Annotated in this window: 50 protein-coding genes and 1 other annotated feature (2 of these 51 cut by a window edge); of the genes, 48 read left to right on the forward strand and 2 right to left on the reverse strand. The window is 47.2% G+C overall.

Features of this window, described 5'->3' with window-relative positions:
• From MHH93_RS11375 to MHH93_RS11525, 31 genes are all read left to right on the forward strand, one after another.
• Positions 1 to 436 carry the 3' portion of an ABC transporter ATP-binding protein gene (locus tag MHH93_RS11375; RefSeq protein ID WP_500054145.1) on the forward strand. It extends 1334 nt beyond the left edge of the window, so 436 of the gene's 1770 nt are visible here — the last part of the coding sequence; the start codon falls outside the window, past its left edge; its stop codon occupies positions 434 to 436.
• A 157-nt stretch (positions 437 to 593) separates the two neighbouring features.
• The gene (bshC, locus tag MHH93_RS11380; RefSeq protein WP_500054146.1) at positions 594 to 2225 is read left to right on the forward strand and encodes a bacillithiol biosynthesis cysteine-adding enzyme BshC; all 1632 of its coding nucleotides are present in this window, start codon (positions 594 to 596) and stop codon (positions 2223 to 2225) included.
• A gap of 44 nt (positions 2226 to 2269) precedes the next feature.
• Positions 2270 to 3535 (forward strand): adenosylhomocysteinase, encoded by a 1266-nt coding sequence (locus MHH93_RS11385; RefSeq protein WP_278298908.1) that lies wholly within the window; start codon positions 2270 to 2272, stop codon positions 3533 to 3535.
• 273 nt (positions 3536 to 3808) lie between these two features.
• Entirely contained in the window at positions 3809 to 4246 is a 438-nt protein-coding gene (mraZ, locus tag MHH93_RS11390; RefSeq protein WP_017687291.1) for a division/cell wall cluster transcriptional repressor MraZ, read from the forward strand.
• Positions 4247 to 4264: 18 nt separating this feature from the next.
• A complete protein-coding gene (gene rsmH, locus MHH93_RS11395) occupies positions 4265 to 5215 on the forward strand; it encodes a 16S rRNA (cytosine(1402)-N(4))-methyltransferase RsmH (protein ID WP_500054147.1) in 951 nt (316 codons plus the stop codon).
• Between the two features lie 27 nt (positions 5216 to 5242).
• Positions 5243 to 5671, forward strand: a complete 429-nt coding sequence (locus tag MHH93_RS11400) for a hypothetical protein (protein ID WP_500054148.1) — start codon at positions 5243 to 5245, stop codon at positions 5669 to 5671.
• Between the two features lie 12 nt (positions 5672 to 5683).
• On the forward strand, positions 5684 to 8017 hold the full coding sequence (locus MHH93_RS11405; RefSeq protein WP_500054149.1) for a penicillin-binding transpeptidase domain-containing protein: 2334 nt from the start codon (positions 5684 to 5686) through the stop codon (positions 8015 to 8017).
• A 93-nt stretch (positions 8018 to 8110) separates the two neighbouring features.
• Positions 8111 to 10063: a stage V sporulation protein D gene (locus MHH93_RS11410; RefSeq protein WP_253439329.1), complete on the forward strand. Its 1953-nt coding sequence runs from the start codon at positions 8111 to 8113 to the stop codon at positions 10061 to 10063.
• Between the two features lie 140 nt (positions 10064 to 10203).
• A complete protein-coding gene (locus tag MHH93_RS11415; RefSeq protein ID WP_500054150.1) occupies positions 10204 to 11691 on the forward strand; it encodes a UDP-N-acetylmuramoyl-L-alanyl-D-glutamate--2,6-diaminopimelate ligase in 1488 nt (495 codons plus the stop codon).
• Positions 11691 to 13103: a UDP-N-acetylmuramoyl-tripeptide--D-alanyl-D-alanine ligase gene (locus MHH93_RS11420; RefSeq protein WP_500054385.1), complete on the forward strand. Its 1413-nt coding sequence runs from the start codon at positions 11691 to 11693 to the stop codon at positions 13101 to 13103. The genes MHH93_RS11415 and MHH93_RS11420 overlap by 1 nt, the downstream gene beginning before the upstream one ends.
• A gap of 12 nt (positions 13104 to 13115) precedes the next feature.
• Positions 13116 to 14084: a phospho-N-acetylmuramoyl-pentapeptide-transferase gene (gene mraY / locus MHH93_RS11425; protein ID WP_278298911.1), complete on the forward strand. Its 969-nt coding sequence runs from the start codon at positions 13116 to 13118 to the stop codon at positions 14082 to 14084.
• Between the two features lie 3 nt (positions 14085 to 14087).
• Entirely contained in the window at positions 14088 to 15509 is a 1422-nt protein-coding gene (murD, locus tag MHH93_RS11430; RefSeq protein WP_500054151.1) for a UDP-N-acetylmuramoyl-L-alanine--D-glutamate ligase, read from the forward strand.
• Positions 15510 to 15557: 48 nt separating this feature from the next.
• Positions 15558 to 16655: a stage V sporulation protein E gene (spoVE, locus tag MHH93_RS11435; protein WP_278298912.1), complete on the forward strand. Its 1098-nt coding sequence runs from the start codon at positions 15558 to 15560 to the stop codon at positions 16653 to 16655.
• 7 nt (positions 16656 to 16662) lie between these two features.
• Entirely contained in the window at positions 16663 to 17772 is a 1110-nt protein-coding gene (murG, locus tag MHH93_RS11440; RefSeq protein WP_500054152.1) for an undecaprenyldiphospho-muramoylpentapeptide beta-N-acetylglucosaminyltransferase, read from the forward strand.
• Between the two features lie 150 nt (positions 17773 to 17922).
• A complete protein-coding gene (murB, locus tag MHH93_RS11445; protein ID WP_500054153.1) occupies positions 17923 to 18828 on the forward strand; it encodes a UDP-N-acetylmuramate dehydrogenase in 906 nt (301 codons plus the stop codon).
• A 17-nt stretch (positions 18829 to 18845) separates the two neighbouring features.
• Complete coding sequence (gene murA, locus MHH93_RS11450) at positions 18846 to 20129, forward strand: UDP-N-acetylglucosamine 1-carboxyvinyltransferase (RefSeq protein WP_500054154.1); 1284 nt, start codon at positions 18846 to 18848, stop codon at positions 20127 to 20129.
• A gap of 58 nt (positions 20130 to 20187) precedes the next feature.
• On the forward strand, positions 20188 to 20955 hold the full coding sequence (locus MHH93_RS11455; RefSeq protein ID WP_500054155.1) for a cell division protein FtsQ/DivIB: 768 nt from the start codon (positions 20188 to 20190) through the stop codon (positions 20953 to 20955).
• Positions 20956 to 21248: 293 nt separating this feature from the next.
• Positions 21249 to 22526 carry a cell division protein FtsA gene (ftsA, locus tag MHH93_RS11460; RefSeq protein ID WP_500054156.1) on the forward strand — a complete coding sequence of 426 codons (1278 nt, stop codon included), beginning with the start codon at positions 21249 to 21251 and terminating at the stop codon, positions 22524 to 22526.
• Between the two features lie 151 nt (positions 22527 to 22677).
• Complete coding sequence (gene ftsZ, locus MHH93_RS11465) at positions 22678 to 23790, forward strand: cell division protein FtsZ (RefSeq protein WP_500054157.1); 1113 nt, start codon at positions 22678 to 22680, stop codon at positions 23788 to 23790.
• Between the two features lie 261 nt (positions 23791 to 24051).
• The gene (gene spoIIGA, locus MHH93_RS11470) at positions 24052 to 25032 is read left to right on the forward strand and encodes a sigma-E processing peptidase SpoIIGA (RefSeq protein ID WP_500054158.1); all 981 of its coding nucleotides are present in this window, start codon (positions 24052 to 24054) and stop codon (positions 25030 to 25032) included.
• Positions 25033 to 25043: 11 nt separating this feature from the next.
• On the forward strand, positions 25044 to 25766 hold the full coding sequence (gene sigE, locus MHH93_RS11475; RefSeq protein WP_017687308.1) for an RNA polymerase sporulation sigma factor SigE: 723 nt from the start codon (positions 25044 to 25046) through the stop codon (positions 25764 to 25766).
• Positions 25767 to 25877: 111 nt separating this feature from the next.
• Positions 25878 to 26660 (forward strand): RNA polymerase sporulation sigma factor SigG, encoded by a 783-nt coding sequence (gene sigG / locus MHH93_RS11480; RefSeq protein ID WP_017687309.1) that lies wholly within the window; start codon positions 25878 to 25880, stop codon positions 26658 to 26660.
• Between the two features lie 174 nt (positions 26661 to 26834).
• Entirely contained in the window at positions 26835 to 27227 is a 393-nt protein-coding gene (locus MHH93_RS11485) for a YlmC/YmxH family sporulation protein (RefSeq protein ID WP_500054159.1), read from the forward strand.
• A gap of 51 nt (positions 27228 to 27278) precedes the next feature.
• Positions 27279 to 28178, forward strand: a complete 900-nt coding sequence (gene pgeF, locus MHH93_RS11490; protein WP_500054160.1) for a peptidoglycan editing factor PgeF — start codon at positions 27279 to 27281, stop codon at positions 28176 to 28178.
• 5 nt (positions 28179 to 28183) lie between these two features.
• Positions 28184 to 28885, forward strand: coding sequence for a YggS family pyridoxal phosphate-dependent enzyme (locus tag MHH93_RS11495; RefSeq protein ID WP_500054161.1), 702 nt, complete (start codon positions 28184 to 28186; stop codon positions 28883 to 28885).
• A complete protein-coding gene (locus tag MHH93_RS11500; protein ID WP_215077507.1) occupies positions 28876 to 29343 on the forward strand; it encodes a cell division protein SepF in 468 nt (155 codons plus the stop codon). Before MHH93_RS11495 ends, MHH93_RS11500 begins: the two co-directional genes overlap by 10 nt.
• Positions 29344 to 29350: 7 nt before the next feature.
• The gene (locus tag MHH93_RS11505) at positions 29351 to 29620 is read left to right on the forward strand and encodes a YggT family protein (protein ID WP_301290087.1); all 270 of its coding nucleotides are present in this window, start codon (positions 29351 to 29353) and stop codon (positions 29618 to 29620) included.
• A 15-nt stretch (positions 29621 to 29635) separates the two neighbouring features.
• Positions 29636 to 30418, forward strand: a complete 783-nt coding sequence (locus tag MHH93_RS11510) for a YlmH family RNA-binding protein (protein WP_500054162.1) — start codon at positions 29636 to 29638, stop codon at positions 30416 to 30418.
• A 147-nt stretch (positions 30419 to 30565) separates the two neighbouring features.
• Positions 30566 to 31075: a DivIVA domain-containing protein gene (locus MHH93_RS11515; protein ID WP_062835445.1), complete on the forward strand. Its 510-nt coding sequence runs from the start codon at positions 30566 to 30568 to the stop codon at positions 31073 to 31075.
• A 57-nt stretch (positions 31076 to 31132) separates the two neighbouring features.
• Positions 31133 to 31424: a binding site (T-box leader), on the forward strand.
• A gap of 342 nt (positions 31425 to 31766) precedes the next feature.
• The gene (gene ileS, locus MHH93_RS11520) at positions 31767 to 34865 is read left to right on the forward strand and encodes an isoleucine--tRNA ligase (RefSeq protein WP_500054163.1); all 3099 of its coding nucleotides are present in this window, start codon (positions 31767 to 31769) and stop codon (positions 34863 to 34865) included.
• A gap of 164 nt (positions 34866 to 35029) precedes the next feature.
• Complete coding sequence (locus MHH93_RS11525) at positions 35030 to 35386, forward strand: DUF5665 domain-containing protein (protein ID WP_149846747.1); 357 nt, start codon at positions 35030 to 35032, stop codon at positions 35384 to 35386.
• Between the two features lie 38 nt (positions 35387 to 35424).
• On the opposite strand, the gene MHH93_RS11530 is transcribed toward MHH93_RS11525, so the two are convergent.
• Entirely contained in the window at positions 35425 to 36162 is a 738-nt protein-coding gene (locus MHH93_RS11530) for a TraR/DksA C4-type zinc finger protein (RefSeq protein ID WP_500054164.1), read from the reverse strand.
• A gap of 221 nt (positions 36163 to 36383) precedes the next feature.
• Between MHH93_RS11530 and lspA the strand changes: the two genes are divergently transcribed.
• From lspA to MHH93_RS11570, 8 genes are all read left to right on the forward strand, one after another.
• Complete coding sequence (lspA, locus tag MHH93_RS11535) at positions 36384 to 36878, forward strand: signal peptidase II (RefSeq protein ID WP_091028497.1); 495 nt, start codon at positions 36384 to 36386, stop codon at positions 36876 to 36878.
• A complete protein-coding gene (locus MHH93_RS11540) occupies positions 36871 to 37833 on the forward strand; it encodes an RluA family pseudouridine synthase (protein WP_500054165.1) in 963 nt (320 codons plus the stop codon). The genes lspA and MHH93_RS11540 overlap by 8 nt, the downstream gene beginning before the upstream one ends.
• A 111-nt stretch (positions 37834 to 37944) precedes the next feature.
• Positions 37945 to 39198, forward strand: coding sequence for an LL-diaminopimelate aminotransferase (locus MHH93_RS11545; protein ID WP_036674844.1), 1254 nt, complete (start codon positions 37945 to 37947; stop codon positions 39196 to 39198).
• A 202-nt stretch (positions 39199 to 39400) separates the two neighbouring features.
• Positions 39401 to 40291 (forward strand): decaprenyl-phosphate phosphoribosyltransferase, encoded by an 891-nt coding sequence (locus MHH93_RS11550; RefSeq protein ID WP_500054386.1) that lies wholly within the window; start codon positions 39401 to 39403, stop codon positions 40289 to 40291.
• Positions 40292 to 40309: 18 nt separating this feature from the next.
• Positions 40310 to 40942, forward strand: coding sequence for an HAD family hydrolase (locus MHH93_RS11555; protein WP_500054166.1), 633 nt, complete (start codon positions 40310 to 40312; stop codon positions 40940 to 40942).
• Between the two features lie 26 nt (positions 40943 to 40968).
• Positions 40969 to 41259, forward strand: coding sequence for an EamA family transporter (locus MHH93_RS11560; protein WP_197997836.1), 291 nt, complete (start codon positions 40969 to 40971; stop codon positions 41257 to 41259).
• Positions 41246 to 41566 carry an EamA family transporter gene (locus MHH93_RS11565; RefSeq protein ID WP_500054167.1) on the forward strand — a complete coding sequence of 107 codons (321 nt, stop codon included), beginning with the start codon at positions 41246 to 41248 and terminating at the stop codon, positions 41564 to 41566. Before MHH93_RS11560 ends, MHH93_RS11565 begins: the two co-directional genes overlap by 14 nt.
• A 31-nt stretch (positions 41567 to 41597) precedes the next feature.
• Positions 41598 to 42902 (forward strand): DUF6080 domain-containing protein, encoded by a 1305-nt coding sequence (locus MHH93_RS11570; RefSeq protein ID WP_500054168.1) that lies wholly within the window; start codon positions 41598 to 41600, stop codon positions 42900 to 42902.
• An 85-nt stretch (positions 42903 to 42987) separates the two neighbouring features.
• Here the strand turns inward: MHH93_RS11570 and MHH93_RS11575 are convergent, their stop codons facing one another.
• Entirely contained in the window at positions 42988 to 45663 is a 2676-nt protein-coding gene (locus tag MHH93_RS11575) for a YhgE/Pip domain-containing protein (RefSeq protein WP_500054169.1), read from the reverse strand.
• A 709-nt stretch (positions 45664 to 46372) separates the two neighbouring features.
• Between MHH93_RS11575 and pyrR the strand changes: the two genes are divergently transcribed.
• From pyrR to MHH93_RS11620, 9 genes are all read left to right on the forward strand, one after another.
• Positions 46373 to 46936 carry a bifunctional pyr operon transcriptional regulator/uracil phosphoribosyltransferase PyrR gene (pyrR, locus tag MHH93_RS11580; RefSeq protein ID WP_017687330.1) on the forward strand — a complete coding sequence of 188 codons (564 nt, stop codon included), beginning with the start codon at positions 46373 to 46375 and terminating at the stop codon, positions 46934 to 46936.
• Complete coding sequence (locus MHH93_RS11585; RefSeq protein WP_445252978.1) at positions 46936 to 47847, forward strand: aspartate carbamoyltransferase catalytic subunit; 912 nt, start codon at positions 46936 to 46938, stop codon at positions 47845 to 47847. The genes pyrR and MHH93_RS11585 overlap by 1 nt, the downstream gene beginning before the upstream one ends.
• A gap of 127 nt (positions 47848 to 47974) precedes the next feature.
• Positions 47975 to 49279, forward strand: a complete 1305-nt coding sequence (gene pyrC / locus MHH93_RS11590) for a dihydroorotase (RefSeq protein ID WP_500054170.1) — start codon at positions 47975 to 47977, stop codon at positions 49277 to 49279.
• Positions 49280 to 49683: 404 nt separating this feature from the next.
• Entirely contained in the window at positions 49684 to 50826 is a 1143-nt protein-coding gene (gene carA, locus MHH93_RS11595; RefSeq protein WP_062835434.1) for a glutamine-hydrolyzing carbamoyl-phosphate synthase small subunit, read from the forward strand.
• A gap of 1 nt (position 50827) precedes the next feature.
• Positions 50828 to 54046, forward strand: a complete 3219-nt coding sequence (gene carB / locus MHH93_RS11600) for a carbamoyl-phosphate synthase large subunit (RefSeq protein ID WP_500054171.1) — start codon at positions 50828 to 50830, stop codon at positions 54044 to 54046.
• A 102-nt stretch (positions 54047 to 54148) separates the two neighbouring features.
• On the forward strand, positions 54149 to 54889 hold the full coding sequence (gene pyrF, locus MHH93_RS11605) for an orotidine-5'-phosphate decarboxylase (protein ID WP_500054172.1): 741 nt from the start codon (positions 54149 to 54151) through the stop codon (positions 54887 to 54889).
• The gene (gene pyrE / locus MHH93_RS11610) at positions 54886 to 55527 is read left to right on the forward strand and encodes an orotate phosphoribosyltransferase (RefSeq protein ID WP_278298935.1); all 642 of its coding nucleotides are present in this window, start codon (positions 54886 to 54888) and stop codon (positions 55525 to 55527) included. Before pyrF ends, pyrE begins: the two co-directional genes overlap by 4 nt.
• Positions 55528 to 55799: 272 nt before the next feature.
• Positions 55800 to 56747, forward strand: coding sequence for an ABC transporter ATP-binding protein (locus tag MHH93_RS11615; RefSeq protein WP_500054173.1), 948 nt, complete (start codon positions 55800 to 55802; stop codon positions 56745 to 56747).
• Positions 56710 to 57671: the 5' portion of an efflux RND transporter periplasmic adaptor subunit gene (locus tag MHH93_RS11620; protein WP_500054174.1), read on the forward strand. The gene runs 148 nt beyond the window's last position; only the first 962 of its 1110 coding nucleotides appear in the window; it begins with the start codon at positions 56710 to 56712; its stop codon lies off the right edge, out of view. Before MHH93_RS11615 ends, MHH93_RS11620 begins: the two co-directional genes overlap by 38 nt.

A 57671-nucleotide genomic window follows, 5' to 3' on the forward strand; every position in this document is an offset into this window, starting at 1 on the left:
GGACCCTAAATTCATCATCTGTGATGAGCCATTGTCTGCACTGGATGTATCCATTCAGGCGCAGGTCGTTAAATTGCTTGAAGAACTTCAGCAACGTCTCGGCTTGACATACCTATTTATTGCGCATGACTTGTCGATGGTTAAACATATCAGTGACCGTGTAGCTGTAATGTACATGGGTAAAGTGGTAGAGCTCGCAGAAAGTGAAGAACTGTATGCAAACCCTGTCCATCCTTACACCAAAACATTGCTTTCAGCGATCCCTGTACCTGATCCGGAAGTCGAAGCGAACAAACGTCGCATTTTGCTGCCGGAAGAGCACATGAGCCCGATTCAGAATGGATCTGGTGGACCTGCAAATGACCCATATAATCTGGAAAATGCTCAATTGATTGAGGTTTCCAAAGGTCACTGGGTTGCAGAACCTTACGTATAATAGGAATCTTAAAGCGATATGCTATTATTGAAGTATTAAGTGCCGCCGACTCGTTCGGCGGTTTTTTTCGTTTTTTAATCACTTTCTTTTGACGAAGCGGCCTTGAATTCGGTACAATCAAGAAAGGCTCTTTGAAGCAGAATAGGAGGCAGACCTCATGAACGGTATTACCGAGGCACTCCGCAGCGGATCAAGACTTGCAGAAGATTATATCTGTTCAAGAGATGCTGCGCGTGGCCTTTACGAGTATGACATTCGCTGGGAATCAGGACTTCAGGCGCGTGCCGAGTGGCTGGACCAATCGGAAAACACACGCATTGATCGTCGTGATCTGGCAGAGTATTTACGTATATATAATAAGCGGGTGAACGACCATGGAGAGGTTCATGCGTCTATCACACGTCTTGCAGAACAAGATGCACTTGTGGTTACAGGAGGACAGCAGAGCGGTCTGCTCACCGGACCACTGTTCGTCATATACAAAGCTGCCAGCGTTGTGGCAGCTGCGCGTGAAGCGGAAGAAAGACTTCAACGCCCGGTAGTCCCCGTATTTTGGATTGCCGGTGAAGACCATGACTGGAATGAGGTTAACCACACGTATCTGCCTGATCATCAGGGAGACATGAAGAAGATCAAGTTACAAGGACGATTCGCAGGAAGGGATTCTGTGAGCAATGTTCATGTGGATACGCAGCAGTGGATGAATGTACTCGAGCAGGTGGAGCGTCTGTTACCTGATACGATACATAAACCAGGATTGATGAAATGTATTACAGAGATTCATCAATCCAGTTCGAATCTGAGTGATGCATTTGCCCGCATGATATCTGCCTTGTTTGCCAGCAGTGGACTTGTTCTAATGGATGCATCAGATCCAGAATTGCGCAGGTTGGAACAGCCTGTGTTTGAACGTTTGATCCGTAGTAATGAAATGTTGCGTAACGCTTATTTGCAAGGATCTTCGTTGGTGCAACAAGCTGGTTATGCTATGCCTGCCGAAGTGGCGGAGGATGGAGCCAATTTGTTCTATATCCATGGAGGCGCACGTTTGCTGTTAACGCTGAAGGATGGCTTGTATACCGATCGTAAGGGTCTGGTTTCTTTCACAGAGGAGCGTTTGCTACAGGAACTTGGAGAACATCCGGAGCGCTTCAGTAACAACGTATTGACCCGGCCATTGATGCAGGATTCCGTTTTACCTGTGGTTGCTGTTATTTTGGGGCAAGGTGAAATTGCATATTGGGGTTTGACCCGGGAAGCATTCCATCAGTTCGGCCTGCAAATGCCCATTTTGTTGCCGCGGCTGTCCTTCACCATTATGGAAGATATTCATCACAAACATATGAAACAATATGGGCTTTCTTTCCAGGATGTTCAATATCATATGGAACAAAAGAAGGAGCAGTGGCTCGCACAGCAGGAGACGTTCCAGGTAGATGAACAGTTTGACAAGGTTCAGGAAGCGTTTCTTGCTCTGTATGGACCGTTGCTAGATGAGATCGCGGAGATTCATCCGGGGCTGGAACGAATTGGCGATACCAATCTGAGTAAAATCAACGAGCAAATGCATTATCTGAAACAGCAGACTCACAAAGCGATCGAAGATAAACACAATGTGAGTCTAAGGCACTGGAACGGCATTCAGAACTCCTTATTTCCAACGGGCAAACCACAGGAACGAGTACATAATGCACTCTTTTACCTGAATCGCTATGGCACCGAGTGGATTGATGAACTGATTAAGGCCTCAAGCGAATTCCTTGGAGAACACAAGGTTATTGCACTATAGAGACCTTTATAATAGAAGAAACACATAAATGAGGAGGACATGGAATGACTACACCTGCATTGCAAAACAGCATTGTTAAAGATATGGGACTCGCTTCAGAGGGCCATCTGAAAATTGATTGGGTAGAAGCACACATGCCGGTATTAAACCGCATTCGTCGCCAGTTCGAACAGGATCTGCCTTTCAAAGGTTTGAAAGTCGCCATTTGCCTTCATCTCGAGGCGAAAACAGCTTACTTGGCAAAAGTGATCCAAGCAGGTGGGGCGGAAGTAACGATTACGCACAGCAACCCATTGTCTACACAAGATGATGTATGCGCAGCATTGGTGGAAGACGGTGTTACAGTGTATGCGAAGTACAATCCGGAACCTGCGGAATTCAAATCATTGCAACTGCGTGCCCTTGAAGTGAAGCCTGATCTCATTATTGATGATGGGGGAGACTTTGCAACTATTATTGCATCCGAGCGTCCTGATCTCGCGGCAACAATTCGCGGCGGAGCAGAAGAAACGACAACCGGTATTATTCGTTTGAAAGCATTGGCGAAAGAAGGCCAATTGAAGTTTCCGATGGTTGCGGTTAATGACGCATACTGCAAGTATCTGTTTGACAATCGCTATGGTACAGGACAATCTGCATTCGACGGGATTATTCGTACAACCAACCTGGTTGTCGCTGGTAAAAACGTAGTGGTAGCAGGTTATGGCTGGTGTGGTAAAGGTGTAGCGATGCGTGCCAAAGGTCTTGGAGCGAATGTCATCGTAACCGAGATCGATCCAATCAAAGCGGTAGAAGCACATATGGACGGGTTCCGGGTCATGACGATGGTGGAAGCCGCCAAATTGGGTGATTTCTTTATCGCTGTTACAGGCAATAAGGATGTTATCACCGGTGAGCATTACGATGTAATGAAGGACGGAGCAATCCTGAGTAATGCAGGTCACTTTGATGTTGAAGTGAATAAACCTGAACTGGCAAAACGTTCGGAATCGATTCGCACAGTTCGCCGTAACATTGAGGAGTATCGTTTCAAAGACGGTCGTAAAATGTACCTTCTTGCAGAAGGTCGTCTTGTGAACCTGGGTGCAGCAGATGGTCACCCTGCCGAAATCATGGATACGACCTTTGCTCTACAGGCTCTTGGTCTCCGCTATGTGAGCGAGAACTATGCTGAGCTAGGTAAAAACGTTGTTAATGTACCTTATGATATTGACCAGCAGGTTGCCAGCTATAAACTTGAAAGCCTGAATATTGGTATCGACTCTTTGTCGGCCGAGCAAGAAAAATACCTGGATAGCTGGAAATTTTAAGATTTATCCAATAATTACAAGCTGATGAAATGATTCAAAAGGTATAGAATGGTTTATTGATGATATGGCTCATGTGCGTGTAGACATACGATTGCCCGTTTACGGGAAACGTCTTTGATCCTGAGTGACAGGATCAAAGACGTTTTTTTATGCTGAAAAATTAAAAAATCAAGTATTGCAAGAAGGGTTTTGATTTTTTTGTGCGAATCTATTATGCTTAGGTGGTGGAAAGTGGGGCAAAGTGGGAGAAACGGGTGAGGAGTGAGTGGGCCAATGTTTATGGGGGAGTTCCAACATAGCATTGATGATAAGGGTCGGGTTATCATTCCGGCTAAATTCCGCGAATCTCTGGGACCGTCTTTCGTTGTCACACGGGGTTTGGACCAGTGTCTTTTCGTGTACCCCATGGAGGAGTGGGGGGTCATGGAACAGAAGCTCAAAGCACTGCCATTGATGAAATCTGATGCACGTGCGTTTACCCGGTTTTTTTTCTCGGGTGCAACCGAATGTGAACTGGACAAACAGGGCAGGGTAAATCTGCCGGGCAACTTAAGAGAGTATGCCAAGCTGGACAAGGATTGTGTTGTTCTTGGCGTGTCGAACCGGGTGGAGATTTGGAGCAAAGGCATATGGGAGAGTTATTTCAATCAATCCGAAGAAGCATTCAACGACATTGCCGAAAAGCTGGTCGATTTTAATTTTGATTTATAAAGTCAGGAGGGGTGCAGGTTGTTTCACCACATAACCGTACTCAAAGAAGAGGCAACAGAGGGATTAAACATCAAGCAGGACGGTATATACGTGGACTGCACTTTAGGCGGTGGCGGACACAGCTCCGTGATTGCGTCCAAGCTCGGTCCAGGGGGACGTCTGATCGCACTTGATCAGGATGATTGGGCTTTGGATAATGCTCGCGAGAAGCTCGCTGCCTATGGAGATCGTGTAACATTGGTGAAAACCAATTTTCGAGATCTGGAACAGGTACTGAAGGATCTGGATGTACTAATGAAGGATGGTATACCACAGGTCGACGGTATTTTGTACGACTTGGGTGTGTCATCTCCGCAATTTGATGAAGGAGAACGTGGTTTCAGTTACAATCACGATGCTCCGCTCGATATGCGAATGGACCAGGATGCTATGCTGACGGCCAAAGAGATTGTGAATGAGTGGCCAGAAGAAGAGATTGCTCGAATTTTGTATCGCTATGGTGAAGAGAAGTTTTCGAGAAGGATTGCCCGTGTTATCGTCGAAAAACGAGCGAAGTCCATCATTGAGACGACAGGTGAACTCGTGGAATTGATCAAGGAAGGCATTCCGGCGGCAGCTCGCCGTACGGGTGGACATCCTGCCAAGCGCAGCTTCCAGGCATTACGCATTGCTGTTAACGATGAGTTGGGTGCGTTTGAAGAAGGTTTGCATCAGGCTGTTCGTTGTCTGGCACCAGGAGGACGTGTATCTGTTATTACCTTCCACTCCCTTGAGGATCGGATATGTAAACAGATTTTCAGCAGTTATCTGGAAAAATGTACATGTCCACCCGACTTTCCGTTGTGTGTATGCGGCGGCAAGGGTACCCTGCGTTTAGTTAACAGAAAACCGTTGAGTCCAACGGAAACGGAATTGGCCGAAAATTCACGTGCTCGCTCAGCCAAGCTGCGCGTAGCCGAGAAATTGTAGATCAAGAGTGGAGGAGAGAATCGGAGTATGGCATATACACGTGGTAATCTCGCTGTAAAAGAAAAAGCGTCCCAGGAACGTGTGACCCAGCAACGATACAAAGAAACCACCAAAGTGGTGACCCGTCGTACGGGTCTTCCGGCACGCGAGAAGATTTTGTATCTGATTACCCTGGTTGTAGTGATCCTTGTTGGAGGCGCCCTGATGTCTCGTTATGCTCATATCTATGATCTGAACAAGCAGGCGCAGACCACTATTTCGGATATCAAGGGGTATGAGAAGACGATTGCAGACCTGCAGGTGGAAAAAGAAACATTGAACAACCAGGTCATCGAAAATGCCAAACAACTTGGTTACGTTGAGGCTTCCGGTAAGGATGTCATTTTTGTACCTCGCTCAACAAGTACGAAATCAACAGGTACTGAATCGTCCTCGAATACATCAAGCAGTAAGTAAAGAGGTGTTCCGATGATAAAAAGAATAAAGATGCGCACGTTGCTTATAGGGGGATGTATTACCCTCTTTTTTCTTGTACTCGTAACCCGAATCTTTTTCATTCAAGTTGTGAATGGCAGTGTATGGCAGGAACGGGCGGCCGGTTTGGTAGAGCGTGAACAGACGATTAAGGCTACGCGTGGCACGATGACGGACCGCAATGGTAACATTCTGGCTACCGATGCACCTGCATATACGGTTTCCGTTAATCCCTTATTAATTAATGAACTCGGGATCCAGGATGTAGTCACGGAGAAACTCTCAGCCCTTCTTGGGAAAAATGAGAGTGAGGTGCGTGCACTGGTCACAGCGAAAAATGCAGAGGGCAAGTTTTTTCAGCAGCGTGAAGTACGTAGTGAAGGATATAAAATAAGTCCTGAGCTTGCGGAAAAAGTCAACGAACTGCGTGAGGAACTACAAGAAGAATACAAGGCTCGTAATGCGATTGTCATGGCTCAAGAGTCGAAGCGTTTTTACCCTGAAGAAAGCCTTGCTTCTCACGTCTTGGGATATATGAGCCGTGACGGAAAAGCTGTCAATGGACTTGAAGTCTCATATGATGAAGCATTGACTGGGACAGATGGATATCTGAATTATCAGAAGGATGCCAAAGGCATTAAACTTCCGGATTCACAGGATAACTATCTGCCACCTCAGAACGGGAAAAATCTTACGCTGACCATCGATGATACGATCCAATTTTACATCGAGGATGCAATGAAAGAAGCCGTTGCAAAGTATAACCCGTTGAGCATGACAGTTATTGCTGCGGACCCGAATACGATGGAGATTCTAGGGATGGCGAACTGGCCAACTTTTAACCCCAATACGTATGGGAGTACACCTGATCAAAAGAACTTTATTAATCATGCGACGCAATCCATCTATGAGCCAGGTTCTACATTCAAAATCGTTACACTGGCAGGGGCTGTCGAAGAAAAACTCTTTGATCCCAATGCAAGTTTTGAATCCAAACGCATGTATATCGGTGGTTTCCCGATTAGTGATAATGGTCATGCCTATGGTTGGATCTCTTATCTGGAAGGTGTCAAACGGTCAAGTAACATTGCCTTTGTTAACTTGGGGTACAACATGCTTGGTGGTGAACGTCTGCGTCATTACATAGACGAATTCGGTTTTGGTAAAAAGACGGGTATTGATCTGCCGAATGAGTCAGCGTCACCGATCAAGCCACTGGTTTACAAATCCGAGATTGCTACCGCTGCCTATGGTCATGGTCTTGTACAGGTAACACCAATTCAACAGGTCGCAGCAATCTCTGCAATTGCCAACGGAGGCAAATTGCTGGAGCCACATCTGGTGAAGGAGATCAAGAACCCGAATGATGGGACAACGGAAGTGATCAAACCCAAAGTTGTTCGTCAGGTGATTTCCAAGGAATCTTCCAAACTCGTGAGCGGTTATCTGGAACAAGTGGTTGCAGACCAAACGATTGGTACCGGTCGTAACGCCTATATTGAAGGTTACCGTGTAGCTGGTAAGACGGGGACGGCAAGAAAAGTCGTTAACGGAGAATACAGCAAATCGAAAGACGTTGTATCGTTTATCGGATTCGCACCGGTCAATAATCCGAAGATTGCTATACTCGTTGTCATTGACCAACCGGACGGAACCAACATTGGGGGAGGAACCGCAGCTGCCCCGGTATTCAAAAAGATTGTCAGCCAGACTCTTCAATACATGGGAGTCCCCAAAGACACTGCCAAAACTTCTGACAAAAAGTCAAAAGAAGTCTCTGTCGTGCAAGCCAAGGCGCCCGACCTGAGTGGCAAGACAGCCAAACAGGCCAGAAGCCAGCTCCTAAGCGCAGGTATTGCTTATGTGACTCTTGGTCAAGGTGATAATGTAATTCGGCAGTATCCGGTTGCTGGCGCCTCTATGAATCCAGGCCAACGAATCTATCTGCTAACGGAAGAAAGCAGCAAGATGAAGATTCCCGATCTAACAGGTGAATCTCTCCGTGATGCCCTTGAAGTACTTTCTCTTATGAAAGTGGGAGTTACGGTCAAGGGTGAGGGCTATGTCGTGAAGCAAACGGAGCAGGTCGCAGGTGAGCAGAGAACCGTGCAGTTGAACTTGCAGACTGCCAAAGCTGCAGTGACAGGTATAGCTGATGAGGCTCCAATCTCTTCTGATCCATCGTCAGAAGCTGAAGGGAAGGAACAAGAGGCCTCGGGCGACGAAGGTAAAACCGATGGAACAGACGAAACAGACAACAACAAGGCTCCCGCCAATGAATCCGAATCCTCTGATGATCCAGCAACAAATGGGACTTCGCTACCCTAGGGAGCTCTGACAGCTTGTTCTAACCCCCGGTTGTCCTGAATATTCATGAATGGAACGAGATCATGATTTTGGGACGAGTGGGGGGATCTTTTCGTGAAGGGATCAAGCGTAAATCTGCGGCGCAGGTTGCTATGGAGTTTAATGATTTTAGTTTTGTTATTTTCGGCCTTGATGATCAGGCTTGCTTATGTACAACTTGGGAAAGGCCCCGAATTGTCAGCAAAAGCAGAAGAATCCTGGCGGCGTAATATTCCTTACTCAGCCAAGCGAGGGGAGATCCTGGATCGAAATGGAACCTCTCTGGCCTATAATGTGACGACACCGACCATTATGGCTATTCCGGCTCAGGTCAAAGAAGCTGAAACGACAGCTAAAGCACTGGCCCCATTGCTTGGGATGACGGAAGAAAAAGTGCTGGCAACCATCAAGAAACGAGAACTGATTGTACGACTACAACCCGGCGGCCGCAAAATTACGATGGATAAAGCTCAGCGCATCCGTGATTTGAAGCTTCCGGGTATCGTTGTTGCTGAGGACAATAAACGTTTTTATCCTTATGATGATTTGGCTGCCCATATTCTTGGTTTTACGGGCATTGATAATCAGGGTTTAACGGGTGTCGAGAAGAAATATGATGATAAGCTGAATGGTCTGAATGGCAGTGTGTCCTACTTGTCCGATGCGGCCGGAAGGCTCATGCCGGGCTCATCCGAGAAGTATGTGGAACCGAAGGACGGCCTTAACCTCAAGCTGACCATTGATAAATCCATTCAGTCCATCATGGAGAGAGAACTGGATCAGGCCATGGTGAAGTTCCAGGCGAACTCAGCATTGGCTATAGCGATGAATCCCAAAACGGGTGAAATTTTGGGGATGTCCAGCAGGCCGGGATACGAACCGGCCGATTATCAACAATATCCCGCGGAGATATACAATCGGAATTTACCGATCTGGATGACGTACGAACCGGGTTCTACGTTCAAGATCATTACCTTGGCAGCAGCGCTTGAAGAGAAAAAGGTCAATCTGCAACAGGATCAATTCTTTGATCCCGGATATGTTGAGGTGGGTGGAGCCCGTCTTCGTTGCTGGAAAAAGGGCGGTCACGGAAGTCAGACCTTTTTGCAAGTTGTGGAGAACTCATGCAACCCGGGATTTGTAGCTCTGGGGCAGAGGCTGGGAAAAGAATCACTGTTCTCCTATATTAAAGATTTTGGCTTCGGCACCAAAACAGGGATCGACCTTAGCGGAGAAGCCAGTGGAATTCTGTTCAAATTGTCCAGAGTGGGACCTGTTGAGCTTGCAACGACGGCTTTTGGCCAAGGTGTATCGGTAACACCCATTCAACAAGTAGCAGCTGTGTCAGCGGCCATCAATGGGGGTAAACTTTACAAGCCGTATGTTACGAAAGCGTGGGTTCATCCGGTCACGGGAGAAGTCATGGAAGAAGCCAAGCCGGAACTGGTTCGTCAGGTGATCTCCGAGAATACATCCAAGCAAGTACGTGAAGCACTCGAGAGTGTTGTTGCAAAAGGTACCGGGCGTCCGGCATTCATTGATGGATACCGGGTTGGTGGCAAAACAGGTACAGCCCAGAAGGTTATTAACGGACGTTATTCCTCAACCGAGCATATCGTATCCTTTATCGGATTTGCACCGGCAGATGACCCTCAGATTGTGGTCTATACGGCAGTGGATAATCCCAAAGGAATTCAGTTCGGAGGTGTGGTTGCCGCCCCGATTGTGCAGAACATCCTTGAAGATGCGTTGCATTATATGAATGTCCCTGTTCGGAAGGATCAGGTCGCCAAAGAATACAAATATGGTGAGACCAAAATCGTGACAGTTCCAGACCTGACAGGAGCTACGGTCGAAGATCTGTACGAAGACCTGAACATGAATTTCATGCTGGCCAAGTCTGGCAGTGGTAAATACGTAATTAATCAGGCACCCAAGCCTGGGGCAAGGGTAGATCAGGGATCCACCATACGCATTTATATGGGGAATGTACTGAATGATGCACATGATCACACGAAGGATGAATAACTGGAGCGCTGAAGCCGTTTCGGCTTCAACCGCAACAAAATTCATCCAAGTGCGTTTCATTATTTGGTTGTATTGACGATATTAATAAATACAGACATATGCTAAAACAGAAGTATAATTGGAAAAGTGAGGTTATTCATGTGCTTTTAAAACAATTTGCATCGATGCTGACCACCGCCCGCCTTGTGGGCGAACCAAATACAGAATGCCAAAACCTTCAGACAGATTCCCGGCAGGTAAAACCGGGTGATCTGTTTATCTGTCTTCCGGGACATACGGTGGATGGTCATGATTATGCAGAAAAAGCGGTAAATGCAGGTGCAGTTGCATTGGTGGTTGAACGACTGCTGGATCTGCCTGTACCCCAATTGCTGGTGAAGGATAGCCGGTTTGCGATGGCTGTTCTGGCAGATTTCTTTTTTGACTCGCCAAGCCAGAAGATGAAGATGATTGGTGTAACCGGAACGAATGGAAAAACGACGACCACCTATTTGATTGAAAAGATCATGAGCGATTATGGACGCAAGACGGGATTGATCGGTACCATTCAAATGCGGTATGACGGTCGAACCTACCCGATGTCAGGAACGACACCAGAAGCGCTTGATCTGCAGCGTAGTCTGCATGATATGGTTCAGAAGGGTACGGACTGCTGTGTCATGGAAGTTTCTTCTCACGCATTGGAACAAGGACGCGTGAAGGGAACGAACTTTCGTACTGCGGTATTCACTAACTTGACGCAGGATCATCTGGACTACCACCATTCCATGGAGGAATACCGCGGGGCCAAAGGATTGTTCTTTGCACGGCTGGGTAACGGCTATACGCAAGATGCTTCACAGCGTAAATTCGCGGTTATCAATGCAGATGATCCAGCTGCGGATTATTTCATCTCTGTGACGGCTGCTGAAGTGATTACATATGGCATGGGTGAAGAGGCGGATGTACGTGCATCCCAGATCTCAATCACTTCTCAAGGAACTTCTTTCCACGTGGATACATTTGCAGGCAGCACGGATATTCGCTTGCGCATGGTAGGCAAATTCAATGTGTACAATGCAATGGCAGCAATCTCAGCAGCGCTGGTGGAAGGTATTCCGCTGGAAGAGATCAAGCGAAGCCTGGAGACGGTTCCGGGCGTGGATGGACGTGTTGAAGGTGTGGATGAGGGACAGCCATTTGCTGTTATTGTCGATTATGCCCATACACCGGATGGACTGGAGAATGTGCTTCGGACGGTGAAAGAATTTGCCGAAGGACGTGTAATCTGCGTGTTTGGCTGTGGTGGGGACAGGGACCGTACCAAACGCCCTCTCATGGGGAAAATTGCTGCGAAGTATAGTGATTTTGTACTGGTTACTTCCGATAATCCTCGGACAGAAGATCCGGATCTGATTCTCAAAGACATTGAACAAGGCCTGATTGAAGAATCTGTTCCTGCTGAACGTTATACGATGATTGTGGATCGGCGCCAGGCGATTCATGAAGCTATTGAAATGGCAAGCCCAGCCGATGTAGTATTGATTGCGGGCAAGGGTCACGAGACCTATCAGATTATCGGCACAACCAAAACCGATTTTGATGACCGAATCATAGCCAAAGAAGCGATAAGGGGCAAATCCAATTGATAAAAAGAACATTGGCACAATTGGCCGAGATGTGTGGAGGAACATTAAGTGACGTTGCTGCTCATGGCCATGTAATGGTTGAAGGGGTGTTTACCGATTCGCGTAAACCTCTGGAAGGCAGCTTGTTTATCCCGCTAGTGGGTGAAAGGTTTGACGGACACGAGTTTGTGCAAGCCTGTCTAGAGAAGGGTGCCGCAGGGGCGATTTGGCAAAAGGATCATGGTATTCCACCACAAGGAGCTGTCATTGTTGTTGAAGACACACTTGTCGCACTGCAAGCACTCGCATCCGCTTATCTAACGGAGAATAAAGCGGCTGTAGTCGGCATTACAGGCAGCAACGGCAAGACAACAACAAAGGACATCGTGGATGCCATTCTCTCGACGACGTTTAAAGTGCATAAGACGCAAGGTAACTTTAATAATCACATTGGTTTACCACTGACTGTATTAAGCATGGACCCGGATACGGAGATTATCATTTTGGAGATGGGTATGAGTGGTCGCGGGGAAATTAACGATCTCTCGCTTATTGCTCAGCCTGATGTAGCGATCATTACCAATATTGGTGAATCACATCTGCTTCAGTTGGGGTCAAGACTGGAGATTGCCAGAGCCAAAGCCGAGATTGCCGCGGGATTGAAGCCTGGCGGGTTACTGATCTACAACGGAGACGAGCCTTTAATTGCACAAGTCCTTGAAGAGCCCGCAACGAAACAACCCGATGGATTGCAGCGGTATACATTTGGTCTGCAAACCGATAATGATGACTATCCTACCGGGCTTATGAATGCCCAGAACGGAGTCGTTTTCACCACCAAACAGTCTGGAGAACATGCATTTACGCTACCACTGCTGGGAACGCATAATGTCGTTAACTGTCTGGCTGCTTTGGCTGTAGCTCGTCACTTCAAAGTGACAACGGAGCAAATTGCCGCGGGATTGTCACGCTTGAAACTGACTGGCATGCGTATTGAGGTTACTCAAGGTGTTAGTGGTCTAACGCTGCTGAATGATGCATACAATGCAAGTCCAACCTCCATGAAGGCGGCAATTGATGTACTGGAGGGTCTGAAAGGATACCGCATGAAAGTGGCTGTGCTTGGTGACATGCTTGAACTGGGTCCTCAGGAGCAGGAGCTGCACTACGGAATTGGAGCGTATATTACATCTGCCAAAATGGACATGGTGCTTGTATATGGCCCGCTATCAGCACATATTGCAGAAGGAGCAAGAAAGCATATGCCGGCAGAGGCTGTGCATGCTTTTATAGATAAAGAAGAAATGACCCGTTATCTACTGGAGAAACTACATCCCAGAGACGTTGTCTTGTTCAAAGCCTCAAGAGGCATGAAGCTGGAGGACGTGGTCGAAGCACTACAAATAGCACCATTACAGAATCGAGTAGACTAGAGGGGTGAACCCATGGATTTTCAGGTATTACTGTTAACAATCGGCGTTTCATTTATTCTGGCGGTGATTGCCGCACCGCTCCTGATTCCGCTGTTACGACGCATGAAATTCGGACAGCAAGTTAGGGAAGATGGGCCTCAGAGCCATTTGAAAAAAAGCGGAACACCGACAATGGGTGGAGTCGTCATTTTAGTTGCGTTCACATTGGCCTTTTTGAAATTTTCGGCTGTCAAGAATACAGACTTTTATGTCTTGCTCGTGGCTACGCTGGGATTCGGGCTGATTGGCTTCCTGGATGATTACATCAAAATTGTGTTCAAACGTTCGCTGGGACTGACGGCCAGACAAAAAATGCTGGGCCAATTGTTCTTCAGTGCAGTGATGTGTTTCTTGCTGATCCAAAATGGACACAGCACAGCCATCTCTATTCCGGGTACATCAGTCTCGTTCGACTGGACCGGATGGTTCTATTATCCGTTTGTCGTATTCATGATGCTTGCCATTACCAATGCAGTTAACTTTACGGACGGTCTGGATGGTTTGCTGTCCGGGGTAAGTGCGATTGCCTTTGGCGCGTTTGCCATTGTGGCGATGCAAGCTACGTCAATGCCAGCGGCAGTGTGTGCAGCAGCGATGATCGGAGCCGTGCTCGGTTTTCTGGTATACAATGCACATCCGGCCAAAGTGTTTATGGGCGATACGGGTTCTCTGGGCATTGGCGGTGCAATAGGTGCGGTAGCGATAGTAACCAAAACAGAGCTTTTATTTGTCATCATTGGCGGTATTTTTGTTATTGAGATCCTGTCTGTTATTATTCAAGTGGTATCATTCAAGACTCGTGGCAAGCGTGTATTCAAAATGAGCCCTATTCACCATCACTTTGAATTAAGCGGTTGGTCGGAATGGCGGGTTGTTATTACCTTCTGGGCGGTAGGCGCAATTTTGGCCGCTCTTGGACTTTATCTCAACAAGGGGTTGTAGATCATGAACCATCCTGAATCATATCGCGGACAACAAGTCGTCGTACTCGGATTGGCCAAAAGCGGCGTACAGGTCGCCAAAGTGCTGGATCGCGCCGGAGCGAAGGTTACAGTAAATGATAAACAAGAGAGAGATCAATGTCCCGAAGCTTCCGAATTGGAGGCTTTGGGAATTTCTGTTGTATGCGGAGGCCATCCGGATGATCTCATTCACAGTGATGTGAAGCTGGTCGTCAAAAACCCAGGTATCCCATACCGTGCAGCTCCTGTGCAGCAAGCTTTGGCATTGGGCATTGAAGTGGTGACCGAAGTAGAGGTTGCTTATCATCTATGTGCTGCACCCATGATCGGAATTACGGGCTCCAACGGCAAGACCACAACGACCACTTGGGTGGGAAAAATGCTGGAACATGCCGGTCTCAAGCCAATTGTTGCCGGTAATATTGGCATACCTCTCTCTGAAGCGGCAGAGCAAGCTTCTCCAGATCACTGGATGGTTGTCGAACTTAGCAGTTTCCAGCTCAAAGGAACGGTTGAGTTCCGTCCACGTATTGCGTGCTTGCTTAACGTAACAGAGACACATCTGGACTATCACGGTGGAATGGATGATTATGTAGCCTCCAAAGCCAAGCTCTTCGCCAATCAGCAACCGGATGATGTAGCCATTCTGAATTGGGATGATGCGGTATGTCGCGAACTGGTTCCTTATATTAAAGGCAGATTGCTACCGTTCTCGATGATCGAAAAATTGGATACAGGTGTATATGCAGATCCTCCTTATGTGGATGGAGAAGAGGATGATGTGAAGCGCCAGATTATCTACGCGGATGAAAACGGAGATCAGCACATGATCATCGATATTGAGGACATTGGCATCGCTGGACGATTTAATGTGGAAAATGCAATGGCTGCTGTAGCTATTGCCGTAGCTGCAGGAGCTGATCCAGCGGTACTGGCTGCGCCGCTTGCAGACTTCAAGGCGGTTGAACACCGACTTGAGTATGTTCTGGATCATAATGGTGCTGCGTACTACAACAACTCCAAAGCGACCAATTCAAAGGCTACAGTCATGGCTCTGAACTCGTTCAAGGAGCCGGTTGTATTAATTGCCGGAGGGTTGGATCGCGGGTCAGACATGATGGAGCTTTTACCCTTGTTCCAGGAACGGGTAAAAGCTGTCGTTGCGCTCGGAGAAACACGGATGAAAATTGCCAAAGTCGCGGAACTTGCCGGATTAAAGCAAATTAAGGTCGTCGATAATGAGGAGGACGCTGCCCAGACGTTAACCCTTGCTGTGCAGGAAGCATCGAAGCTTGCCAGCGCTGGTGATGTCGTTTTGTTATCACCGGCATGTGCAAGTTGGGACATGTTTGCTTCCTATGAAGAGCGGGGACGCATTTTTAAAGAGGCGGCGCATAACTTGTAAGTAGGGGGGTGGAAAAGCCCCTACTTCCATGCAAGGGGTGGCCTCCTGATGAAACAGACGCGACCGGCACCAGATATTTGGTTGCTGATTAGTATTTTGGCATTGCTTGCCATCGGCATCGTAATGGTATATAGTGCGGGCTCGGTGCTTGCCTTTCATGACTATGGCGATTCATTTTATTTTGTAAAAAGACAGGCTCTGTTTGCGGTGCTTGGGCTTGTAGCCATGTTCGTCACCGCTAACGTAGATTACCGGGTGTGGAGGAAGTATGCCAAACCTATATTGATTGCCTGCTTTATTATGCTCATTGCGGTGCTCATTCCTGGCATCGGTGTGGTTCGCGGTGGTGCACGAAGTTGGCTGGGCATTGGTTCGTTCGGTATTCAGCCCTCAGAATTCATGAAGCTGGGCATGATTCTGTTTCTCGCTCACTGGCTGAGCAAGGAACCGGGTAAAATCAAAACCTTTACAACGGGGCTTCTGCCACCGCTGGGATTGATCGGTTTGGCTTTTGGTATTATTATGCTGCAACCCGATTTGGGGACAGGCACCGTAATGATGGGTGCATCGATGCTTATTATTTTCACAGCCGGAGCGCGAATGAAACATCTGAGCTTGCTCGCTCTTGGCGGCGTAGCGGGGTTTGCAGCTTTGATCGCGGCAGCTCCTTATCGGTTGCAGCGTATCACAGCGTTTTTGGACCCGTGGTCCGATCCGCTGGGTGCCGGATATCAGATCATTCAATCATTATACGCCATTGGTCCTGGTGGACTGGCGGGATTGGGATTGGGTATGAGCCGGCAGAAGTACAGTTATGTACCTGAACCGCAAACGGACTTTATTTTTAGTATTTTGGCCGAAGAACTCGGCTTTATAGGTGGAATGATTGTATTATTGTTGTTTCTGGTGCTGGTGTGGAGAGGAATGCGTGTAGCCATGACCGTTCCGGATGCCTTCGGCAGTCTGCTTGGTGTTGGTATCGTAGGTATGGTCGCCGTACAAGTCATTATTAACATTGGTGTTGTCATTGGCATGATGCCTGTTACGGGCATTACATTGCCTCTGATCAGCTACGGCGGATCATCATTGACCCTCATGCTCACAGCACTGGGCATTTTAGTGAATTTATCCCGTTATGCGAGGTGACTATGCGATGCGAGTCGTTCTAAGCGGTGGCGGTACGGGTGGACATATCTATCCGGCCGTTGCCATAGCAAGACAATGCGAGGCGGAGAACCCGGACTCGACATTTCTATACATTGGAGGAACCAGAGGACTGGAAAGTAAACTGGTTCCCCAGGAAAATATTCCTTTTAAATCTATTGATATTACCGGTTTTCGGCGGAAATTGTCCATCGACAACCTGAAAACGGTCATGCGTTTCATTCAAGGTGTACGCAAGTCCAAAAAAATGCTGAAGGAATTCAAACCGGATGTTGTGATAGGTACCGGTGGATATGTGTGTGGACCTGTGGTATATGCAGCAACAAAATTGGGTATTCCGAGTATAATTCATGAACAGAACGCTATTCCTGGTCTGACCAACAAATTTTTGATGCGGTATGTGGATACGGTTGCTGTTAGCTTTGAAGGTTCTGAAAAATCGTTTTCCGGCGCAAAAAAGGTGATCTATACAGGTAATCCGAGGGCGACTACGGTAGCTCAGGCTAGCCGTGATCGTGGTTTTGCCACGTTAGGTGTACCAATGAACAGCCGTGTTGTTCTTGTGGTTGGTGGCAGTCGCGGGGCAAAAGCAATTAATCAGGCCATGGTGGACATGGCTCCAATGCTGGAACAATTGGACGATGTACATGTGGTTTACGTGACAGGGGATACCTATTTTGATGAGACGCGTGAAGCCATTCGCAGCTCATTAGGAACAATGCCAAATCACCTGCATGTCCTGCCTTACGTTCATAATATGCCTGAAGTGCTGGCCTGCACATCCTTGATTGTAAACCGCGCAGGTGCATCATTCCTTGCAGAGATTACATCACTGGGTATTCCTTCAATCCTGATTCCGTCACCTAACGTGACTAACAATCATCAAGAAGCCAATGCGCGTACGCTTGAAGGTGGAGGCGCATCACTTATGATGCTGGAGAAGGATCTTACAGGCAAACTCCTGTATGAAGCCATCGCCAAGATTATGAATGATGAATTGGGACGTAAACGCATGGCTGAAGCCTCCCGTACATTGGGGAAACCCGATGCAGCTGAAGTGCTTGTTCATGAAATTCAGCGTCTTGCTGCACGCGGATAACGTGCGTTTGTGGGCGATTGTCACACACAAGACGGGGCTGACATAAGATACCGTATAAATCGTGACCATCGTTCCATGGCGCCCAGAGCACGGACTGTAGCAACAGAACATACCGTGCTCATCGGTTGTGAAGCAAAGGAGGAAGCAAACATGAACCAGTGGATATCCTTACTATCCCAGTATAATGTTGGCAGAGTTCTTGAAAACGAATCGCTAGCCAAATACACCACATGGAAGATCGGCGGTCCTGCGGATGCACTGGTCATTCCCGAGAATAAAGAGCAGATGATGAATCTCATTCAATTGCTTCACAAGATTCAGATTCCGTGGATGCAACTTGGACGGGGCTCAAACATGCTGGTGTCAGACAAAGGAATACGTGGTGTTGTGGTGAAACCAGGCGATGGCTTTGATTATGCCGAATTTCACGAAGGTGGTGTAACCGCCGGAGCAGCGCATTCTTTTGTTAAACTCAGTGTGGTTGCTGCCAAAAAGGAATGGACCGGTCTGGAGTTCGGCAGCGGTATCCCCGGCACTGTCGGTGGAGCCGTATATATGAATGCAGGTGCTCATGGATCGGATGTGTCACGGATATTCAAATTCGCTGAGATTGTACTGGAGACAGGGGAATTGGTACGTTACAGCAAGGAGGACATGGATTTTGCCTACCGCCACTCTGTTCTGCATGATCGGAGAGGCACCGTGCTGGAAGCTACATTTGAACTCCAGCGTGGGGAACGCAAAGTCATTTCGGAAACCATGGCGGCTTACAAAGATCGCCGGCGTCGCACACAGCCACTGCAGATGGCATGTGCAGGAAGTGTATTCCGAAATCCACCGGGTGATCATGCTGCCCGTCTGATTGAAGCAGCAGGGCTGAAAGGGATGACTCAGGGAGGCGCACAGGTATCCACCATGCATGCCAATTTCATTGTCAATACAGGCCAAGCAACAGCAGAGGACGTTATCACCCTAATGCAGCAGATTCAGAGCACTATATCATCTCAAAACGGTATTAACCTGGTACCGGAAGTCTTCGTAGTGGGTGAGCGGTAAACCCCGGAGGTGATACATTGGACAAATTGGTGATTGAAGGCGGGAAACCCCTCTCAGGATCCATACGCATCCATGGAGCAAAAAATGCCGCTTTACCGATCATGGCCGCAAGTTTGTTGGCAGATGGAGAAGTTACCCTGCATAACGTTCCACACTTGCTGGACATTGAAGTGATGCTGTATATCCTGGAACGGCTTGGATGCACGTGTCGGCATGAACAGGGAACAGTGACGATTAATACCTCGTCTATCCGGTCATATGATGTGCCAGAAGATCTAATGAAGCAGATGCGCTCTTCCATTTTTTTAATGGGACCATTGCTGGCTAAGTTTGGGCAAGTGTCAGTGTATCAGCCAGGAGGCTGTGCCATTGGAGAACGCAAAATTGATCTTCACCTCCGGGGCCTGGAAGCGCTCGGAGCTTTGATTGAAGAGCAAGACCAACAGATTATCTGTCATGGACGGAATCTGGTGGGTACAGATATTCTTTTGGATTTCCCGAGTGTGGGAGCGACCGAGAATATCATGATGGCAGCCGTTCTGGCTAAAGGGACGACAACCATTTGCAATGCGGCAAGAGAACCTGAAATACAGGACCTGCAAAACTTTCTGAATGCCATGGGTGCAAGTATTATTGGCGCAGGAACGGATACGATTACGATCAATGGCGTTGAGAAACTGAAGCCTTGTTCCTATGAGATTATTCCGGATCGAATCGTTGCCGGAACGGTGATGATTGCAGCAGCAGCAACACGAGGCAATGTTACGCTTACACACTGCAATCCTGCTCATCTTACTTCACTTATACATGTATTGAAGCGCACTGGTGTTCAAATCACAGTCTGCAATGATATAATGACGGTGAGCTGTATGAGCCGTCCCAAATCAGTAGATCGTATTGTGACTTCTCCGTATCCTTCGTTTCCGACAGATTTGCAATCGCAAATCATGGTGCTGCTCAGTCTGGCAGACGGATTCAGTGTGATGAAGGAAACGGTATTCGAGGGCAGGTTCAAACATGTGGATGAATTGAATGTGATGGGGGCTGATATTTCAGTCGATCTGAACGCAGCATTTATCCGTGGTGTTCCCCGTCTGTACGGGGCTACAGTAGAAGCAACCGATCTTCGTGCAGGTGCAGCTCTGGTTATTGCTGGTCTGGCTGCTCAAGGCAAAACGGTTGTGGAGCAAGTGCATCATATTGACCGGGGCTACGATCAGATCGAGAAGTTATTCCAAAGTCTTGGAGCATCGGTTGAGCGACAGTCGCCCGTTTCGAAACAGTTGGATTTTGCCAATTAACGTCCTTGGAGTCCCCTTCTTGAAGGGAGGGGACCTGAGGCTTTGTGGAGCGCTACTTATGCCTAAAAGTCAAATTCCGGTTCTGAAGAAGAATCGGCCAAAAGGAAACACAAGCCGCAAAATTGTAATTATTCTCTTATTACTATTTATTGTATTGCTCGCTGTATTATTCTTTCGTTCTTCCATGAGTCGGATTTCGGCCATTGAAATCACGGGTAATGTATATACAGCAACTCCAGAACTGCTGGAAAAAAGCGGTCTGAGAGAAGGCGATCAATTTTTTGGGACAAGTACTGCCGAGGTTATTGAGCGTCTCAAGGCCAACAAGGCGATTTCCACGGTTACCGTGGACAAACAATTTCCGGGTATTATCCATATCAAGGTTCAAGAATATGCCACGGTTGCCTATGAGCTTGGTTCTGACGGTACCCTAAAAGCAATATTGGCCAGTGGGACAAGCTTGACGGTTCCGGCAACAATTGGTGTTGCTGTGGAGAAGCCCATATTGACTCAATGGAAGGCTGATGATCCACTCAAAGCCAAACTGAGTCAGGCACTGGCTAAAATCCCGAATGAATTGACGACGGATATTTCGGAAATTATCCCGAATCCAACGCCTTCATTTCCGGATCAGATACGGATGTATACCAAATCACAGTTTGAAGTGATTACAACCGTCTCTCTTTTATCGGATAAAGTGGAATATCTGAATCAGGTCATTGAGACCGAACGGCCTGGGAAAATCACCATGCTTGAGGCAGATACCTATGTCCCTTTCATCCCGGATGACCCGGAAGATGATGCTGAGCCGGGAGCAAGCCCCTGACCTTTGCCGTGATGAGGCTGACCTGAATATGAAAGCCTAGGCGGGTCGGGGTTTGGCCCCGTCAGAGCAATGAAACTTGTTCTTTCTGAGATGAAGAAAAAATGATACACTTGAACTTATGGCACATGAGTTGCCTCCTTCTTTTTTCTTCAAGGTTTTATGTCTCGCAACCAGATTTTGACACCCAAAAACATTGTAGAAAAAAGAGGGAAAGCCTGAAGTGTGTTGAATATGTTTTAAGAGTGTTTAAATTCGAACGTACTTTACTATTGGAGTCAGGAGGTGCCACAGACTTGAGCAACAATGACATCATTGTTAGTTTGGACATCGGTACATCCAAAATTCGCGCTATTATTGGGGAAATGAATAATGGAACCTTTAATATTATAGGAGTTGGATCTGCCGACTCGGAGGGAATTCGCAAAGGTGTAATCGTAGATATCGATCAGACGGTGCAGTCGATTCGCAACGCAGTGGATCATGCAGAACGTATGGTAGGTATTCAAATATCCGAAGTGTATGTTGGAATCTCGGGGAATCATATCGGACTGATGAGCAGTCACGGCGTCGTGGCTGTGTCTAACGAGGATCGTGAAATCGGAGAAGAAGACATGGAACGGGTGTTGAAAGCAGCCGAAGTTATTGCGGTTCCGCCGGAACGGGAAATTATTGATGTTGTGGCCAAGCAATATGTTGTAGATGGCTTGGAGGGCATTCAGGACCCCCGTGGTATGATTGGTGTTCGCCTTGAAGTGGAGGCGACCATCATTACGGGTGCAAAAACTGCGATACATAATCTTTTGCGCTGCGTGGAAAAAGCGGGTCTGAAAGTAAGCGATCTGGTTCTCATGTCGCTTGGAGCGGGTCAACTGGCTTTGTCCAAAGATGAAAAAACGATGGGTTCAGTACTTGTTGATATTGGAGCAGGTGCAACAACCATCGCCATTTTTGAAGAAGACAGTCTTGTTGCAACATCAACATTGCCGATTGGCGGGGAATTCGTCACGAATGATATCGCCTATGGCTTACGCACGTTAACGGATCAGGCGGAGAAGGTGAAACTGAAGTATGGCTGCGCCTGGTTGGATGATGCTGCTGCAGATGTGATGTTTAAGGTAACACGGATCGGCAGCAACGTAGACAAGGAATTCTCTCAAGAGGATCTGGCGGCTATTATCGAACCAAGGGTTCAGGAAATATTCCAGATGATATCTCAAGAAGTGAAGCGTCTTGGTTACAATGATCTTCCTGGAGGTTATATACTAACGGGAGGTACGGTATCTATGCCGGGTGTCCTGCAGGTCGCCCAGCATGAACTTGCTGCTTCGGTACGAGTTGCAGTGCCGGATTATATCGGTGTGCGTGATCCTGGTTTCACGAGTGGAGTCGGCATTTTGCACAGTGTAATCCGCAGTTTGCGTATTCGTCCCTCAGTTAATAGCGGCGGTGGAAACAACAATAATAACAACAAAAAACCGACCAACCGTCCGAAGCCGAATACGGCTCAGGAATCGGAGCAAAAACCAGGTCTGTTCGAACGGCTGAAAAATATGTTCAGCGAATTTATATAACAGGTTGAATCCATTTCATACAATCCTTGAAGCCGTTTGAATGCGCTGGTAAACTAACATAAACGCTTTCGTTCGTCGATATATGAAATTGATTCGGTTCAATACCAATTGGACGGGCCATCCATGCACAATGAGGGGGAGATGGAATAATATGTTGGAATTTGATTTCGAGATGGAGAGCTTTGCTCAAATAAAAGTCATTGGTGTGGGCGGCGGTGGAAGCAATGCTGTTAATCGAATGATTGAAAATGGAGTGCAAGGTGTAGAATTCATTACCGCGAATACGGATGCGCAGGCATTGCACTTGGCGAAATCCGAACATAAATTACAGATTGGCGATAAGTTGACAAGAGGTCTTGGTGCTGGTGCCAACCCTGAAGTGGGTAAGAAAGCCGCCGAAGAATCTCGTGATCTGATGATGAACACCTTGAAGGGTGCCGACATGGTTTTTGTAACTGCCGGAATGGGCGGAGGGACAGGAACAGGGGCAGCTCCCGTTATTGCTGAGATCGCCAAAGAATGTGGAGCTCTTACAGTAGGTGTAGTGACCCGACCGTTCACGTTTGAAGGACCGAAACGTTCCAGACATGCCGTACAGGGCATTGAAGCACTCAAGGAAAAAGTAGATACATTGATTGTGATTCCAAACGATCGTTTGCTTGAAATTGTTGACAAAAAGACACCGATGCTTGAAGCGTTCCGTCAAGTAGATAACGTTCTCCGTCAAGCCGTTCAGGGTATTTCTGACCTGATTGCTGTTCCAGGTCTAATTAACCTTGACTTCGCAGACGTCAAAACGATTATGACAGAACGCGGATCTGCCCTGATGGGAATCGGTGAAGCAACTGGGGAAACTCGTGCCGCTGAAGCTGCACGCAAAGCTATCATGAGCCCATTGCTTGAAACTTCGATCGAAGGTGCACGTGGTGTGATTATGAACATTACGGGTGGAACCAATCTGTCTCTGTATGAAGTCAATGAAGCGGCAGAGATTGTCACAGCGGCTTCAGATCCGGAAGTGAACATGATCTTTGGAGCGATTATTGACGAAAACCTGAAAGAAGAGATCAAAGTTACGGTGATTGCAACGGGATTTGAAGATAAGCCTGCATCGCCGCCTCCTGGTCATAAACCAACGCCAGCAACAGAGACAACGGATACGCGTTCGCCGAATCTGCGTCCGTTTGGAAATCAGCCGAGCAATGATCAGCTGGACATTCCGACATTTTTACGCAATCGTTCACGCAATAATAACAACGATTAATACTCATATTGATTCAATCAAAACCCGGTACTCCTTATGGAGTGACCGGGTTTTTTCTGTTTTTTTAATATCATAACATACAGTATTGAACAAATTCTGAACAACGAGCCTACGCTATTCCGACAAAAAAAGTTGAAACCACGCCCCCATGATTAGACAGACTTTGAACAACGGGCTCCGTATACTTGTGAATATGCTCAAGAATATCGGAATACCGGTATACCGTTAATTCGATATGTTGCGCGCAGGCAGGTGAAGAGTGTGGTTGTGTATGTGGATCTTATTTTTCTGACAAACCTGTGTATTGACGGTGCTCTTATTGGACTAACCGCCTGGATGCGCAAAACAAAACTGGTTTGGTGGAGATGGTTGCTATCAGCCATTGTGGGCGCATTATACGTGGTCATGATGTTTGTACCGGAGTTTGATTTTATGTTTACCTTTTTGATCAAGTTCGGGTTCTCGCTGGTCATGCTTACGATTGCTTTTGGTTTTAAAGGTCTGCAGGCTTTTGCGAGAACGCTCGGTACCTTCTATGTGATTAATTTTGTCGCTGCCGGAGGTATTCTGGGTGTGCATTACATGCTTCAGAGCTCCGGTGAGTTGTTTAACGGCATTTGGTTCACGGCTTCTGGTGGGATGTCATTTGATCTGAAGATTGCCTTCTGGTTCACGTTTATCGTATTTTTTGCTGTTCTGTTTTTATTCAAAGCTGTGCAGAGCTCAAAACAGAAAACGGATCGCATGACGACTTATTTGGGTAAAGTTGAGGTCTGCATCGATGAGGTAGTCATTTCTTGTACAGGCCTTCTGGATACGGGCAATCAACTTACAGATCCCTTATCGCGCATGCCGGTCATGGTGATGGAGGCTTCGTTATGGCAAGACATGTTACCTGCTTCATGGAAGGGTAGACTCAAGGACGAGGCGCCGGACAACCTTATTCTGGAGCTTGATCAGGAAAGTTTTCAGTGGCAGGGTCGACTGCGGCTGGTGCCTTATCGGGGCATTAACAAAGGGACTGCGTTTATGCTGGCAATGAAGCCGGACCGGGTGAAGGTGACGATGGGGGAAACATGTTATGAGACGACAAGGGTACTCATTGGGCTGGATGGAGGTGTTTTGTCGTCGGATGGGAAATACCAGGCCGTGATTCATCCTGAACTTGTGCAAGACGCTGCTTCTGCGCAGTCTACGGCTCTCTCTGCGGGAGCATCAGAAAAGCCGCTGAATGTGGTATAGGAGGAACGTACATGCTTGTGAAATGGAAACTGGTGGCGCAGCTGCAATATTACCGTCTGTTATTTTTGTTGGGACTCAAAAGTGAAGAGATCTATTACATTGGGGGAAGTGAGGCACTTCCGCCGCCTTTGACAAGGGAAGAAGAAGAATTTTTACTGCAAAAATTATCTTCGGGAGACTCGGCCATTCGTGCGATGCTCATTGAGCGCAATCTGCGTCTGGTGGTGTACATTGCACGAAAATTCGAGAACACAGGAATCAATATCGAGGATTTGGTGTCCATCGGAGCCATCGGGCTGATTAAAGCAGTTAATACATTCGACCCGGAAAAGAAAATCAAACTGGCAACCTATGCTTCACGTTGTATCGAAAATGAAATTTTGATGTACCTGAGACGTAATAGTAAGATCCGAACTGAAGTTTCTTTTGATGAACCGCTGAACATCGATTGGGATGGAAATGAACTATTATTATCGGATGTATTGGGTACAGAAAACGATACAATCTATCGGAATATTGAAGAGCAGGTAGACCGAAAACTTTTGCACAAGGCACTGGAAAAATTAACGGAGCGCGAGCGAATGATTATGGAGCTTCGTTTTGGCTTGACGGATGGGGAAGAAAAGACACAAAAAGATGTAGCGGATCTACTTGGAATCTCCCAATCCTACATCTCTCGTCTCGAAAAAAGAATCATTAAAAGACTTCGCAAGGAGTTCAATAAAATGGTCTGAAAACCATCATTGCTCAGAATGGGTATTACTGGCAAGGGTGCCAAGTACGAATAAAAAAGCCTGCCCCGGAGATAATGTACATTAATGTTTCTCCTTGGGAGGTAAATCACGATGACCCGAAACAAAGTCGAGATTTGTGGCGTGGACACCGCAAAATTGCCTGTCCTCACCAACACTGAAATGCGGGAATTGTTTCATTCCCTTCAGCAACACCATGATCGCTCAGCAAGAGAGAAATTAGTGAATGGCAACCTGCGTCTGGTACTCAGTGTCATTCAGCGTTTTAACAATCGGGGGGAGTTTGTCGATGATCTGTTCCAGGTTGGTTGCATCGGCCTGATGAAAGCCATTGATAATTTTGATTTATCCCAGAATGTCAAATTTTCAACTTACGCGGTGCCGATGATTATCGGTGAAATCCGTCGATACCTGCGTGATAATAACCCGATTCGGGTATCTCGCTCCTTGAGGGATATTGCTTACAAAGCGCTTCAGGTACGTGACAGCCTGACGAATAAAAATTCCCGGGAACCGACGATATTCGAAATTGCGGAAGTACTGAATGTGCCGAAGGAAGATGTTGTTTTTGCATTGGACGCCATTCAGGACCCTGTCTCGCTCTTCGAACCGATTTATCATGATGGTGGAGATCCAATCTATGTTATGGATCAGATCAGCGATGACAGAAACAAAGATGTCTCGTGGATTGAGGAGATTGCGCTGCGCGAAGCGATGCATCGTCTTGGCCAGCGGGAAAAAATGATTTTGTCGATGCGGTTTTTCGAAGGGAAAACCCAGATGGAAGTAGCAGATGAAATTGGCATTTCCCAGGCTCAGGTATCACGTCTGGAGAAATCAGCGATACAACAGATGCAAAAACATGTGAAGTCGTAAGACGATGCAAGGGCAGGAGGACGATCAATCGGGGCAGTGTATACCGTTGGTCGTCTTTTTGTATGGAGTCGTTCCCACATTCGATGAAAAACAGGACATTTTTCGCCCCTGAAACATATATTGTATAGAAGCGTGGAGAACGGGCTGAAGAGGAATAACAGGGGGCGGGATTGTATGAAAGTAAATACGAGCGAAGTGGCGGCACGTGGGATGAAAATCTCGGACTTTCAGACTAAGGATGTCATTAATATCACAGATGGAAAACGTCTCGGTCAGATCAGTGATTTGGAGCTGGATCTGAAGCAAGGACGAATTGAAGCGATTGTTGTGCCGGGGTACAGCCGTTTTATGGGTCTCTTTGGAGGGGGAACGGATCTGGTGATTCCCTGGAGAAACATTGTGAAGATTGGTTCAGATGTGATTCTGGTGAAAATGGATGAGGTAAAGGAAAACACATATGACGAGCGTGATCGCGAAGCGCGCCTGTATGATGAACAGGAGCATAACCGCACAGAGCGTGTGGAACGGATCGAACGATCAGACCGCAATCAGCGTCGAACGATATAAAGGAGACAGAATGTGGCTCATTTGGTACACTGGAAGTGGTGAGGTGAGAGAATGGAACCCTTTGTAGTGGATAAGGAATTACTTGAACGGACAAAGAACCCAAATTCAGATTTTGGTCCTGATCCGTTATTATTATATGTTGAGCCATGGACACAGCAATTCAAACAGTTGTCAGCCGGATTTACGACGAGGCATGGTGGAGTCGGAAAAGTTCCGTATGCTACGCTCAATTGTGCCTATCATGTTGGGGATGATCATGAAGTAGTGCTTAACAACCGCAGGCTTGTTACCGGGAAGATTGGCTTTGCAGCGGAAGCCTGGACCTGTGGAGAACAGGTGCATGGCAAACATGTAGCAGTAATTACCGCTGAAGATCGGAGCAGAGGATTACTTGATCGTCAGTCGGCGTTGCAGGATACGGATGGATTGGTCACGAATGTGCCGGGTGTGCTGTTGACTTCTTTCTATGCAGACTGTGTCCCGCTGTATTTCTATGACCCTGTGCAACAGGCTGTTGGTCTCGCACATGCCGGTTGGAAAGGTACAGTCGCGGGTATCGCTGTATCCATGGTGGAGACGATGGAACGGGAGTACGGTAGCCGTAGGCAGGACATTCGAGCTGCAATCGGTCCGTCGATTGGGGATTGCTGTTATGAAGTGGATGAGGCGGTCATGCAGCATGTACGGGTTTGGTTTGATGATTCCCCGGTTAATGATGAATACAAGGATTCTGTTCCTAAACAGGCATATCGATCCGTGAATAACGGTAAAACGATGTTAAACTTGAAAGAATGTAATCGACACATTATGATGAAAGCAGGAATATTGCCGGATCATATCGAATGTACAACATGGTGTACAAGTTGTCATCCCGAACTATTTTTCTCCTATCGGAAGGAAAATGGTGTTACAGGGCGGATGGCAAGCTGGATTGGGCTGGAAGAGAGGTGACCTCTGTGTCATTGGAGGAGCGTATACAACAGGTAAATCAGAAGATTGAGGATGCATGTCGGCGCAGTAACCGTCATCGTGATGATGTGAATGTGATTGCGGTCACGAAATATGTCTCACTTGAAACAACGGGATCGGTGCTCGATCATGGTCTTGAGCATATTGGAGAAAATCGGTGGCAGGATGCACAGGCCAAATGGGAAGCTTTTGGTCAACAGGGTACCTGGCATTTTATCGGTCATTTGCAGACAAACAAGGTGAAAGACGTGATCGGCAAGTTTCGTTACATACATTCACTGGATCGTTTGTCATTGGCGAAGGAGTTGGATAAGAAAGCAGCTTCACTTGGCATTCAAGTGGAAACGTTTTTGCAGGTGAATATTTCGGGTGAAGAGAGCAAGTATGGCTTACAGCCTGAACAGGCAAGTTCTTTTTTGCGTGATATTCGTTCATTCAACAATCTCAAGGTTGTTGGCTTGATGACCATGGCACCTCATGAGGAAAATCCCGAGTTGACGCGTCCCGTATTCCGTGGATTGCGTGAGCTGAGAGATCAATTAAATGGACAAGCCCTTACAGCAGAACCGCTAACGGAGCTGTCGATGGGGATGTCCAATGATTTTGAAGTGGCCATTGAAGAAGGGGCAACCTGGGTACGGCTGGGATCGATTCTCGTAGGAAAAGAGGAGGGTTCACGATGGGCGTAATGAATAAATTTATGAATTTCCTCGGACTTCAGGAAGAGGAAGAGATTGTGGAACGTGAGCGGATGGCTGCGCAGGAGGAAAATGAATCTGAACAGCAGGAAGCTGAAACCTCAAGTCTCGATAAACGTAGAAACCAAAGGGGGAATAATGTGGTGAGCATTCATTCCCAGAAAAATGTTAAAGTTGTCCTGTATGAACCGCGTTCTTATGACGAGGCTCAGGAAATTGCCGACCATCTGCGTTCCCATCGTACTGTAGTGGTAAACCTGCAACGGATACGTCAAGACCAAGCGTTGCGCGTTATTGATTTTTTGAGTGGCACAGTATATGCATTGGGTGGCGGTATTTCCAAAATCGGCGGAAACATTTTTCTCTGCACGCCAGATACGGTTGAAATTCAGGGATCAATTACGGAAATACTGGCTGACAGCGAGCAAGATTATAACAGAATGAGGTGAGCCACTTTTGTATCAGATTGAAAGCGTGTTGTACACGTTATACCAGATTTACTTTTACATGGTCATTGTCTACATATTGATGTCTTGGCTTCCCAATGCGCGGGAAAGCTTCATTGGTGAATGGCTAGGTAAGTTTGTGGAACCATATCTAAGACCATTCCGTCGATTTATCCCACCTTTGTTCGGTGTGCTGGATATTTCCCCGATTGTGGCGCTGATCGTTCTGCAACTCGCGCTTAACGGACTGATCTCCATACTTCGGTATTTTGTATATTAGGGTAAGGTGACATAAATGAGCGGTGAAATTTACGAGCATTTCAGCCATGATGAACGAGATTTTGTAGATAAGGCTTCAGACTGGGTTGAGCGTGCAGGCAAGTATCATGACATGAAGCTAACTGACTTTCTTGACCCAAGACAGGTCTTTATATTACAAACGCTTGCTAATCGCCGTAATGACGTTCAGATTCGTCTGGACGGTGGTTACGAGGCTGCTGAGCGCAAGCGTGCGCTGGTTGCACCTGATTATATGTATCTGGATGATGAGGATATGGGGATGCAGGTGCTCAGTATTACGTCTGATGATCAGAAAATCTCGGAGCTGGAGCATGGGGACTATATGGGTTCCCTGCTCGGGCTTGGGATGAAACGTGGAAAGATCGGGGATATCCAAGTGCTGGAGGACGGTTGCCATACAGTGGTGGCGGCGGAAACCGGCGCTTTTTTATCGCTTCAACTGAATCAGGTACATCGGTTACATGTGTTCACGGAGTTGCTTCCTTTGGACCAGATGCGATGGTCAGAGAACAAACTGGAGACGATGGATATTACGGTCGCTTCGCTTCGTTTGGATGGAATCTGTGCAGATGTATATCGACTTAGTCGCAGTAAAGTGCTGGTGCCCATCAAAGCTGGGCGCTGCCGTGTGAACTGGAAGGTTGAGGAAGATCCCTCCAAGTCGCTAAAAGCGGGTGATGTCGTATCCATTCAGGGATTTGGCCGCTTCAAGGTTCTTGAACAGGATGGGATGACCAAAAAAGGGCGCTGCCGAGTGAAAATCGGGAAATTTGCCTGAGTCTGTTGCAGGAAAATCCGCTTTCTTGTCGAAATGTTTATCATAAAGGTGTAGAAAAAACGCGGTGTATCCGATATACATTAAGTCAAAGATTTATGCTGCAAACCTTCTCTGGATGGGAAGGAAATTTTACAGGAGGTGGACAGCATGCCATTAACGCCGCTGGACATACACAACAAGGAATTTTCCCGACGTTTGCGCGGGTATGACGAGGATGAAGTCAATGAATTCCTGGATCAAGTCATCAAAGATTACGAAGGCGTCATTCGCGAGAACAAAGAGCTGAGCAATCAGTTGCTGTCCGTTCAGGAAAAGCTGGATCATTTTGCTACGATTGAAGAAACGCTCAGCAAAACGATTATCATTGCGCAGGAAGCTGCTGATGATGTGAAGAATAATGCGAAGAAAGAAGCGCAGTTGATCGTGAAGGAAGCAGAGAAAAATGCAGACCGGATCGTGAACGAATCGTTGGGCAAATCGCGTAAAATTGCTTTGGAAGTGGAAGAACTGAAAAAGCAGGCATCGATTTACCGTGCCCGTTTCCGCACGCTTGTTGAAGCACAGCTTGAACTGTTGACTCAGGATGGTTGGGAAGTGCTGGAGAGCCGGGAGCAGGAAGTGCGTGACCGTGAGCGGGAGATGAAAGAAATTTATTAGTCTGTCGCCTGGTTGACTTTTGTCTGCAAAGAGGCTATAACTATATTCATAATGAATAGTGATTCCATGACGGGTTCAGTACGTTATGATCTCATCCCTCAGAGAGTTGGTGGTTGGTGCAAACCAATGGGTGAGTTATAGCCGAATATCTCCCCGGAGAAGTGACGCTGAAGCGGTGATTGTGATTGCCGTGTGTAAGCCGAACCGTAAGCCGTACGTTATAACGGCACCCTGCGGTAGTTTAGCGGGGCATAAGCGCTGTTGATGACAGAGCATACCCAGCTTGCCTGGATGTGGTTTGTGATGAACAGAATTAGGGTGGTAACGCGAGTATAGTCTCGTCCCTTTCCAGGGATGGGGCTTTTTTTGTTTTCAAAAAAAGGCGAACGTCCATGAGGCCCAAAGGTGCCTCAAGGAGAGAGCCACCCGCCGGGGGAGCGAAGCACCCGGCAACACCCGCCTCGCGGTAAGGCCATGCGGCGTTCACGTAGGGAACAGCCGCAAAATGGCCGCCACTACGCACATAAACCCTCGCCCATAAGCGCAACTGTTCCCCAATCGACAACCCATCCCGGGTGTCCAGAGGGCGGAGCGCCTATGGGGTCCCCCTTGGTAAGGGGGATTTAGGGGGATTGAAACGCTTTTTGTGGACGGTCCACAATTTATCACAATTGAAAGGAAGATGATCATCATGCAACGAGTTGACGTCAAAGAGAAGGCACGCGCAAGAGAATTACGCGTGTTAGATAAATGGAAAACGGAGAATACATTCAAAAGATCCATCGAAAACCGCGAGGGCAAGCCAAACTTCGTATTTTATGAAGGACCGCCTACTGCGAACGGAAAACCGCATATCGGTCACGTACTGGGCCGCGTAATCAAGGACTTTGTTGGTCGTTATAACACAATGAAGGGTTACCGTGTTGTTCGTAAAGCGGGTTGGGATACACACGGCCTGCCCGTAGAACTGGGTGTACAGAAGAAGCTTGGCATCTCCCACAAGTGGGAAATCGAAGATTACGGCGTGGAGAAATTCATTAACGAATGTAAAGCGAGCGTATTCGAGTACGAGCAACAATGGCGTGATTTGACAGAAGGTATCGGATATTGGACGGATATGGATAACCCATATATCACCCTTGATAACAACTACATTGAGAGTGTATGGAACATCCTGGCGACAATCCATGAGAAAGGCCTGTTGTATCGTGGTCACCGTGTGAGTCCGTATTGCCCATCTTGCCAGACGACACTGAGTTCGCATGAAGTTGCACAAGGGTACAAAGACGTCAAAGACCTGAGCGCTACAGCAAAATTCAAGCTGAATGACAGCGGAGAATTCGTGCTTGCCTGGACAACGACACCTTGGACGCTGCCTTCACACGTAGCACTTGCCGTGAATCCGGAAATGGACTACTCCCGTGTTCGTCAAGGTGATGAAGTGTACATCATGGCAACGAATTTGGTAGAGAAAGTAATGAAAGATACCAAGGGTGAGTATGAGATCATTGGTGCACTGAAAGGTGCCGACCTGGTTGGCAAAACGTATGATCCTCCGTTTAACTATGTACAGGCTGAGAAAGCCAACATGATTCTGGGCGCAGGCTTTGTAACGGATGCAAGTGGTACGGGTATCGTACACATGGCTCCTGCCCATGGTGAAGATGACTACCGTGTATGCCGTGAGAATGGGATCAGCTTTGTGAACATGGTTGACCTGGAAGGTAAATTTGTTGCTGAGGTTACTGACTTTGCCGGACGTTTCGTGAAGGATTGTGATATTGATATCGTGCGATATCTGTCTGAGAATGGACGTTTGTTTAGCAAAGAAAAATATGAGCACAGCTATCCATTCTGCTGGCGTTGTGATACACCGCTATTGTACTATGCAATGGACAGTTGGTTTATCCAAACGACAGCCATCAAGGATCAGTTGATTGCCAACAATAGTGAAGTCGATTGGTACCCGGGTCACGTTCGTGAAGGACGTTTCGGTAAATTCCTTGAGGATCTGGTGGATTGGAACATTAGCCGTGATCGTTATTGGGGAACTCCGCTGAACATCTGGGTGTGCGAGGAGACTGGCGAACAATTTGCTCCACACAGCATTGCAGAATTGCGTGCTCGTGCGGTAGGTGATGTGCCTGAGAATCTTGAATTGCATAAACCGTATGTGGATGACGTTAAAGTCATGAGCTCTTGTGGCAAATATGAAATGAAACGTACACCGGAAGTGATCGATGTCTGGTTCGACAGCGGCTCCATGCCGTTTGCCCAGCAACACTATCCATTTGAAAATAAAGAAGTATTCGAACAGCAGTATCCTGCGGATATGATCTGTGAAGGGATTGACCAGACACGCGGCTGGTTCTACAGCTTGCTGGCGGTTTCTACCCTTTTGACAGGCAAAGCACCTTACAAAGCAGTTATGGCTACAGGACACGTTCTGGATGAGAACGGACAGAAGATGTCCAAATCCAAAGGTAACGTGATCGATCCGTGGGAAGTGATTGAAGAATACGGTACGGATGCATTCCGTTGGGCTTTGTTGTCTGACAGTGCACCGTGGAACAGCAAACGTTTCTCCAAAGGGATCGTAGGCGAAGCCAAATCCAAAATGGTGGATACGCTGGTTAACACCCATGCATTCCTGACGCTATATGCTACCATTGATGGATTTGATCCACAGGAGCACCCGTTCCAACTGTCCGCACATAAGTTGGATCGCTGGATTCTCTCGAGGCTGAACAGTCTGATCCTGGTTGTAGAAAAAGCGCTTTTGGTTAACGACTATCTGAACTCTTCCAAAGCGATTGAAGCATTTGTTGATGAGCTGAGTAACTGGTATATCCGTCGTTCCCGTGACCGGTTCTGGGGAAGTGGCCTGACAGAGGATAAACTGGACGCGTACCGCACATTGACTGAGGTGTTGGTGACTACCGCAAAACTGGTTGCTCCGTTTACACCGATGCTCGCAGAAGATATCTACTTGAACCTTGCAACAGGCGAGAGTGTACACATGGAAGACTATCCGGTAGCGAATGAAGCGCTGATTGATGCAGGACTGGAACAGGATATGGAGACAGCCCGCCGTGTGGTTGAACTTGCACGTAACGTTCGTAACGAAACAGGTATCAAGACACGTCAGCCGCTGTCCGAATTGATCGTTTCTCTGGATAAAGGCTTTGACCTGTCAAGTTATGAAGAGATCATCAAGGAAGAGATCAATGTAAAAGGAATCCGTACGGAGCATAACGATGCGGAATTCGTTGACTTTACATTGAAGCTGAACCTGAAAGTTGCAGGTAAGAAATACGGTAAAAACGTAGGATTCCTGCAAAACTTCTTCAAGGGAATGTCGGCCGATGAGACGCGTAAAGTGGTTTCGGAAGGTGTGCTGAACATCGTTTCTCCGGAAGGAGAAGAGCTGCAAGTGACGAGCGAAGAATTATTGGTTGATAAACAGGCAAAATCAGGTTTTGCTTCAGCATCTGGTTACGGTCTGACGGTTGCGCTCAATACCGAAATCACAGCAGCACTGGAACAGGAAGGCTGGGTCCGTGAAGTGGTTCGTGCTGTGCAGGATACCCGGAAACGACTCGATTTGCCGATTGAGAAAAGAGTACGTTTGACACTGGATGTAGATGTATCCCTGCAGGAAGCTATTCAGGCGTTCGATGATGTGTTGCGTGAAAATGTTCTCGTAACCGAAGTGACATTTGGCTCGAATGAGTCCATGGAACGTGTTGAAGCCGGAGGCAAATCGATCGGTATTTACATCGAAGCATAATTCGAAGCATTTCCCATTCAATAGGGACAGAATTTAGAGCATAAACAAAACGAGCCGCAGGCAGGGACATTTTCCCTCGTTCTGGGCTCGTTTGTTTTTTAGGCAAAAAGGCAATGATTCTATAGTGCAGTCAATCTATATTGATCAAAGGAACTGACCAAAACATGAGCGAACATGACAAGCAAGCGGAAACTGCTACACCATCAACATCAGATCATCTGAATTCGCATGACAAAATTGAAGAGCTACATACCTTGACTAACCGTCTGGCGAATGAACTGGAACGTTCGCGCATTGCGCAATACACAGAATTGCTGAACAGACCATGGAAATTAATCGGACTTAACTTGTTGTCTGGAGCAGCACGAGGAGTGGGGATCGCGATTGGTTTTACCTTTTTCGCAGCAACGATTATTTACGTTTTACAGCTACTCGGGGCGCTCAATCTTCCCATTGTTGGAGACTACATCGCTGATATTGTGCGCATTGTCCAGCGCCAGCTTGATATGAACACCTACTAAGAGATTAGCGATTAAAGGTGAATGATATTAAGTTACAGTTAGTAAAAGTCATCCGTCTCCCTATCCGGTTCTAACAGACCCTCGCCCTCACGGTTCTCCAGATACTGGCGATATTGCCGATTGCGAACGATGGATACGTCATGACCATAGATGTCGGTTGCAACAAAGCTTTCGTACGCTTCAACGCAGCCTTCCACTTCATCGGTGGCTTCAATAGCCATAACATCATAGCTATCAATATCGCGTCCCTCAGCCATGGCTGGTGAGTTCGATGTGCCCCAGCTTTCAACAATTTGCCAGGTGTCTTCACCATCGAAGCCATTCTGATCATCGCGCTCGTCCAGACTGGTTCGACCGAATGCCGGGGCTAGGAATTCTTCCTCTACAGGACGGTTTTCGGAGACAACGGTTTCCGGTTGATGTTTTTTGCAGTATTTCGTGTAGGGAACAGCCTCCATGCGTTCATAAGGGATGGGTTGCTGGCAGACCGCACATGTCCCATAATGTCCTTCTTCGATGGAGTGCAGTGCAGAATCGATTCGCTCCAATTGGAACTCATCATGTTCCAGCAGGGAAATATCTTTCTCGCGTTCATACACTTCCGTGGCGATGTCGCCTGGGTGGTTATCAATTGGTGATAGTTCACCTGTCTGAAGCTTAAGGGAGTCTCCAAGCCCATAATGCTCGTTTTCCGACAGTCTATGTTCAATATCGCGCTTATCGGACATCAGTTGGGAACGTAAAAATTGCAGTTGTTCGGTAGTAAAATGTGACATGATTTTCCCCTTTCTGCTTCATGCTGGAATCCGGATTTTGACTCTATTGTAGGATGTGCCATTAAGGGCAAGATTACAGAAGGGAAATGTTATCGGTTTTGCCATTAGTATTACCGATGTAGCGCGTCGTGGACGATTTCCAAACAGCTGTGCTACAATAAACAAGTCTGGCGTAAGCCTGGTATCGTTTGGAAAAGACAAGAACGGAGTGACAAACAAACGTGGTGTATTATATCCTCGCTTTTATCGTATTTTTATTGGATCAGGGAACCAAGTATCTGATTGCAACCCGGATGGAACTCAGAGAAGAAATTCCGGTTATCGGCAATTTCTTTGTCATCACATCACATCGTAACTCAGGAGCAGCTTTTGGCATACTGCAAGACCAGCGTTGGTTCTTTATCGTGGTTACGTTGATTGTGGTCGTTGCCTTGATTTGGTATTTGCAAAAAGTAAAAGATACCCCGCACAAATTGCTGCCTGTGGCGCTTAGTTTGGTGCTTGGTGGAGCAATTGGCAACTTCCTTGACCGGGCATTGACCGGAGAAGTTGTAGATTTTGTACAACTTAATTTTGGAAGTTATACGTTTCCCATTTTTAACATCGCCGATTCGGCAATCTGCATCGGTGTAGCGTTGATCATTGTGGAGACGTTGCTGGAAGGACGGCGCGAAAAAGCAGCCGCGAAGATTGAAGGGAATGAACATCATGAGTAATCCGAATAAGGAACAGATTAACGACGAAGAACTAATGAATGGCAATGAACGAATGGAATGGACCGTTGCCGCTGAACATAAAAAAGAACGAATTGACAAATATATTACGGAAGCCGTGGATAACGTATCTCGCTCCCAAGTCCAATTGTGGATCGGAGACGGAATGGTTACGGTAAATGGTGCAGTAGTCAAAGCTAATGCCAAGTTATCCGAAGGGGATCTGGTCGAGTTACAGATTCCAGAACCAACTTCTGTGGAGATCGTAGCCGAAGATATTCCACTGGAAGTGGTATATGAAGACAGCGACCTGATCGTGATTAACAAACAGCGTGGTCTTGTGGTGCATCCAGCACCGGGACATACGTCGGGTACCCTCGTTAATGCACTCATGTATCACTGCAAAGACCTCTCGGGTATTAATGGGGAGTTACGCCCTGGTATTGTGCATCGTATCGATAAGGATACATCCGGCCTGATCATGGCTGCCAAGAACGATCGCGCTCACGCCTCACTGGCCGCTCAGTTGAAGGACCATACGGTGAACAGACGGTATATTGCACTCGTACATGGTCATCTTAACCATGATCAAGGCACCATTGATGCACCGATTGGACGAGATACCAATGACCGCAAAATGTATACAGTCACGGAACGTAACAGTAAACATGCCGTTACACATTTTACCGTTACAGAGCGGATTAATGATTACACCTTGCTGGAATTAAAACTGGAGACAGGACGTACTCACCAGATTCGCGTTCACATGAAATTTATTGGTCACCCGCTTGTAGGAGATCCAACTTACGGAAGGAATAAAGGCATCAAAATGCAAGGACAGGCTCTTCATGCGGCCATTCTTGGATTTGTGCATCCAACAACGGGAGAATACCTTGAATTTTCAGCTCCGCTTCCTCAGGATATGGAAGACGTTCTTGCCTCGCTACGCAGTCGATAACAGCTCCAAGAAAGTACAAATGTTCGGATACTTTGTCCATGGCTTTGATCACGCAAATGCTTCATATTAAAGTGTAGAAATTTGCGTCACAATGAGGAGATGAACAACGTTATGAGTATCGATAAATACCAAGAAACTTACATTCAGACTAATTTTGCCGACCGTATCGGTGGCTCCAACTATGGTAAAGACACGAACATTTATAAATTCGAGAAAATCAAACGTGCCAAAGCTTCGGCCAAAAAAGATTTTCCCGATGTGGAACTGATTGACCTTGGTGTAGGTGAACCGGATGAAATGGCGGATGCAGGCATTGTAGCTGCACTTGCAGAAGAAGCTTCCAGACCTGAGAACCGTGGTTATGCCGACAATGGTATCCCTGAATTCAAAGCTGCAGCAGCTTCCTACCTGAAAAACGTATTTAACGTAGAAGGTATCGATGCTGATACTGAAATCGTGCACTCTATTGGTTCCAAACCGGCTTTGGCGATGATGCCTTCATGCTTCATCAATCCGGGTGATGTGACAATCATGACCGTTCCAGGCTACCCGGTTATGGGTACACATACGAAGTATCTGGGTGGAGAAGTGTTCAACATTCAATTGACGAAAGAGAACAACTTCCTGCCTGATCTGACGGCTATTCCGGAAGACATCGCAAAACGTGCAAAATTGCTCTACCTGAACTACCCGAACAACCCAACAGGCGCAAGCGCGACGGTGGAGTTCTTCACTGAAGTTGTGGAGTGGGCTAAGAAATACAATGTTGTGGTTGTACATGATGCTCCATACGCAGCATTGACGTATGATGGCAAAAAACCGTTCAGCTTCCTGTCCGTACCTGGAGCGAAGGATGTCGGCGTAGAGCTGCACTCTCTATCCAAGTCCTACAACATGACGGGTTGGAGAATCGGATTCGTAGCGGGTAACCCGCTTGTAGTCAAAGCATTCAGTGACGTGAAGGACAACAATGACTCCGGTCAGTTCATCGCGATTCAAAAGGCTGCTGCTTACGGATTGAATCACCCTGAAATAACGGAAAAAATTGCAGAGAAGTATTCCCGCCGTCACGACATGCTCGTTGCCGCATTGAACGAACTGGGCTTCCAGGCTGAAAAACCTAAAGGTTCATTCTTCCTGTATGTTGAAGCACCAAAAGGTGTGGTTGGTGGACGTCGCTTCGAATCCGGCGAAGATTTCTCCCAATTCCTGATCCGTGAGAAATTGATCTCATCCGTACCTTGGGATGATGCAGGTAACTTTGTTCGTTTCTCCGTAACCTTTGAAGCGAAGGGTGAAGAGGAAGAGAAACGCGTTATTGCTGAGATCAAACGTCGTCTGAGCGATGTGCAATTCGAATTTTAATTGTAGTACCCTATAGATTAAATATATGAAAACGAAGAGACCGGTAACGGTCTCTTTTTTATGTTCATATTAGATTTTTTTTATTTACTCCCTTTACAAAATTATACAAGCAACATATGATTAGATCTTTACGTTATTTGTTATATACAGAAGTTGTTTTTGAAGGGAGTTATTACAATTGTTATCATCACGAACAAGTACGGTGTCCTCACCGGCTACAGGAACAGGAAGTACAGTATCAGGATTATTCAGATTGTTAAGACCCAAACAGTGGACTAAAAATTTGCTGTTATTTGCTGCGTTACTATTTTCTTTTGAGGAGATTCGGACTGAAACCATTCTTGCGACTTTGCTTGGTTTTATTCTATTTAGCCTCGTTGCAGGCTGTGTTTATATTTTAAATGACTTTGTAGACCGGGACAGGGATCGACAGCATCCGGTGAAAAAGTATCGTCCCATGGCTTCTGGGCAGGTGAATCCGACGCATGCTTTGTTGTTTGGCATTATACTGTTAATCCTTTCCGTAGGAACGGCCTTCATGATGAACCCTCTATTCGGGATATTATGTATCGTCTATTTTCTATTGAATGTATCATATTCATTTGTGCTGAAACATCTCGTTATCCTGGATATGATGACCATTGCAGCCGGCTTTGTACTTCGTGCCATTGCAGGTGGTGTGCTGATCCAGGTGCCATTTACACCGTGGTTTTTGATCTGTACCATGCTGTTGTCGTTGTTTTTGGCTATTGGCAAACGCAGGAATGAACTTACGTTGCTTGAGGGGAATACGGGATCACACCGTAAGGTGTTGGACAACTACTCCATTACGTTGCTGGATCAATTCAATACGATTGTGACGACAGCTACGATTATCAGCTACTCTCTATTCACATTCACTTCAGATCGGACCATTCACTTGATGTGGACCATTCCACTGGTTATCTATGGCATGTTCCGTTACCTGTATCTGATCCACATGAAGAACCAGGGAGGTTCGCCCGATCGTGTACTGTTTGAGGACAAGCCCATATTAATTACGGTAATTTTGTATGTCATCAGTGTTGTTATCATTTTTACTATCTTTGAATAAAGGCTGAGGGGGATCAGGGTGAAAAGCACGAAAGTCGCAATTTTTGATATTGATAAAACAATTATACGCAGTGATTCCATGTTTCAATTTGTGCATTACGGTGTTCGCCGTTACCCGTGGCAGGTATGGAGACTACCTGTCATTGCATTACATACTGTTTTATTCAAAGCAGGCTTCATGACTGTTGAACGAGTTAAACGTTCCTACTTTCAAGAAATTGAGCGTATGTCTGAAAAAGACCTGGAACATTTCTTTGATACCCGCTTGCGTACGTCCATTTTTGCCGAAGCCAGTGTAGAGATGCAACATCGCAAAGAAGCAGGTTATCACGTCTTACTGGTAACTGCATCTCCGCATGCCTATATGAAATACTTTAATAATTTTCCCTGGGTGGATCATGTCATTGGAACTGAACTTGTCCGTCATGCGAATGGTTACACATGCAGAGTTGATGGCAGCAATTGCAAAGGGGAAGAGAAGGTCCGCCGAATTCAGGCTTATCTGAGGGAGAAGAATATGGTCATTGATTATGACCAGTCATGTTCCTACTCGGACTCTTTATCCGACCTTCCAGTCATGCAGCTAGTGAGTCAACGATACTTTATTAACAAGCGTGTTCCGGACATGGAGGCATTAACGTGGGGGAAATAAAATCTCGTCATACTGGTAAATGGTTGATGCTCGTTTCGGCTTTTCTGACAGCAACGGGTCAATTGTTCTGGAAATGGGGACTAACCGAGTGGATCTACCTGGGTGTTGGTTTTCTGTGTTATGGACTTGGAGCCATTTTGATGATTAAAGCTTTTGCTCTGGAAAAACTCTCTGTTGCTTATCCTCTGATGTGTGCCAGCTACGTATTTGCCTTAATCTATGGATATTTTTTGCTTGGGGAAGAAATTACGGTGCAGAAGCTGGCAGCAGTTGTGTTGCTTGGAATCGGGGTGACATTAACCAGTGTTGATCGATAGCTGGATGGTTGCCGTATTAATTGTCATGACGTTGTGTGGTGCATTGGGCGGGGCCGGACTGAAAGCTTATGCATCTAGTCGCAATCGCCTGCATGTACTCATGGGACTCGGATTCTACGGAACAGGTGCGTTGCTGAATATTGTATTGTTGAAGTTTCTTCCATTAACCGTTGTACTGCCTGCCAACGCGTTAACCTATGTCTGGACCCTGATCATTGCGATGTTGGTATTTAAAGAGACGATAGGCCCTTTACGTTGGATCGGTGTGGCATGTATTATGGGGGGCCTATGTTTATTGGTGTTCTAGAACTATAATTAATCAGGATGTGAATGAAAGTATGAAATTTTTGGACTACTTATTTTATAATCGAAGAGCCAACTGGACAGCCTTTTACCTGTTTGCAGGATTTGCTCTATTCTATGGTTTAATGAACGGCTCGTACGTTCTATACATTGAAAATAATGCGGAATTGCTGGGGAAGTATAGCCCGTTTAATACGATGCTGTTTCCAATCAATTTATTCAACTTTGATCCTTCAATGTATTATGGCGACAACAGTTCTTCCGTTATCCATCCGCTGATTTCCTTTCTCGCAGTAGCTCTTGCGGCTGTAGCGAAGCTGCTGGGAGGCAACTGGTTCTTTCTAATCCTGCAATCGCTGGTGAATGCAGGATCGGTGGTGCTGGCGTATCTCTTTCTCAGTCAAAAAGAAGATAAACCGACCATCGTACCTTTGCTGTTCGCCTTACTATTTGGTTTCAGTTCCTATCTGATGTATACCGCGTTGATCCCGGATTCGTATTCTTATGTGCAGTTCGTTATTCTGTTCTCCGTGGTTTACATGCAGTATACGCGTGAGCGTCAGGACGTACGATATATACCCAATGCATTGCTTGCGTCGATTAACTTTGGATTAACCTCGACCAATATCGTACCGTTTGCTGGTGCCACTTTCTTCAATATGCATGCATGGCGTAATAAGGCCAATTTTAAAAAATACATCGGCATCATGGCACTAGCGGTTCTGATTATTATCGTATTAACAGGCATTCAATATGTTGCATTTGGAGGTCGCAGCTGGGTAAGTAATTGGTTATTGGGCATTCAAAATGGTGGGACTAGCTACGCAACACCATTCCAGTTCGCTGTTCACTGGAAAGCATTGAACATGCTAACCATTAACCCTATGCTGACACCGAAGATGCATTTACTGGACCCGGGCATGGTAGCCTTTGTTACCGATCTATCCCGTTCCAATCCAATTGTTGTGCAGATTACAGGTATCTTTATTTTACTATTGGCACTCATGGGCATCATTAAAGGCATTCGTGAACGTGAAGTATGGACCCTTGTGCCATATATCCTGTTTGCCTTTTTGCTTCATGTAGTCGTGGGCTTTGGATTGGCTGTATTTCAATATGATATGTACCTGTATGCGGGACACTATCTGTTTGCGTTCTTCCTGTTGGGTGGAGGTTTCGTCATCAGCCTTCGCCCGGGGTTGGGGAAAAAAGCGGTAATAGGCTTGATCATGTTATGTGTCATCGTTACGGCAAGTAACAACATCTATCGTCACGTAGAAACATTAACAACAATCAAACAATCCTATGATCAGCTGGAACAGGAACGCTTAGTAAAATAATCAAATGTATCTATATAAGAAAAAAAGAAAAGGCCATTGGATGGAAAGTCCAACGGCCTTTTCTTTTTCATGTCGAGCAAATGAGTTAAGCAATAATTTTGGTCTTCTTGGCATTCTCTGCTGAACGTTTGGTGAGACTGCTGAGTGGACGTTTCAAAGCGAGAGCAACAATGAGACTCAGTGCGATGAACATACACAACCACAGAATATCCTTGATGGCGGTAGACCATAATATACCGCCGACCGACTCACGCAGCAGACTGATTGCATACGTGAAGGGCATGAACGGATTCAATGCCTGGAAAAAGGGGGATGTCATGCTGATTGGGAACGTACCACCGGAGCTGGAGAACTGGAACACCATGAAGATGATGGCGATCCCTTTTCCGATATTCCCAAAAACGGACAGCAGGGTGTACGTGATGGTGACAAAAACGGTACTCACCAGCATGGCAAACAGAACAAACCACAGTTTATCTGCGACATAGGTACCCAGAATTAAGATATCTCCCAAGGTGACACATATCGCTTGGAGCAATCCAATGGTCAGAAAAGTAGCAAGACGTCCGAGATACAACTCGTATCCCCGGAACTTGCCATCCGGATTCTCAGCTTCAGCACGAAGCAGGGAGATCAGCAGCGTTGAACCGACCCACAAGGACAGCACGCCATAAAATGGCGACATGGCCGATCCATAATTCGGAATCGGGTAAAGTTGCTGTTCCTTTATTTGCACTGGACTTGCGAGGAAAGCACTCTCTTCTTCGATATCGCCGCGCAGAAGTTTGGCAAGCTCGGCAAACTGGTTATTACCTTCAACTTCCCTGAGCTTGTCTGCAGCCTTGCTGATGGCACTTTCCAATGCTGGCAGATCATCACGTACCAGCGTCGCAACACGATGTACTCCTTTTTCGACCTCCGGAAGCTGGTTCTGAACAAAATCGGATGCCTTGCTTATCTGTTTATCGGCATTAGGCAGATCATTACGAACAAAATCAGCCGCTTCGTTCAGTTTGGTTCCCAGATTGGGCAGATCGGTTCGAATTAAGGAAGAGACGGTGTTCAAAGCCTGGATGAAACCTTCACTTTTGTTCGCAAGTGTCTCTGATATCTCATGGATCTTGGATTGTATTTGAGGCAGTTCGCTCTGGATTTTGGTCAACTCGGTCTGCCCAAACGTAATCCCTTCTTTGGCAGATGCAAGAATGTCTGCAATATCCGGAATACGATCTCTTGCTCCCTGTAGTGTACCTGAAGAAGTGGAGAGGATGGACCGCAGTTTATCCACACCAGCCGATAGAGCCGGTGATATTTTACTTTCATACGTATTCAAGAGGTTGCCAATGCCGCTGCTAATGTCTTTGGAGAGCAAATTTAACTGAGCGATGACGTCTGCGGGTAGCGTTGTATTGCGGCGCATGGTATCACTGATGATCCCAGCCAGCCGGATTTGCAACTGCAGTTTATCTGAAACAGAGTTCAACTGCTGAATTTGTTCGGCAAGTGGATGGCTTGGAAGCAAGTTGTCTATTTTGCCCAACAGTTCTGCCATACTGTCGACAAATTTTACCGCAATCCCCAAGCGTGCAGCAACCCGGTCCAGATCTTCTGCTGTGGGCAGGTGATTAAGATCCGAATTTTGCAATTGAGCAAATACGTCGTCAGCAGCGTTGGTAATCTGCTGCACCAGCAGCAAATTTTGGCGGATCGTTGGGCCAATGGCCTGAAACGCTTCTTCAGTTGAATCTACAAATTGATTCAAGCCTTCGGCGAGCTCAATCCCATTGCCAGTGATTTGGGATACCTTGTCCAGATCTTGTTCAGCGGCCGTCACGATAGACAGAGCTTTATTGGTTTTGTCCAGAGCTGTTTGGATGACACTTGATACCTGACCAAAGTTTTCATCCACTTCTCGAATGCGTTCTACCGCTTTTTGTATATCTGGTATCCGACCTTGAATAGCCAACACTTCGGAAGCAGCATCATTAATTAGTGGCCAATACTCCTGGACCTTGAGTACATACTGTGCCGCTTGATTAATTTCAGGTAGTTTTTTTTCGATTTCGACGATCTTTTGAGCATCTTTTACAATCTCAGGCATGGCTTTTTCGACTTCCAGGACCTTTTGACCTGCGGCTTGTATGGCCGGAAGATTTTTCTCCAGTGTGAAAATCCCATTCTCCATCTTGCGCAAAGTTGGAAGCTGCGCGTTAATTTCAACCCCGGCATCCTTCAACTTGCTTAGAACGGCCTCACTGACGGCTTCAGTGAAATTTTCATTGATTTGTGTTGTTATCGCAGATATACCAGAGCCTGTGATTTTAGGAGCAATGGCATTCACCTTCTCATTAACGGTATAGATTACCTCTGGGCGCTCCAGCTTTCCGTCAACGATACCTGTAATTTTGGATGAAAAATCTCCGGGAATGAGCAGGCTTGCATAATAATCTCCTGTTTCTACACCCCGACTGGCTTCGCTCCGATTCACAAAAGTCCAGCCCAGCTTTTCATTGTGCTTGAGGCTGGATACCAATTCGTCTCCGATATTGACAGGGGTACCTGCAACAGTTGTACCCTCATCCTCGGTTGTCACTGCAATTTTGATCCCTTGGGTGTTACTGTAGGGGTCCCATACGGACTTCACGTTGACCCAATCATACACCCCGGGCAGTAAAATAATAGCCACAATTAGAAATATACCTGTGGGAACCTTCAGAATATGCAACCAGTCTGTTTTGTAAACGTGCCAAATGTGACGCATGACTTCCTCCTAAATGTACATAAATGTTGAGCGTATCTTATTTCCATGTCGCATATTTGCGAATCTTATGTATATCGGCATTACAGTAGCATCAATGAATGGGTTTATGTTTATAAACTGTACCCATTTCAATTGGTACTAATTCAGAGCCTTCATTTAATGCGTAAGATGGAACTGACCGTTTGTTCTAGAAAGAACTGTTTTGTCTCTACTTAAGCTTAATCAGAGGTTTATTTTGGTTATCTCGAATTTCTCATTTTCCTATGGATAAATATGCAGAAATGTTGTATAATTATGAATAACCAATGAGATGTATTGTGCATGGATGTTTTTCAGCCTAACTGCTGATTCTATGAAGAACGTAGCAGAGGGTTTCCACCTGCGATGGTGAGGTGTTGACAGGGGGTTGTCTTTCTGTCATAATTCATGAAGACAAACGGACATATTGATTACAGAACCCTGTGAGGTCCTGCAATATGAACGACATGAATAGCACCTTTAAATCAGTCCCGTGAGACTGGCAAGGTAACGTGAACGATACATCGTTTTTTTGCTGCGGCAAATGAAGCGATGCATCCCCGAGAGTAAACTTTCTTCAGAGCGGTCTGAAGTTCGGAGACTCCTTGCCAATAAACACGGCAAGGAGTCTTTTTTGTTCTCCTCGTCACGGGGCCATGATCTGAAGGGAAATCCTGAGGAGGCTGAACGCATGAGCACAGAGACACATGTCATTATGGATGAGACGGCGATCCGCCGCGCATTAACACGGATTGCCCATGAGATATTGGAGAAAAACAAAGGAATCGACGATTGTGTGCTGGTCGGTATCCGTACACGCGGGGTTTACCTCGCAGAACGGATTGCCGCGAAGATTGAAGAAATCGAAGGCGCCAAAGTCCCCTGGGGAGAACTGGATGTGACTCCTTACCGCGATGATCGCTTGGACGAAAACAAAGCGAATCGCAAGGAAATGTTGATTATGACACCTGAATCACTTTCGATCCATAACAAAAAAGTGATCTTGTTCGATGATGTGCTCTATACCGGACGGACGATTCGCGCAGCGATGGATGCCTTGATGGACTGTGGAAGACCACAGAACATTCAGCTGGCGGTGCTCGCAGACCGCGGGCACCGGGAACTTCCGATTCGACCTGATTTTATCGGCAAGAATGTGCCGACTTCCAAATCAGAGGAGATCGAAGTTGCACTCATGGAAACGGACGGACAGGACGAAGTCAAAATCACTCAGAACCGGGGGGAGCAAGCATGATGATTACACAGACAGCATTGAGAGACCGGAGCTTGCTTGGACTGAAGGAACTTAGCCGAGGAGAGATCGAGTCCATTCTGAACAGGGCGGCTCACTGGGAAGCGCAAAAAGAGAAACTGGTTCCTGTACTTGAATCACGCTTCGTTGCAAACATGTTCTTCGAGAACAGCACACGTACCCGCTTCTCCTTCGAAATGGCAGAGAAACGCCTGGGCGCACAAGTGCTGAACTTTACGGCAGCCGCATCCAGTGTAGAAAAAGGAGAGTCCATCTACGACACAGTGCGAACACTTGAGTCGATGGGCATTGATGCAGGCGTGATCCGGTTGAAACCGGCAGGCGTTCTGCAACAGCTGGCTAAGAAAGTGAGTGTTCCGCTCGTGAACGCCGGAGACGGCAACAATGAGCATCCCACACAGGCGTTGCTGGACCTCTACACGATGCGGAAAGCATTTGGCGAACTGAAAGGCTTGCGTGTCTCCATCATAGGTGACATTCTGCATAGCCGCGTAGCGCGCTCCAACCTGTGGGCGCTGCAAAAGTTTGGCGCAGATGTACGCTTCTGTGCACCGCAAACGATGCAGGCACCGGAACTCGCAGAGCATGCTCCTTATGTCGGTTTTGAAGAAGCGCTGGATGCAGATGTAGTCATGATGCTCCGTGTTCAACTGGAACGTCATCAACATGGCTTAATTACTTCAGCTGAGGATTATCGCGAACACTACGGATTGACGGAAGAACGGGCGTCACGCCTAAAACCAAGCACCATTATCATGCACCCTGCTCCAGTGAACCGTAACGTCGAGGTAGATGACGCGGTTGTGGAGAGTGAAGCATCACGGATCTTCCCGCAGATGGCAAACGGCGTTCCAATCCGCATGGCGGTTATGGAACGTGCGATGAAACTGTAACAGGGTCTGGCTGTGGGTCATAGGCTGACGAAGATGGCGGTTCTTATAGAGCAATAAGAGAGTAAACGATAAAGAAAATCATCCGGCTTGCCTGGTAAGCCGGACAGAACCGAAGCGGAGGGAAATTATGCTACAGATTATAAAGAATGCGAATATCTTGAACCAACAAGGGGAACTTGAACGGAAAACCATCATTATAGATGAAGGTAAAATCAAAAAGATCGCTGGCCTGGAAGATCAAACCGTATTGGATGCCGAAAAGTCAGCGCATCATGTGACAGACGCATCAGGCAAACTGGTCATTCCGGGATTAATCGATATGCACGTGCATCTGCGTGAACCTGGATTCGAACACAAAGAGACGATCGAGACAGGTGCTCGTTCAGCAGCACAAGGTGGATTTACAACGATTGCTTGCATGCCGAACACAAGACCGGTAACAGACACAGCGGAAGTTGTAAAACTGGTATTGGATAAAGCCAAAGAAGCGGATCTGGTTAAAGTGTTGCCTTATGCAGCCATTACCAAAAACGAACTGGGTCGTGAACTCACCGATTTTGCTGCATTAAAAGAAGCAGGCGCTATTGGATTCACGGATGACGGTGTAGGCGTACAAAACGCTCAAATGATGAAGGATGCCATGAGCCTCGCAGCAAGCATGGATATGCCAGTGATCGCTCACTGTGAAGATGACTCATTGGTTGTTGGTGGATATGTGACGGAAGGTGAGTTTTCCAAACGTCATGGTATCAAAGGCATTCCTAATGAATCCGAGGCGATCCACGTAGGCCGGGATATTCTGCTCGCAGAAGCAACGGGAGTTCATTACCACGTCTGCCACGTAAGCACAGAGCAATCGGTTCGCCTGATTCGTCTGGCGAAATCCATCGGTATTAAAGTAACTGCTGAGGTGTGTCCGCACCATCTGGTGTTGTCGGATGAAGATATCCCGGGCATGGACGCCAACTGGAAGATGAACCCGCCACTACGCTCACCACGTGATGTGCAGGCATGTATCGAAGGTTTGCTGGACGGCACGCTGGACATGATCGTAACTGATCACGCGCCACACAGTGAAGAAGAGAAAGCCAAAGGCATGGAGCTGGCACCTTTCGGAATCGTTGGATTCGAAACAGCCTTCCCGCTGCTGTACACGAAGTTTGTGGAAACAGGACTGTGGAGCCTGGACTTCCTGGTGAAACGCATGACTGCTGATCCGGCACGGGTATTCCGACTGGATACTGGCAAACTGGAAGAAGGAGCGCCAGCAGATATCACGATGATTGACCTGAACGAGGAAAAAGCGGTTGATCCTGCAACGTTTGCAACCAAAGGAAGAAACACCCCATTCACAGGCTGGAAGCTGAAAGGCTGGGCCGTACAAACTTGGGTGGATGGCAAAAGCGTGTGGGATAACACGGTACAACAGTAAAACGGTAACTCAACAAATTAATAAATCAGTAACTCTATATATTCAACTTTTCTAAAACAACAAATCTTTCTAATTCTAAAACTTAATCTGTAACTTTTACACCAGTAACATCTTTTCAACTAACTCGAGGCAAATCATGCCGAGAGTCTAACATACGAAACAAAACACAGTTGAATAATGCTTTTGAACATGGACACCAACGTAACTGCGTAGAGGGCAGAAAGAACCCGAAGAAGCAAAGCGTTCGCCTTTATCACCGGATTACTCCATTTGAAGAATGGGATCAAAGTAATCCGGGGATAACAGCGATCAAAGGGTTGTCTGCCCACGGAGCCGCACCACACGTAACGCCCATGTTCAACTCAAAGTATTCAACGTTGATAAACACAGAGGAGTGAAATGGGATGCAGGCACAGGCAAGATTATTGTTGGAAGACGGCACACTGTTCACCGGGAAAGCATTCGGTGCTGAAGGTGAAACGACAGGTGAGGTCGTTTTTAATACGGGAATTACAGGCTATCAAGAGGTGCTTTCGGATCCTTCCTATTGCGGTCAAATCGTAACCATGACGTATCCGCTGATCGGAAACTACGGCATTACGCGTGATGACTTTGAGTCGATTCGTCCATACGTGCACGGTTTCGTTGTACGTCGTCATGAGCCAACGCCAAGCAACTGGCGTGCGGAATACAGCGTAGACAATCTGCTCAAGGAATACGGTATCGTAGGAATCAGCGAAATTGATACACGCATGTTGACTCGCCGGATTCGTCACCACGGCACCATGAAGGGAATTCTCACAACAGGATCGAAGCCTGTGGAAGAACTGCTGGAGATGATGGGAGACACCACCATCGCCGAGCTGCGTAACCAGGTGCCAATGACTTCTACAGAGCATGTCTACAACAGCCCGGGAACGGCTGAGCGTATTGTGCTCGTGGATTATGGTGCTAAAACAGGAATCTTGCGCGAACTCAGCAAACGTAACTGTGACGTTGTCGTTGTTCCGCACGATGTAACAGCAGACGAGATTCGTCGCCTGAACCCGGACGGCATTCAACTGTCCAACGGCCCTGGGGACCCGAAAGATGTACCTCATGCAGTTAAAATGATCAGTGAACTGCTTGGCGAATACCCGATCTTCGGCATCTGCCTGGGTCACCAATTGTTCGCACTTGCAGCAGGAGCAGATACCGAAAAACTCAAGTTTGGACATCGCGGAGGAAACCACCCGGTCAAAGAACTGGAGAGCGGACGTTGCTTCATCACATCCCAAAACCATGGATTTACCGTAAACGAAGAGTCTGTGAAGAGCACGGATTTGGAAGTTACACATATCAACAATAACGATAAGACCATTGAAGGTCTGAAACATAAATCATTCCCGGCATTCTCAGTTCAATACCACCCTGAAGCAGCACCGGGTCCTTACGACAACAGCTATCTGTTTGACCGCTTTATCGAGATGATTCGCGAGCATAAAATCACTAACCCGCAAAAGCCGCGTCAAGCCGTATTGGCAGCCGCAGTGAAAGGAGCACAATAACATGCCGATTAACAAAGATCTCAAAAAAATCCTGGTGATTGGTTCCGGTCCAATCGTCATCGGTCAAGCGGCCGAGTTCGACTATGCCGGTACACAAGCTTGCCAGGCTCTGAAAGAAGAAGGCGTGGAAGTTGTACTTATCAACAGCAACCCGGCGACCATTATGACGGATACTAACATGGCTGACAAAGTCTACATTGAGCCAATCACACTGGATTTTGTAACCCAAATCATTCGTCAGGAGCGTCCAGACGGCTTGTTGCCAACACTGGGTGGTCAGACAGGTCTGAACATGGCTGTGGAACTGGCACGTGCAGGTGTGTTGGAACGTGAAAATGTGAAATTGCTCGGAACGCAGCTGACATCCATCGAGAAAGCGGAAGATCGTGATCTGTTCCGTGACCTGATGCGTGAACTGGAACAGCCTGTACCTGAGAGTGTAATTGTAACGACACTTGAAGAATCACTTGAATTTGCAGCTGAGATTGGTTATCCAATCATCGTGCGACCAGCTTATACGCTGGGAGGAACAGGCGGCGGAATCTGTGCGAACGAAGAAGAGCTGCGCGAAACTGTGGCAGCGGGAATTCGTTACAGCCCAATTGGGCAATGTTTGGTCGAGAAGAGCATTGCAGGCATGAAAGAAGTCGAGTATGAAGTTATGCGGGACAAAAACGATAACTGTATCGTTGTCTGCAACATGGAAAACTTTGACCCGGTAGGTGTTCATACAGGCGACAGTATCGTCGTAGCACCAAGCCAAACCCTGTCGGACCGTGAATATCAAATGCTGCGTTCAGCTTCACTGAAAATCATCCGTGCCCTGAATATCGAGGGTGGATGTAACGTACAGTTCGCACTGGACCCACACAGCTTCCAATACTATGTTATCGAAGTTAACCCACGGGTAAGCCGTTCATCGGCGCTGGCTTCAAAAGCAACGGGTTATCCAATTGCGAAGATGGCTGCGAAAATTGCCATGGGTTACACACTGGACGAAATCGTGAACCCGGTAACAGGCCAAACATATGCTTGCTTCGAGCCAACATTGGATTATATCGTGAGCAAAATCCCACGCTGGCCGTTCGACAAGTTCATCTCGGCGAACCGTAAACTGGGAACTCAGATGAAAGCAACAGGCGAAGTAATGGCCATTGGCCGGACATTCGAAGAGTCGATTCACAAAGCCGTGCGCTCCCTTGAGATTGGCGTACACCGCCTTTACTTGAAGGATGCCGAAACGCTGGATGAAGATACACTGAACGAACGTCTGATCAAAGCAGATGATGAGCGTATCTTCCTGATTGCCGAAGCATTCCGCAGAGGATATACGTTGCAACAATTGCAGGATCTGACCAAGATCGACTGGTGGTTCCTGGACAAAATCGAAGGTCTCATCGCATTCGAAGATCGCATTCGCGAAGAATCCGAATTGTCTTCCGACATTCTATATCAAGCGAAACGCCTTGGATTCACAGACCGCGCCATTGCCGAACTGCGTGCGCAAGGTCAACCTGGCGGCACATTAACGACTGAAGCTGAAGTTAGAACTCGTCGGGAAGCAGAGAACCTGCGCCCAGTCTACAAAATGGTAGATACATGTGCAGCTGAGTTCGAAGCAACAACGCCATATTACTACTCAACATACGAGACAGAGAACGAAGTGATCCCTTCCGACAAGAAAAAAGTTGTGGTACTGGGTTCAGGACCAATCCGGATCGGTCAAGGTATCGAGTTTGACTACTCTACGGTACACGCCGTATGGGCTTTGCAAAAAGCAGGCTATGAAGCAGTCATTATCAATAATAACCCGGAGACGGTGTCGACGGACTTTAATACATCAGATCGTCTGTACTTTGAACCACTCTTCTTCGAAGATGTCATGAACGTGATTGAACAAGAGAAGCCAGTAGGCGTTATCGTACAGTTCGGTGGACAAACGGCCATCAACCTGGCAGCACCACTGCGTAATGCAGGTGTAACGATTCTCGGAACGGATCTGGAAAGCATCGATGAGGCGGAGGACCGCAAGAAGTTCGAGCGTCTGCTCTCCCGTCTGGAGATTGCACAGCCGAAAGGTAAAACGGTCATTTCCGTTGATGATGCTGTAGAAACAGCTCAAAGTCTGGGCTATCCGGTACTGGTTCGTCCTTCCTATGTACTCGGCGGTCGTGCGATGGAGATTGTATACTCCGATGCTGAATTGCTGACATACATGGAACAGGCGGTTAAAATCAATCCGGAGCATCCGGTTCTGATCGACCGTTATATGATGGGTAAAGAAGTTGAGGTTGACGCCATCTGTGATGGTGAAACGGTATTGATTCCGGGCATCATGGAACATATCGAGCGTGCAGGGGTTCACTCTGGTGACTCCATCGCGGTATATCCTCCTCAACATCTGTCCCAGGATATGAAAGAGAAAATTGTAGAGATTACAATCAAAATTGCGAAAGAACTGAAAACGGTCGGTTTGGTCAACATCCAGTTTGTTATCCATGATGGTCAAGTGTACATTATCGAGGTGAACCCGCGTTCATCCCGTACCGTGCCATTCCTGAGCAAAGTAACCAACATTCCAATGGCGAACCTGGCAACACAAGCCATTCTGGGTGTGAAACTGAAAGATCTTGGTTATGTCGATGGACTGTGGCCTGAGTCGGATCATGTATCTGTTAAAGTACCGGTCTTCTCCTTCGCGAAGCTGCGTCGTGTAGAGCCAACCCTCGGACCTGAGATGAAGTCTACAGGTGAGGTTATGGGCCGTGACCCGAATTACGCTAAAGCGTTGTTCAAAGGTCTCATCGGGGCAGGAATGAAAATTCCAGCAACCGGAGCGATTGTCGTGACTGTAGCAGATAAAGACAAGGACGAAGCAGTTCCTTTGCTCGAAGGTTTCTACAGACTGGGTTACAAAATCATGGCTACTGGTGGAACAGCGGCTGCGCTTGAAGCAGCGAACATTCCGGTAACGACGGTGAACAAGTTAAGCGAAGGTTCGCCGAACATTCTGGATATGATCCGCAGCGGCGAAGCGAACTTTGTCTTCAACACACTCACCAAAGGCAAAACACCACAGCGTGACGGATTCCGTATCCGTCGTGAAGCGGTAGAGAACGGCATTGTATGTATGACTTCACTGGATACGATTCGTGCGCTGCTGATCATGCTGCAAACGATCAACTTCTCTTCGGAAGCAATGCCTGCCTTTATAAAATAAATATTCACTGATAAAGGACATCAGTCAGCCTGCGGGCTGGCGGGATGTCCTTTATATCGGGCAAAAACGGAAAAATTGAGCAAGTGGAGGGGAGTGCTGGTGATGAATCACGCGAATTTTAATGAAATGGCTGGCCGTCTGATGGTGGCACTGGATTATCCTGGAGCGGAAGAAGCGAAAGCATTGGTACAAGCTCTTGAAGGCATTCCCTGTTATCTCAAGGTAGGAATGCAGCTGTTCTACGCAGCAGGACCAGACTTCATTCGGGAGCTGAAATCCAAAGGTTATTCCGTTTTTCTGGATGTGAAAATGCATGACATTCCCAACACCGTTCGTGGCGGCGCTGAGAGTATCACGCGTCTTGGGGTAGACATGTTTAATGTGCATGCAGCGGGTGGAACGATCATGATGCGTGCTGCACGTGAAGGGGCTGAGGCAGCTATAGCTGCTGATCCTTCCCTTAGCAAGCCCGAGATCATTGCGGTCACTCAACTGACCAGTACAAGTCTGGAAACGATGAATAACGAGATTGGCATCCCGGGAAGTGTGGAAGCTGCTGTGGTCCGTTATGCAGGACTGGCCCAAGAGGCTGGACTGGATGGGGTTGTTGCTTCTCCACTGGAAGTGCCCGCAATTCGGGCAGCGTGTGGTAGTGCTTTTCACACCGTTACACCAGGAATTCGTCCAGCGGGTAGTGGTCTGGGAGATCAGACACGCGTCTTGACGCCAGGTGAAGCCATCGCCAGAGGCAGTCATTACATTGTTGTAGGTAGACCCATTACAGGCGCTCCCAATCCGCGAGAAGCGGCAGAAACCATTTTGAAGGAGATGTTGAAGGCATGATCGAACTAAATGAGATTCCGAATCATATTGCTTCCCAACTGTTGAAAATTAAAGCCGTGGCGTTGCGTCCACAGCAACCATTTACATGGACATCCGGTATCAAATCACCAATATACTGCGATAACCGCTTAACGATGTCCTATCCCGAGATTCGTAACGATATTGCTGAAGCCTTCGCAACGATCATTCGTAACCAATACCCCGATGCAGAAGTCATCGCGGGTACGGCAACCGCAGGTATCCCGCATGCGGCCTGGGTGGCTCAGAAGCTGAATCTGCCGATGGCCTACATTCGTGATAAAGCGAAAGGACACGGTAAGGAGAACCTGATTGAAGGCCTGATTACCGAAGGACAGAAAGTGGTTGTCATTGAAGATCTAATCTCCACGGGTGGAAGCTCGATCAAAGCAGCAGAAGCCGTACGCGTAGCAGGTGCAACACCTCTCGCTGTGCTTGCGATCTTCAGCTACCAGCTGGACAAAGGTGTTAAAGCATTCGAAGAAGCTGGAATTCCACTTCAGACGTTGTCCAATTACACGGCGCTGATGGATGTGGCTTTGGCTCAGGGAACGATTCAGGAGAGTGACTTTGAGTTGCTTAAATCCTGGCGTGAAGATCCTTCTTCATTTGGTAAATAATATCATTGCATGATGCAATATGTGTTCAATGTTAAACGGTATCAAAATTGTAATGATTGCCGTCATAGCGGCAAAACCATCGAATAAGCAAGAGGCATCCCATACATTGGGGTGCTTTTTTCGTTTGTTCATCAAAATATTAACTTTTTCCCGATACCGTTGTAAAAAGCTTGTAACTTTTAGTTGTGATCGGTCGTTTATAATTCAGTGTAGGTTGGAACAGATTTCTAATTTTAGGTTTTTTGAAGAAGTGAACGGGATATGAAGAAAGGATGAGCGTGATTGCTGGCATGAAGAATTTATTTCTCAGAAAAAGACCTGCCAAGAGCCAGTCAGGCGATGAAATTCAACAGTGGGAAGCGCAGCTGGAGGCATCGACGGTTTCGGGAGAAAATACATACAACAATGAACACGATCATCCGTCGAGTGAACCTCTGTTACAAGAAAGTGAAATCGCTTCAGATGAAGTAGTTGCAGCTGCGGTAACTACCGTTGATGAGCCCCTGAAGAAGATCAAACCGAAGAAGGATATGCTGCCTCCATATGATGGACCTGTACTGGAGGTGCGTAATGTACATCGCAGTTTCCAGACAGGTAGTCGCATTATTCATGTGCTCAAAGGCATTGATATGGAAGTGAATCCGCAACAACTGGTCATGCTGAAGGGGCGATCGGGCTCAGGCAAAACAACGCTCCTGAATATGCTCGGTGGATTGGATCAGCCTTCAAGTGGAGACATTCTGTTCTCCGGCCAGCCTCTTCAGGATTGGGGAGACCGGCGGCGGACCGCTTTGCGGCGCAAAGAAATCGGTTTTATTTTTCAGGCCTATGCACTCATGCCCTTATTGTCTGCTTGGGAAAATGTAGAACTGTCGCTGCGAATGGCGGATGTTCCGCGAGCGGAATGGAAAGACAGGGTTGGTCACTGTCTGGACCTGGTTGGACTATCCAAACGGGTGAAGCACCGACCTTTCGAGATGTCCGGGGGAGAGCAACAGCGGGTAGCAATAGCCAAGGCGATTGCCCACAGACCCCGATTGTTGCTTGCGGATGAGCCTACAGCGGAATTGGATTCCAAAATGGGCGCTCAGGTCATGGCCGTATTCCGCAATATTATTGAAGTAGAACAAGTAACGATATGTATGACTACACACGATCCTACAATTTTGGAGGTTGCGGACCATGTTTATGAAATGGCGGACGGCAGATTTATCAAGTAAAGAGGCCGCTCCGAAGAGGGGGAAACGCGCAGCAATTATTGTACTTGGTGCGATAATGGTTGCAACGATGTCCGGCTGCTCATTGCTGCCGTCAGAAACAGAGGAAGAAGTGCTTCCGCCAATTACGCCGCCAACGATCTCCAAGAAACCGGAATATGAAGTCCGAACAGAAACGCTGGAGAAAAGAGTAAGTGGCAGTGGCAAGATGATGAGTCAGCGGGAAGAGAAGGTGTACTTCACACTCGATGGCATGCATGTCAAAGAGTTAAATGTTAAACCAGGGGATAAAGTGAAAAAGGGTCAACTTCTGGCCGTGCTCGATGTGGAGAGTGTGGAGAAGGAGATCCGTGGCAAGAAACTGGCTATTCGCAAGTCTGAAGTTCAGATGAAGGAAACACTGCGCAAGAAGGATGAGATGGACCCGGTGGAGTTCGAAGAGGCAACGATTGCGTTTGAAGAACTGCGCCAGGAACTCGCCGATCTGGAAGCGCAACTGGGCAAAGCTACGTTGACGGCTCCATTCGGTGGCACCGTAATTGCTGTGCAGGTTGAGAAGGGCGCAGCCGTGAAAGCGTATGATCCGATTGCTACGATTGCGGATACATCGAATCTGGTTGTGGCAGCTACCTTTGCCAAGGAAGATCTGGAGAAGTTCTCAGCCGGTATGAAGGCAGAAGTGGACATTAATGGAGCCGGTAAAGTCGCTGGCAAAATTAAAGTCATGCCTCTTGCTGAAGCATCGGGAAGCGGCAGTGGCGAAGGAACGGGGGAAGGCGGGACGCCCCCAACGAAGGAAACGCTGGATAAGTATGTTATCGTTACACTTGCAAAAATGCCAAAAGGCGTGGAACGTGGCACACCTCTATCGGTCTCGATTGTAACGCAGCGTACCGAGAACGCGATAGTGATTCCTGTATCCGCTTT

This window comes from Priestia sp. FSL H7-0729, from assembly GCF_038005685.1.
Classification (GTDB): Bacteria; Bacillota; Bacilli; order Paenibacillales; family Paenibacillaceae; genus Paenibacillus.

Coding starts and splice junctions, on each gene's coding strand:
- MHH93_RS11400 (WP_500054148.1), top strand. CDS start 5,243: ATGGCATATACACGTGGTAATCTCGCTGTAAAAGAAAAAGCGTCCCAG.
- MHH93_RS11585 (WP_445252978.1), top strand. CDS start 46,936: ATGATTACACAGACAGCATTGAGAGACCGGAGCTTGCTTGGACTGAAG.
- ileS (WP_500054163.1), top strand. CDS start 31,767: ATGCAACGAGTTGACGTCAAAGAGAAGGCACGCGCAAGAGAATTACGC.
- MHH93_RS11515 (WP_062835445.1), top strand. CDS start 30,566: ATGCCATTAACGCCGCTGGACATACACAACAAGGAATTTTCCCGACGT.
- mraY (WP_278298911.1), top strand. CDS start 13,116: ATGGATTTTCAGGTATTACTGTTAACAATCGGCGTTTCATTTATTCTG.
- pyrF (WP_500054172.1), top strand. CDS start 54,149: ATGAATCACGCGAATTTTAATGAAATGGCTGGCCGTCTGATGGTGGCA.
- MHH93_RS11540 (WP_500054165.1), top strand. CDS start 36,871: ATGAGTAATCCGAATAAGGAACAGATTAACGACGAAGAACTAATGAAT.
- MHH93_RS11615 (WP_500054173.1), top strand. CDS start 55,800: ATGAGCGTGATTGCTGGCATGAAGAATTTATTTCTCAGAAAAAGACCT.
- MHH93_RS11485 (WP_500054159.1), top strand. CDS start 26,835: ATGAAAGTAAATACGAGCGAAGTGGCGGCACGTGGGATGAAAATCTCG.
- MHH93_RS11500 (WP_215077507.1), top strand. CDS start 28,876: ATGGGCGTAATGAATAAATTTATGAATTTCCTCGGACTTCAGGAAGAG.
- MHH93_RS11385 (WP_278298908.1), top strand. CDS start 2,270: ATGACTACACCTGCATTGCAAAACAGCATTGTTAAAGATATGGGACTC.
- MHH93_RS11560 (WP_197997836.1), top strand. CDS start 40,969: ATGCTCGTTTCGGCTTTTCTGACAGCAACGGGTCAATTGTTCTGGAAA.
- MHH93_RS11510 (WP_500054162.1), top strand. CDS start 29,636: ATGAGCGGTGAAATTTACGAGCATTTCAGCCATGATGAACGAGATTTT.
- MHH93_RS11570 (WP_500054168.1), top strand. CDS start 41,598: ATGAAATTTTTGGACTACTTATTTTATAATCGAAGAGCCAACTGGACA.
- sigG (WP_017687309.1), top strand. CDS start 25,878: ATGACCCGAAACAAAGTCGAGATTTGTGGCGTGGACACCGCAAAATTG.
- MHH93_RS11530 (WP_500054164.1), bottom strand. CDS start 36,162: ATGTCACATTTTACTACCGAACAACTGCAATTTTTACGTTCCCAACTG.
- MHH93_RS11405 (WP_500054149.1), top strand. CDS start 5,684: ATGATAAAAAGAATAAAGATGCGCACGTTGCTTATAGGGGGATGTATT.
- MHH93_RS11525 (WP_149846747.1), top strand. CDS start 35,030: ATGAGCGAACATGACAAGCAAGCGGAAACTGCTACACCATCAACATCA.
- sigE (WP_017687308.1), top strand. CDS start 25,044: ATGCTTGTGAAATGGAAACTGGTGGCGCAGCTGCAATATTACCGTCTG.
- murB (WP_500054153.1), top strand. CDS start 17,923: ATGAACCAGTGGATATCCTTACTATCCCAGTATAATGTTGGCAGAGTT.
- MHH93_RS11455 (WP_500054155.1), top strand. CDS start 20,188: ATGCCTAAAAGTCAAATTCCGGTTCTGAAGAAGAATCGGCCAAAAGGA.
- mraZ (WP_017687291.1), top strand. CDS start 3,809: ATGTTTATGGGGGAGTTCCAACATAGCATTGATGATAAGGGTCGGGTT.
- ftsZ (WP_500054157.1), top strand. CDS start 22,678: ATGTTGGAATTTGATTTCGAGATGGAGAGCTTTGCTCAAATAAAAGTC.
- pyrR (WP_017687330.1), top strand. CDS start 46,373: ATGAGCACAGAGACACATGTCATTATGGATGAGACGGCGATCCGCCGC.
- MHH93_RS11575 (WP_500054169.1), bottom strand. CDS start 45,663: ATGCGTCACATTTGGCACGTTTACAAAACAGACTGGTTGCATATTCTG.
- murD (WP_500054151.1), top strand. CDS start 14,088: ATGAACCATCCTGAATCATATCGCGGACAACAAGTCGTCGTACTCGGA.
- pyrC (WP_500054170.1), top strand. CDS start 47,975: ATGCTACAGATTATAAAGAATGCGAATATCTTGAACCAACAAGGGGAA.
- spoVE (WP_278298912.1), top strand. CDS start 15,558: ATGAAACAGACGCGACCGGCACCAGATATTTGGTTGCTGATTAGTATT.
- murG (WP_500054152.1), top strand. CDS start 16,663: ATGCGAGTCGTTCTAAGCGGTGGCGGTACGGGTGGACATATCTATCCG.
- MHH93_RS11545 (WP_036674844.1), top strand. CDS start 37,945: ATGAGTATCGATAAATACCAAGAAACTTACATTCAGACTAATTTTGCC.
- carB (WP_500054171.1), top strand. CDS start 50,828: ATGCCGATTAACAAAGATCTCAAAAAAATCCTGGTGATTGGTTCCGGT.
- pgeF (WP_500054160.1), top strand. CDS start 27,279: ATGGAACCCTTTGTAGTGGATAAGGAATTACTTGAACGGACAAAGAAC.
- carA (WP_062835434.1), top strand. CDS start 49,684: ATGCAGGCACAGGCAAGATTATTGTTGGAAGACGGCACACTGTTCACC.
- pyrE (WP_278298935.1), top strand. CDS start 54,886: ATGATCGAACTAAATGAGATTCCGAATCATATTGCTTCCCAACTGTTG.
- bshC (WP_500054146.1), top strand. CDS start 594: ATGAACGGTATTACCGAGGCACTCCGCAGCGGATCAAGACTTGCAGAA.